Annotated in this window: 51 protein-coding genes (2 of these 51 cut by a window edge); 32 read left to right on the forward strand and 19 right to left on the reverse strand. The window is 34.1% G+C overall.

Translation table 11 applies throughout. The features are described 5' to 3' along the window. The 5 genes from M0D21_RS20050 to M0D21_RS20070 all read right to left on the reverse strand — a co-directional run. Positions 1–1,406, reverse strand: partial view of a DUF885 domain-containing protein gene (locus M0D21_RS20050; protein WP_248332814.1) — the 5' portion only. Its footprint begins 388 nt before the window's first position; only the first 1,406 of its 1,794 coding nucleotides appear in the window; the start codon lies at positions 1,404–1,406; the stop codon falls past the left edge of the window. A 119-nt stretch (positions 1,407–1,525) separates the two neighbouring features. Continuing rightward, a complete protein-coding gene (locus M0D21_RS20055; RefSeq protein WP_248332816.1) occupies positions 1,526–1,834 on the reverse strand; it encodes a hypothetical protein in 309 nt (102 codons plus the stop codon). 168 nt (positions 1,835–2,002) lie between these two features. Continuing rightward, entirely contained in the window at positions 2,003–2,815 is an 813-nt protein-coding gene (locus tag M0D21_RS20060; protein ID WP_248332817.1) for a M23 family metallopeptidase, read from the reverse strand. An 82-nt stretch (positions 2,816–2,897) separates the two neighbouring features. Continuing rightward, complete coding sequence (locus tag M0D21_RS20065; protein WP_248332820.1) at positions 2,898–4,640, reverse strand: TonB-dependent receptor; 1,743 nt, start codon at positions 4,638–4,640, stop codon at positions 2,898–2,900. Positions 4,641–4,668: 28 nt separating this feature from the next. After that, complete coding sequence (locus M0D21_RS20070) at positions 4,669–7,689, reverse strand: tetratricopeptide repeat protein (protein WP_248332822.1); 3,021 nt, start codon at positions 7,687–7,689, stop codon at positions 4,669–4,671. Positions 7,690–7,987: 298 nt separating this feature from the next. Between M0D21_RS20070 and M0D21_RS20075 the strand changes: the two genes are divergently transcribed. Beyond that, positions 7,988–8,671, forward strand: a complete 684-nt coding sequence (locus tag M0D21_RS20075; protein WP_248332824.1) for a cell division ATP-binding protein FtsE — start codon at positions 7,988–7,990, stop codon at positions 8,669–8,671. 691 nt (positions 8,672–9,362) lie between these two features. Here the strand turns inward: M0D21_RS20075 and typA are convergent. Continuing rightward, positions 9,363–11,162: a translational GTPase TypA gene (gene typA / locus M0D21_RS20080; RefSeq protein ID WP_248332826.1), complete on the reverse strand. Its 1,800-nt coding sequence runs from the start codon at positions 11,160–11,162 to the stop codon at positions 9,363–9,365. Between the two features lie 215 nt (positions 11,163–11,377). Here typA and kdsA point away from each other — a divergent pair, with 215 nt between their 5' ends. After that, positions 11,378–12,202: a 3-deoxy-8-phosphooctulonate synthase gene (gene kdsA / locus M0D21_RS20085; protein WP_248332828.1), complete on the forward strand. Its 825-nt coding sequence runs from the start codon at positions 11,378–11,380 to the stop codon at positions 12,200–12,202. A gap of 209 nt (positions 12,203–12,411) precedes the next feature. Continuing rightward, positions 12,412–13,098: an aquaporin Z gene (aqpZ, locus tag M0D21_RS20090; RefSeq protein WP_248332830.1), complete on the forward strand. Its 687-nt coding sequence runs from the start codon at positions 12,412–12,414 to the stop codon at positions 13,096–13,098. Positions 13,099–13,144: 46 nt separating this feature from the next. Here aqpZ and M0D21_RS20095 read toward each other — a convergent pair whose 3' ends face one another. Continuing rightward, complete coding sequence (locus tag M0D21_RS20095; protein ID WP_248332831.1) at positions 13,145–13,501, reverse strand: DUF1801 domain-containing protein; 357 nt, start codon at positions 13,499–13,501, stop codon at positions 13,145–13,147. Positions 13,502–13,596: 95 nt separating this feature from the next. Here M0D21_RS20095 and M0D21_RS20100 point away from each other — a divergent pair, with 95 nt between their 5' ends. From M0D21_RS20100 to M0D21_RS20130, 7 genes are all read left to right on the forward strand, one after another. Then, the gene (locus tag M0D21_RS20100) at positions 13,597–14,202 is read left to right on the forward strand and encodes a hypothetical protein (RefSeq protein WP_248332832.1); all 606 of its coding nucleotides are present in this window, start codon (positions 13,597–13,599) and stop codon (positions 14,200–14,202) included. A gap of 34 nt (positions 14,203–14,236) precedes the next feature. Further along, positions 14,237–14,533 carry a winged helix-turn-helix domain-containing protein gene (locus M0D21_RS20105; RefSeq protein ID WP_248332833.1) on the forward strand — a complete coding sequence of 99 codons (297 nt, stop codon included), beginning with the start codon at positions 14,237–14,239 and terminating at the stop codon, positions 14,531–14,533. 50 nt (positions 14,534–14,583) lie between these two features. Then, positions 14,584–14,901: a hypothetical protein gene (locus M0D21_RS20110; protein WP_248332835.1), complete on the forward strand. Its 318-nt coding sequence runs from the start codon at positions 14,584–14,586 to the stop codon at positions 14,899–14,901. Beyond that, the gene (locus M0D21_RS20115) at positions 14,898–15,548 is read left to right on the forward strand and encodes a DUF1361 domain-containing protein (RefSeq protein WP_248332837.1); all 651 of its coding nucleotides are present in this window, start codon (positions 14,898–14,900) and stop codon (positions 15,546–15,548) included. Before M0D21_RS20110 ends, M0D21_RS20115 begins: the two co-directional genes overlap by 4 nt. 36 nt (positions 15,549–15,584) lie before the next feature. Continuing rightward, complete coding sequence (creD, locus tag M0D21_RS20120; RefSeq protein WP_248332840.1) at positions 15,585–16,940, forward strand: cell envelope integrity protein CreD; 1,356 nt, start codon at positions 15,585–15,587, stop codon at positions 16,938–16,940. 205 nt (positions 16,941–17,145) lie between these two features. Further along, positions 17,146–17,754: an RNA polymerase sigma factor gene (locus M0D21_RS20125; protein ID WP_248332841.1), complete on the forward strand. Its 609-nt coding sequence runs from the start codon at positions 17,146–17,148 to the stop codon at positions 17,752–17,754. Positions 17,755–17,835: 81 nt separating this feature from the next. Beyond that, positions 17,836–18,333, forward strand: coding sequence for a DUF192 domain-containing protein (locus M0D21_RS20130; RefSeq protein WP_248332843.1), 498 nt, complete (start codon positions 17,836–17,838; stop codon positions 18,331–18,333). A gap of 41 nt (positions 18,334–18,374) precedes the next feature. On the opposite strand, the gene M0D21_RS20135 is transcribed toward M0D21_RS20130, so the two are convergent. The 7 genes from M0D21_RS20135 to gyrB all read right to left on the reverse strand — a co-directional run bounded on the left by M0D21_RS20135 (position 18,375) and on the right by gyrB (position 32,643). Then, a complete protein-coding gene (locus M0D21_RS20135) occupies positions 18,375–22,064 on the reverse strand; it encodes a starch-binding protein (protein ID WP_248332845.1) in 3,690 nt (1,229 codons plus the stop codon). A 410-nt stretch (positions 22,065–22,474) separates the two neighbouring features. Beyond that, positions 22,475–25,495 carry a protein translocase subunit SecDF gene (gene secDF / locus M0D21_RS20140; RefSeq protein WP_248332847.1) on the reverse strand — a complete coding sequence of 1,007 codons (3,021 nt, stop codon included), beginning with the start codon at positions 25,493–25,495 and terminating at the stop codon, positions 22,475–22,477. Positions 25,496–25,697: 202 nt separating this feature from the next. Next, positions 25,698–26,315: a hypothetical protein gene (locus M0D21_RS20145; protein WP_248332849.1), complete on the reverse strand. Its 618-nt coding sequence runs from the start codon at positions 26,313–26,315 to the stop codon at positions 25,698–25,700. Between the two features lie 73 nt (positions 26,316–26,388). Next, positions 26,389–27,315, reverse strand: a complete 927-nt coding sequence (mdh, locus tag M0D21_RS20150) for a malate dehydrogenase (RefSeq protein ID WP_248332851.1) — start codon at positions 27,313–27,315, stop codon at positions 26,389–26,391. A 109-nt stretch (positions 27,316–27,424) separates the two neighbouring features. After that, positions 27,425–28,423 (reverse strand): DUF6588 family protein, encoded by a 999-nt coding sequence (locus M0D21_RS20155; RefSeq protein ID WP_248332853.1) that lies wholly within the window; start codon positions 28,421–28,423, stop codon positions 27,425–27,427. A 137-nt stretch (positions 28,424–28,560) separates the two neighbouring features. Then, entirely contained in the window at positions 28,561–30,465 is a 1,905-nt protein-coding gene (locus M0D21_RS20160; RefSeq protein WP_248332855.1) for an outer membrane protein assembly factor BamB family protein, read from the reverse strand. 237 nt (positions 30,466–30,702) lie between these two features. Continuing rightward, positions 30,703–32,643, reverse strand: a complete 1,941-nt coding sequence (gene gyrB, locus M0D21_RS20165; protein WP_248332857.1) for a DNA topoisomerase (ATP-hydrolyzing) subunit B — start codon at positions 32,641–32,643, stop codon at positions 30,703–30,705. 423 nt (positions 32,644–33,066) lie between these two features. Between gyrB and M0D21_RS20170 the strand changes: the two genes are divergently transcribed. Further along, on the forward strand, positions 33,067–34,233 hold the full coding sequence (locus M0D21_RS20170) for a M12 family metallopeptidase (RefSeq protein ID WP_248332859.1): 1,167 nt from the start codon (positions 33,067–33,069) through the stop codon (positions 34,231–34,233). 111 nt (positions 34,234–34,344) lie between these two features. On the opposite strand, the gene asnB is transcribed toward M0D21_RS20170, so the two are convergent. Beyond that, on the reverse strand, positions 34,345–36,030 hold the full coding sequence (asnB, locus tag M0D21_RS20175; RefSeq protein WP_248332861.1) for an asparagine synthase B: 1,686 nt from the start codon (positions 36,028–36,030) through the stop codon (positions 34,345–34,347). Between the two features lie 263 nt (positions 36,031–36,293). Here asnB and M0D21_RS20180 point away from each other — a divergent pair, with 263 nt between their 5' ends. Then, positions 36,294–36,827, forward strand: coding sequence for a DUF2911 domain-containing protein (locus M0D21_RS20180; RefSeq protein WP_248332863.1), 534 nt, complete (start codon positions 36,294–36,296; stop codon positions 36,825–36,827). 1,717 nt (positions 36,828–38,544) lie between these two features. Here the strand turns inward: M0D21_RS20180 and M0D21_RS20185 are convergent. After that, positions 38,545–39,174, reverse strand: coding sequence for a 7-carboxy-7-deazaguanine synthase QueE (locus tag M0D21_RS20185; RefSeq protein ID WP_248332866.1), 630 nt, complete (start codon positions 39,172–39,174; stop codon positions 38,545–38,547). Between the two features lie 80 nt (positions 39,175–39,254). Beyond that, complete coding sequence (locus M0D21_RS20190) at positions 39,255–39,596, reverse strand: RidA family protein (protein ID WP_317250763.1); 342 nt, start codon at positions 39,594–39,596, stop codon at positions 39,255–39,257. A gap of 211 nt (positions 39,597–39,807) precedes the next feature. On the opposite strand from M0D21_RS20190, the gene M0D21_RS20195 reads away from it, so the two are divergent. The 8 genes from M0D21_RS20195 (at position 39,808) to M0D21_RS20230 (ending at position 47,229) form a co-directional block, all read left to right on the forward strand. After that, positions 39,808–41,340: a helicase HerA-like domain-containing protein gene (locus M0D21_RS20195; protein WP_248332870.1), complete on the forward strand. Its 1,533-nt coding sequence runs from the start codon at positions 39,808–39,810 to the stop codon at positions 41,338–41,340. Between the two features lie 108 nt (positions 41,341–41,448). After that, positions 41,449–42,018: a hypothetical protein gene (locus M0D21_RS20200; protein ID WP_248332872.1), complete on the forward strand. Its 570-nt coding sequence runs from the start codon at positions 41,449–41,451 to the stop codon at positions 42,016–42,018. Between the two features lie 14 nt (positions 42,019–42,032). Further along, complete coding sequence (locus M0D21_RS20205) at positions 42,033–42,401, forward strand: cupin domain-containing protein (protein ID WP_248332875.1); 369 nt, start codon at positions 42,033–42,035, stop codon at positions 42,399–42,401. After that, positions 42,398–43,237 (forward strand): alpha/beta fold hydrolase, encoded by an 840-nt coding sequence (locus M0D21_RS20210; protein ID WP_248332877.1) that lies wholly within the window; start codon positions 42,398–42,400, stop codon positions 43,235–43,237. Before M0D21_RS20205 ends, M0D21_RS20210 begins: the two co-directional genes overlap by 4 nt. A gap of 80 nt (positions 43,238–43,317) precedes the next feature. Continuing rightward, complete coding sequence (gene rluF / locus M0D21_RS20215) at positions 43,318–44,175, forward strand: 23S rRNA pseudouridine(2604) synthase RluF (RefSeq protein ID WP_248332878.1); 858 nt, start codon at positions 43,318–43,320, stop codon at positions 44,173–44,175. Positions 44,176–44,291: 116 nt separating this feature from the next. Beyond that, positions 44,292–44,720: a VOC family protein gene (locus tag M0D21_RS20220; protein ID WP_248332880.1), complete on the forward strand. Its 429-nt coding sequence runs from the start codon at positions 44,292–44,294 to the stop codon at positions 44,718–44,720. A gap of 149 nt (positions 44,721–44,869) precedes the next feature. Further along, on the forward strand, positions 44,870–45,868 hold the full coding sequence (locus M0D21_RS20225; protein ID WP_248332882.1) for a sterol desaturase family protein: 999 nt from the start codon (positions 44,870–44,872) through the stop codon (positions 45,866–45,868). Further along, complete coding sequence (locus M0D21_RS20230; RefSeq protein ID WP_248332884.1) at positions 45,865–47,229, forward strand: aldehyde dehydrogenase; 1,365 nt, start codon at positions 45,865–45,867, stop codon at positions 47,227–47,229. Before M0D21_RS20225 ends, M0D21_RS20230 begins: the two co-directional genes overlap by 4 nt. Here M0D21_RS20230 and M0D21_RS20235 read toward each other — a convergent pair. Next, positions 47,226–48,026, reverse strand: coding sequence for a class I SAM-dependent methyltransferase (locus tag M0D21_RS20235; RefSeq protein WP_248332886.1), 801 nt, complete (start codon positions 48,024–48,026; stop codon positions 47,226–47,228). The two genes, M0D21_RS20230 and M0D21_RS20235, sit on opposite strands and share 4 nt — an antisense overlap. A gap of 63 nt (positions 48,027–48,089) precedes the next feature. Between M0D21_RS20235 and M0D21_RS20240 the strand changes: the two genes are divergently transcribed. The 10 genes from M0D21_RS20240 (at position 48,090) to M0D21_RS20285 (ending at position 55,368) form a co-directional block, all read left to right on the forward strand. Then, a complete protein-coding gene (locus M0D21_RS20240) occupies positions 48,090–48,737 on the forward strand; it encodes a flavin reductase family protein (RefSeq protein ID WP_248332888.1) in 648 nt (215 codons plus the stop codon). Positions 48,738–49,405: 668 nt separating this feature from the next. After that, positions 49,406–49,936, forward strand: coding sequence for a GNAT family N-acetyltransferase (locus M0D21_RS20245; RefSeq protein ID WP_248332890.1), 531 nt, complete (start codon positions 49,406–49,408; stop codon positions 49,934–49,936). Between the two features lie 78 nt (positions 49,937–50,014). After that, the gene (locus tag M0D21_RS20250; RefSeq protein ID WP_248332893.1) at positions 50,015–51,049 is read left to right on the forward strand and encodes an alpha/beta hydrolase family protein; all 1,035 of its coding nucleotides are present in this window, start codon (positions 50,015–50,017) and stop codon (positions 51,047–51,049) included. A gap of 120 nt (positions 51,050–51,169) precedes the next feature. Then, a complete protein-coding gene (locus tag M0D21_RS20255; protein WP_248332895.1) occupies positions 51,170–52,018 on the forward strand; it encodes a helix-turn-helix domain-containing protein in 849 nt (282 codons plus the stop codon). Positions 52,019–52,125: 107 nt separating this feature from the next. Beyond that, entirely contained in the window at positions 52,126–52,602 is a 477-nt protein-coding gene (locus M0D21_RS20260) for a hypothetical protein (RefSeq protein WP_248332897.1), read from the forward strand. A 39-nt stretch (positions 52,603–52,641) separates the two neighbouring features. Further along, complete coding sequence (locus M0D21_RS20265) at positions 52,642–53,013, forward strand: DoxX family membrane protein (RefSeq protein ID WP_248332899.1); 372 nt, start codon at positions 52,642–52,644, stop codon at positions 53,011–53,013. Positions 53,014–53,205: 192 nt separating this feature from the next. Next, positions 53,206–53,367 (forward strand): hypothetical protein, encoded by a 162-nt coding sequence (locus tag M0D21_RS20270; protein ID WP_248332900.1) that lies wholly within the window; start codon positions 53,206–53,208, stop codon positions 53,365–53,367. 143 nt (positions 53,368–53,510) lie between these two features. Next, entirely contained in the window at positions 53,511–54,059 is a 549-nt protein-coding gene (locus M0D21_RS20275; protein WP_248332902.1) for a carboxymuconolactone decarboxylase family protein, read from the forward strand. 132 nt (positions 54,060–54,191) lie between these two features. After that, positions 54,192–54,560: a cupredoxin domain-containing protein gene (locus M0D21_RS20280; protein WP_248332904.1), complete on the forward strand. Its 369-nt coding sequence runs from the start codon at positions 54,192–54,194 to the stop codon at positions 54,558–54,560. Positions 54,561–54,645: 85 nt separating this feature from the next. Further along, the gene (locus M0D21_RS20285) at positions 54,646–55,368 is read left to right on the forward strand and encodes a hypothetical protein (protein WP_248332905.1); all 723 of its coding nucleotides are present in this window, start codon (positions 54,646–54,648) and stop codon (positions 55,366–55,368) included. 15 nt (positions 55,369–55,383) lie between these two features. Here the strand turns inward: M0D21_RS20285 and M0D21_RS20290 are convergent, their stop codons facing one another. Then, positions 55,384–56,526, reverse strand: a complete 1,143-nt coding sequence (locus M0D21_RS20290; RefSeq protein ID WP_248332906.1) for an MFS transporter — start codon at positions 56,524–56,526, stop codon at positions 55,384–55,386. A gap of 139 nt (positions 56,527–56,665) precedes the next feature. Here M0D21_RS20290 and M0D21_RS20295 point away from each other — a divergent pair, with 139 nt between their 5' ends. Both M0D21_RS20295 and kynU read left to right on the forward strand, forming a co-directional pair. Beyond that, positions 56,666–57,538, forward strand: coding sequence for an AraC family transcriptional regulator (locus M0D21_RS20295; RefSeq protein ID WP_248332908.1), 873 nt, complete (start codon positions 56,666–56,668; stop codon positions 57,536–57,538). A 93-nt stretch (positions 57,539–57,631) separates the two neighbouring features. Then, a protein-coding gene (gene kynU / locus M0D21_RS20300; protein WP_248332910.1) for a kynureninase crosses the window boundary here: on the forward strand, positions 57,632–57,671 show its 5' portion. 1,229 nt of this gene lie beyond the right edge of the window; 40 of the gene's 1,269 nt are visible here — the first part of the coding sequence; it begins with the start codon at positions 57,632–57,634; the stop codon falls past the right edge of the window.

Here is a 57,671-nt window from a genome sequence, read left to right on the forward strand (position 1 = left end):
CCGAGTGATTCGCTATAGAGCGCCCATCCTTCACCATAACCACTATACCATAATGTCTTTCTAAACTTTGGTAATTCCTCACTTTCTTGAGTTAAGGAGATTTGATAATGATGCCCAGGAATTGCTTCATGTAAAAATAAAGATTCATCACTATAAGTATTATATTTCTTTACTTCCGGAATTGGAGTATAAAAAACACCAGGCCTTGTACCGTCTAAAGAGCCCGGATTATATTCTGCACTAGCAGATTTTTCCCTAAACGCTTCGGTACGACGTACTTCAAAAGGAGTCTTTGGTTTTAAATCGAATAACTTTTCAATTTGAGGCTTCATTAGATCATGAATAGCGTTAAAGTTATCGATTACTTGTTGTGGTTCGGTAAAGGGCATTAGTTCTTTCTTGTTTCGTACATGATCAAAAAAAGATTTCAAATCACCTTTAAACCCTACTTGTTCTTTTACTTTTTCCATTTCAGAGGAAATTCGTGCAACTTCAGAAAGCCCAAGTTTATGAATTTCATCTGCAGTCATATCTGTAGTAGTATACAACTTGATCTGATGATTATAGTAATTCTCTCCATTAGGAATATTGGCAATACCTGAACTTTCACGACCAGCGGCCAGATACTCACTGTTCATAAATTCATACAAAGAAGCATAGGCTGGAACAATCTTCTCCAGTACCATGTTGGTATAAACTTCGGTTAATCTTTTTTTATCTTCCTCGGAAAAGTTTTCCGGAAAATTTTTGGCAGGTGTATAAAAAAGATGTTCATCAAGGTTAGTAACTGTTAATGCTTCTAACTGAGGAAGTACTTTTACAATTAAGGACTTCGGTAAAACGTAGCCTTCTTTCATTCCTTCCTGCATTTTGGCTTTTGCAGAAGCCATCCACCCAAGATAACCTTCTAAGCGTTTTAACCAATTATGATAGTCTTCTACAGTTTTAAAAGGTTGTGCACTAGCACCGCTTGCCAACTGGCCCATTACCAAATTTATTGACCACATTTGATCAATTGGAAAATAATCACTTTTGAAATTAAAAGCTGCCAGGTTCATATCACATTCCCATTTTAAAATGGCCTTTGTCATTTTCTCACTTCCCGATAATGATGTATCATCAAATTGAGATAATTCTTCTTTATACTTCGTATAATATCCTTTTAATTTATTTACGGTTTCCTCTGCAAGTGGATTAGGGAATTGATCATTAAAACGATTATCTCCGGTGAAGGTAGCTTGAACAGGATTTAGTTGTAATCCCTCCTCGTAATAACTATCCAACATTTCATTGAATTTAGCACTTATATCAACTTCTTCATGGGAAAGACCCTCAGTTTTAGCTTCTTTTTTGCATGCTGTAAAAGTTATGGTCAAAATCGTTATGGCCATTATTTTTCTGATCATTTTTCTTCGTTTTTATTTGAATTACGAAAGATAATGAAAGCAATAAGAAATGAAAGAGCTATTAACAATCTTTATATATTCAAACGATATGATACGACACATTAATAGTGCAAGAAAAACTAGAATATCATTAGTCTTTGATATAAACTTTTAATACTGTATACAAAACGTTCTAGCGCAAAAGAGTATAACAACACATTTATAACTAGTCCTCCTAAAATACCATACAATCCGTTTATAAGTTCATTATACCCTAACCCATTTGTTGGAAAGTTAAGTATGGGATATAACTTAATTAAAAAAGTCGTCGTAGGAGTAAAAACTAACGTTTCTTGTTCATATGCATTATTAAGTATACTACATACACCAGCTAAAACAAACAACAAAGCAAAAAGAGTGAACCAGGTATTCAAGTTGATATTTCTCATTTTATATAGTATTAAAAGTTGATACTGATAAACCTAAATTAGATACTGCAAGGTATCGCGGTTTATATATTCTTAAAACACTATAAACAATGAAATCAAAACACCTGAAAACAGGGGGTGACTATAATCGCAAGTTAATCCTCAAGCCTTTTCCCAATAAACTACTTCTTAATAGTATCGGGTATATTGCTCTTTTTCTGATAAAATGATGGCTTCCTTTCCTCTACTGGTCAAGAATTTTGTTTTCAATGTGACTCTTTCTTTTAGTCGCTGAAAGAAAACCACAAAGTGTAGATGAGGACCTGTCGCCCAACCCACATCACCACTATAACCAATAAACTGTCCCATTTTAATGGCATCACCCTCTTTTACTACGGCACCGTTTTTTTTAATGTGGGTATACTCGGCAAATGTACCATCACTATGATACACCAGAATAAAATTATTGAATTTGGCACATTCTGAGGTTGTACAACTTTTCTCGAAACTCTCTTCGATTTGAATAACCACACCTTCTCTAGCAGCATAAATCTTAGTACCAGTGGGCATTTTAAAATCTAAAGCATATTCGTTTTGATGTGAGATCTTACCATTGTAACCCTGCGATAACCAAAACGTAGCACCTTTTTCAAATGGTAATTGATATTTAAAATCTTCATCATATGCCGTTAGATTATGGTTTCCATGGTTATAAGTAGATTCGTAGCCTAGTTTTATACGTTTTTTCCTATCGATTACAGTTAACTCGGTAATTACATACTTTTTAGTCCTTGGCGGTGCTACAAAAACTTTATTGTTCCCATTGGATGAAGCTAAGTTTTCTAATCTAAAGTTCATCAGAGCTGATACGGGACTATACTCATCATTATCTGCCAGTATGGTAAATCCATTAGGAGTTTCTTCGTAGTACAGCTTAAAGTTTTTCTGCGAAAACACCAAAGTTGAAATCAAACCAAAAAGGAATAGTAAAAAGGTTCTCATAGGGGTCATTTTTACCTAAAATACAACAAAAATTATACCCAACGTAATTTTAGTTATCAGAAGATCAACAAAATAAGATTCCCTAATAATTAAACTTATACGTAACACCTCCTAAAACCTGTATGCCTTGAACCGGGAAATTCACCCAACGTTCATAGTTTTCTCCCGCTAGATTGTTTCCTTTAACAAAGAAAAGAAGTTGATCGTTTAATCGATATCCCAGGTTCACATTGGCATCGAAATAACTATCTAGGGTAACCGTTGGTAAAGGTAAAGTAGGAACAATAGCAACCTCGTTATTTATATCTTTTCGTTCTCCTACATAAAACAACTGCGCTCCTGTAAACCACTGCTTACTAATTTGATAATCCAACGAAATAGATGCCTTAACATCGGGTAAATTCCAAGCTTCTTGCTCATCCTCATTATCATAATTAAAATACTCTGCTGCTACCCCCAACTTGAATTTTTTATTGATTTCAAAATTAAGTTCACCATAGCCCACTAAAGTAATTACATCATCATATCGATAGGAAAAAGAATTTCCATAATCATATCCTTCTAAGGGAACAACAGCTCTTTGGTTATTTACAAAAAGTGGTTTTTCATCTTCAGAAATATAACTCCCTCTAAAATTATAACTTACTACATCAGAGAATTTTCCTTTTAGCCCAAAATAGGCATCATATAATCTGTTGGTAGGCTCTATTACCAAAGTAGGAGATACAAATGGATTGGTTTGCACTGCATCTCTATAAGAATTCTGAATAAGGTCTCCTTCTAATCCCCCATAAGCAATTACTGCATCATCGATTAACCTGTAAGATGCTGTTATCTTGGGATAAATAAAAAGATCGTTATCACTATTTTCGGTATCTATACTATAATATACCGCGGCTCCTAAATTCACAGTAAGATTATCTTTTAAAATAACCAAACTTGGGTTTACACCTACGTTTAAAATTCCATAATTATTTGGTGTCTGTAAAATAGGATCCAAATCTCGATCAAAACTTCCGCTCAGGTAATCGACTATAAAGTTTGTAGTAATTAAGGAATCCCCTATTTCAAACTCAAAAGTAGGTTTTGCAACCACATGATGCTCTACAGAACTCAAAGCATCTCCAAAAAACTGATATCGCAATGAAGCTTTTTTAAAGTACAGATCATCAAACTGTAATTTCCCTCCTAATCTCACTCCAAAATAATTTTGTTGCGGATCAATGGCATTAATCTGCTCCTGGGTTAACGCGGGTGTTTCTGGCAAACCATACCAATTATACAACTGATGTTCTGCTCCTAACTCTAACCCATACGTATATTTTCGAGTTCTGGATGTATAGTTAAGATCTAAAAATGTATTATAAAACTTATCGTCTAGGGATATCTCTTCTATTCCTCCCTGAGAAGAATTATGATGCAAATACAGGCCTACATTATCAGATCGATTGAGCTGAAAGTTGCTATAAAATTCTGCCAACGCAGAAGTAAAATTCCCAAATCCCAAAGTAGCATAATTATCAAATATCTTAATGGGTTTAGGTCTATCAATATTTGCAGCTCTTCCCTTTGCCGGCGTGTATGTTGAAGCAACAGGAACTGAAAAAATACTATATCGAATATCCTGTTTCTTTTGTGTAATAGAATCGTTGAGAATTGGTGTAGATTTTACCTTAAACGCATCACTAATGGTAGGAGTATATGCTTTAACGATAACTACTCGTTCTGTTTCTAGAGTTTCATCTTCTTTTTCTTGCGCCAAAGTTCCCCAACTTATTACGCTTACACAGATAAAAGTAAATACGTTCTTAAAATACTTCATCATAAAATACAAATCGTTTTAAAACTGATTATTACTGTTCGGTTGTTTGGATGGATGAATTAGTTTTTGCCTCTTCGGCTTTGATTTTTCTTAGTTCAACAGTGGCTTCATCGACTACATCAGGATAATCAGCAAAATTCTTAATAACGCTCTCCAAAATATAGGTTGCCTGATACGCATCTTTAAGTCCGTAGAAATTTTTAGCCATTAACACTAAGCCTTTGGAACCATATAAACGATATCCAGGATAATCCTTGGCTAATTTTTGAATGGTAATGTTTGACTCTTTAAAATTATTATCCAGATTCTTGAAGTACGCATCATAATATAATGCTTCTGCTGCCAACTCCCCTGTAGCTATTTTTTGAACCTCTGCATATGCTTCTTTTGCCCGAATCAAATTATTAGTTTGTAAAGCTGCACGGGCAGTAAATATTTTAGCATCGCTTTTTACATCATTTTGAATTTTAGGATTAGCCAAAACTTTATCTGCATATGTTATGGTTTCTTGATAATTCAATAACTGGTAATGCGATTTCATTAAGTTTGATTGCGCAAAAATGATATTTTGAGGATAATCGGCATCAATTTCAAGTCTTTGCAGTATTGGAATTGCTTTTTCATAGCTGCGATTCTCAAGGTGTATTTGAGATAGTCTTGCCAAAGCTTGTTCTGTAAATTCATTACGATCACTTTGTAACACAAACTCATAATGCGGAATACTTTGATCTTTATCACCTCTTTTAAAATATAATTGTGCCAGTTGAAAATGACTTTTTAAAGCATGTAAACCATTTGGAAATTCGTTAAGGTATTTTTCAAAACCATTAATGGCTCCGGTTTCGTTGTTATCAAGAAACTGTTTTTCGGCAGCTTCAAAAGAGGTATTATCGAGATCTGCATCACTTACATCAACAAAACTTAAACCTTTTACCCATGATGCGTATTCGTCTGTTCTTCCCAAATCGACATAGATTAATCGTGCTGTATTTACTGCTTGTATCGCTTCATCTGTTCCTGGATAGTCGGCAGCTACACGTTTAAACTTAGATAATGCTCTATTACTTTGATCACCATTGTAAAAAACTAAACCTTGTTTCAATAAAGCTTTAGGCACATATGAGCTTCTAGACATATCTCGTATTAAACGATCATAAGCTTCAATCCCTCTATCAATTTTGTTTTCAGAAATATATACATCTCCCAAAGCAAACATAGCATCGTCACGGTATGTAGATCTAGTGTATTTTTTTAAAAACATTTCTAAATCTCTAATCTTCTGATCGTTCTTATTAACAAAACCGTAGCTTATAGCCTTTTGATAGTGTGCATAATCTGCATCGGGACCATTTTTTTTAATCGCCTTATTGTAAGCTTCCATGGCTGGCCAATATTTACTGGATATAAAATGGCTATCTCCCAGTCTTAAATAGGTATCTATTTCTCTAGCCTCATCTAGATCAGCTTCCTTAGAAAACGCTTCAAAATACTTTGCCGCTTGGGTATATTGTTTCAGTTTAAAATAGGTATACCCAAGATTGTAAGACAGTTGCTTATATTCTGTAGAAGTAGAAGCACCTGCACTTCCTTGAAAGTCTTTAAATCCTATAAGAGCTTGATCAAAATCGTTTAATAAATAATGCGCTTCGGCTTGCCAATATATGGCTCGAGAAGTAAAGATAGGATCAACCCGATATTTCAACGATTTATCAAAAAATTCAATAGCTTCGTTAAGGTTATTCTCGTTGTATAGTTCTATAGCTCTATAAAAAGCTACTTTTTGATATACTCCTTTATCGGCAAAATTTCGACTCTCCTCAAGAAGATCCATAGCTTCTCGATAGTTTTTTGAAGTGATATAAGAACTTATGAGTAACTCTTTGATCTCTTCTTTATATTCTGTGTTGGGATACTCATCTAAAAATCGCAGTAATACTCCAGGAGTACTTTCATAGGAGTTTCCTACATCATAACTAAGCTTACCATAATTGTAAAGGGCATCTTCATTAATTTTAGCATCAAAATTCATTTCTGAAGCATTTTTAAATGCATTTAACGCCTGCTGCTTTTGTCCGGTATTTAAATATGATTCTGCTAAATGATAATATGCATTTTGAGCGGTTGCATTTCGACCATCTACAATTTTATTGAACTCGGAAATTGCATTTTCATAATCCTCATTTTTGTAATAGGCATATCCTAGATAGTAATAATCAGTATTATTCCATTTTCCTTTTCTACCCCGATATGCCTTTAAATATGAAATCGCTTTTTCATATTCTTGTAAATTAAAATAGCTCTCCCCAATGATTTTATTTAATTCTGATTTCTCTGAGGGTTTAGATTTTGGTAGTTGTGATAATCCTTCTTGTATCGCTTCTTCAAAATTACCCGATTTGAAATTCATATCACTCTGAAAGTAAGACAAATTTTTATTATACTCATCTAAGTCTTTAACCTCATCAAAAAGTTTATCGGCTTCCTGATAATTATCTCCTTCATATGCAATAAAACCTAAATAATATTTTGCCTTAGCACCATACTCTTGAGAATCCTGAACTTTTTTCAGGTATTTTTTTGCTTCGTTGAATCGTTGAATTTTAAAGTAGGCATATCCATAATTAAAATTGAATTTTTCCTGTTCCTTACGGCTTAAATTAGACGTATCTACCTTGTCATACCATTTTCTGGCATAGGCATATTTTCCATTGTCAAAATAATAGGTAGCAGCATCGAGATAAGCAGAATTTCGCTTAATACTAGTGGGGTATTTCTCAACGAAATCTTCCAGAAGTTGATCGGCTCCTTTTTGGTTTAACCAAACAGCGCAATTGGCAATATAGTAGGTACAATCGGCATCAATTTTTTCGTCATCTACTTGATCTCTAACTTTATCAAATAAATTTTGCGCTGCCAAAAACTGATTATTATTATATAACTCCAGTGCTTGGTTATACAGTACCAATTCATTTGTATAAATTGCGGATTGCTGTGCAGAAAGGCTTGCATAAAGGCCAATCACAAAAAGCATCGAGGTGATGTATTTGTTCATCTAACTAAGTATTACAATCAAAAGGTAAATATCGTTTCCCGCGAATAAATTTTGTGTTAAAGATAGCCTAATCTTCATACTAATAACGAAAGATTTTGAAGATAATTACACTTAAACATATAATTGTTTAAGACCAATATGAAAAAGAAACTCAAAGTGAATACAAAAGGGGTAACAAAATATTTATTCTTATTCACTGTTATTGAATAAGAATCCTCAAAAACAATCTGCCAACCTAATTTTTTATGCGAAAACTTTTTACTTTTACCAATATTATTAATCTTCAGAATCATAAACTATGTCTAATACGGTATTAAACCTCAAAAACGCTTCTATCTACCAGAGAGAAAGTCTCATTTTATCTGATGTTAATGTAGAAGTAAATAAAGGAGATTTTGTTTACCTAATCGGAAAAACGGGTACTGGGAAGAGTAGTTTTATGAAGACTTTATATGGAGATCTTCCATTGTTAGAAGGTGAAGGAAGTATTGTAGATTTTGACCTACCAAGTTTGCAAGAAAATCAAATTCCATTCTTACGAAGAAAACTGGGTATCGTTTTTCAGGATTTTAAACTGCTAAACGACAGAACTGTAAAAGATAACCTCTTGTTTGTATTAAAAGCCACCGGTTGGACTGATGAAAAAGGGATGGATTCTAAGATTGACGATGTTCTGGACAAAGTGGGTATGAAAACTAAAGATTTTAAGTTTCCCTATCAATTATCTGGAGGGGAACAACAACGTGTGGCTATTGCCCGGGCCTTACTTAATGACCCTGAATTGATATTAGCCGATGAGCCTACCGGTAATCTTGATCCACAAACTTCTGTAGAAGTTATGGAAGTACTTCAGGACATTAACAAAAATGGAAATACCATCCTCATGGCGACTCATGATTATGCTTTACTGCTAAAATACCCTTCTAAAACGTTAAAATGTGATGGAAACAAAGTTTTTGAAGTAGTACAAAGAAAGGGATAACAACCCTACACTACGCCTTTCTTGCTTTCAAAAAATAGTAAAACCGTCGAAAATTGCGTATTTGGTCGAAAAAAAATTACTTTTTACCGATTATTTGTTGTTTTTTACAAGTTACACATGGATGTATATTCTTACATTTGTAATGTAGAATTGAAGGAATCATTTATGGCAATTCGCCCCAAAATACCGAAAGCCCCCAAATGAATTACCCGAATACATTGGATTAGCCCCCAAAATCATACCCCAATTTACCCCAAAATATCGATAAAAAATCCTGAGCTTCCCCCAGCTTAGGATTTTTACATTTTATATCATTCTTAATAGCTATTCTTTAGAATTTTATAATCAAAAAATACTTAAAGGATAAATCAATAATTTCCAGGTCAAAGTCTTAAAGTTTTTATAAATCTTTCTGTTTTATGGAACTTGGTCTAGTTAGTGTAGTCTTTATGTAAAGAAGAAGTATTTCTTCGAAAAGGTTGAAAAAGGGATTAATTTAAAAAAGTATGGTTATGAAATTATTTTATGGAATCATGATCGTAGATCTAAAAGCTCTCAAAGGCTTTTTAAGACAGTTACCGGGGGCTAGTAGATATGCGATGAGAAGATAAGCATTTTATTATGTTTGTGTGAGATGAAAAACCCCTAAGCTACTTAGCTTAGGGGTTTTTGTATATAAAAAGGTTTATATCTACACTATTTTATTTCGTTTTCGCTCTACTTCGGTCAAGAAAATCTTTCTTAATCTCAAATGGTTTGGAGTAACCTCTACCAATTCGTCTTTTTGAATATATTCTAAGGCTTCTTCTAGTGAAAACTTAATCGCAGGTACAATTTTCGCTTTATCATCTGCTCCTGCAGAACGCACATTCGAAAGTTTTTTGGTTTTGGTAACATTTACGGTCATATCATCTCCACGAGAGTTTTCTCCTATTACCTGTCCTTCATAAATATCTTCTCCCGGATCGATAAAGAACTTTCCTCTTTCCTGAAGTTTATCTATAGAATACGGAATAGCAGTTCCTTTTTCCATAGAAACCAAAGAACCATTAATTCGTCCTGGGATATCTCCTTTTAACGGCTGATACTCTTTAAAGCGGTGTGCCATGATGGCTTCTCCCGCAGTTGCTGTTAAAAGCTGGTTTCTTAACCCTATAATTCCTCTTGACGGAATTAAGAATTCACAAACCATTCGCTCGCCTTTAGCTTCCATACTTAACATTTCCCCTTTACGAAGTGATACCATTTCTACAGCTTTTCCAGATACATGTTCTGGTAAATCAATAGTTAACTCCTCGACTGGTTCACATTTAACGCCGTCTATTTCTTTAATAATAACCTGAGGTTGTCCAATTTGCAATTCGTACCCTTCTCTTCTCATAGTTTCAATAAGAACAGACAAATGCAGTACCCCTCTTCCAAAAACCATAAATTTATCTGCACTATCGGTTTCTTGAACTCTAAGTGCAAGGTTCTTTTCAAGTTCTTTTTCCAATCTTTCTTTAATATGGCGTGATGTTACAAACTTTCCATCTTTACCAAAGAAAGGCGAATCATTGATGGTAAACAACATACTCATCGTTGGCTCATCGATAGCTATGGTTTTTAATCCTTCAGGGTTTTCGATATCGGCTACAGTATCCCCAATTTCAAACCCTTCTAAACCTACCAATGCACATATGTCACCAGCTTCTACTTTTTCAACTTTACGCCTTCCAAGTCCTTCGAAGGTATGAAGCTCCTTTATTTTTGATTTTATAATACTACCATCTCGTTTTACCAATGAAACTTGCATTCCTTCGGTTAACGTTCCTCTTTGTAAACGACCAATCGCAATACGTCCTGTGAAAGAAGAGAAATCTAATGAGGTAATTAGCATCTGTGGTGTACCTTCTTCAATCTTAGGTGAAGGAATATGCTCGATCACCATATCTAATAAAGGTTCAATATTATCGGTTTCCTTTTGCCAGTCTTCACTCATCCAATTGTTCTTAGCAGAACCATAAACCGTAGGAAAATCTAACTGCCACTCCTCTGCTCCTAGTTCAAACATAAGGTCGAATACTTTTTCATGAACTTCATCTGGGGTGCAGTTTTCTTTATCAACCTTATTTACAACAACACAAGGTTTTAGTCCTAAATCTATTGCTTTCTGAAGTACAAATCGAGTTTGTGGCATTGGCCCTTCAAATGCATCTACCAAAAGTAATACTCCATCTGCCATGTTTAAAACACGCTCCACTTCTCCTCCAAAATCGGCGTGACCAGGAGTATCAATAATATTAATTTTAGTTCCTTTATAGGTTACCGAAACATTTTTTGAAGTAATGGTAATACCTCTTTCACGTTCCAGATCATTGTTATCTAAAATTAAATCTCCAGTATTTTCATTCTCACGAAATAATTGACAATGGTACATAATCTTATCTACCAGCGTAGTTTTACCATGATCTACGTGAGCAATTATTGCAATATTTTTTATAGCTGTCATAAACGCCTCATTTTTAAGGGTGCAAAGGTACGAGTTATTTTGACAGGTTGTATATGAAAATGTAATTAATAAAATAACCATAATACAACATCATATTTAGATAATCTTACACCCTCATCATTTTTCTAATATTTTCTCTCCATTTTTACTTTTACGATGTATTGTTTTACTCCAAAAATGAAAAGGTTTATCTTTGCTTTCTTTAAACAAAACATATGGATCTTTCTAATATTAAAAACATAAAAAATCTTGATGCCAATAACTTTTTTCTTCTGGCAGGCCCTTGTGCTATAGAAGGTGAAGAAATGGCTTTACGAATTGCTGAAAAAGTAGTTGAAATTACTTCAAAGTTGAAAATACCTTATGTTTTTAAGGGCTCGTTTAAAAAGGCAAATAGAAGTCGTATCGACAGTTTCACTGGAATAGGAAATGAAAAAGCGCTTAAGATTCTTAAAAAAGTAGGTGAAACTTTCGAAATTCCTACCGTAACAGATATTCATGAGAATGAAGACGCGGCTATGGCTGCTGAGTATGTAGATATATTGCAAATTCCTGCCTTTTTGGTTCGTCAAACAGATCTTGTTGTTGCTGCAGCCAAAACTGGTAAAACTGTAAACCTTAAAAAAGGACAATTTATGAGCCCTGAAGCCATGCAACATGCGGTTAAAAAAGTTACAGATAGTGGTAATGACAATGCCATGATTACTGATCGTGGTACCATGTTTGGGTATCAGGATATGATTGTAGACTTCAGAGGAATTCCGACAATGAAACAATACGGCACCACAGTATTAGATGTCACTCATTCGTTACAACAACCTAACCAATCTAGTGGTGTTACTGGAGGCCGCCCGGACATGATAGAAACCATTGCCCGTGCAGGGATCGTTACTGGTGTTGATGGTCTTTTTATGGAAACTCATTTTGACCCTGCAAACGCAAAGAGTGATGGAGCCAATATGCTACACTTAGATCATTTGGAAAAACTACTGAGTAATTTGGTAAAAATAAGACAAGTTGTGAATCAAATTCACTCCTAAAAATCTCTAAAACTTAAGATTACGGATGCATAACATCCCAGTAATCGAAGAAAACTACGTTATATCGAATTCTAAAGCAAATTTCAAAAACCTCGTCTTTTGAAATTTGCTTTTTTAGTAACTTACCTTGTATTCTACTCCCCTGATTGTGAAATTTTCGTTAGGATTATCACTAATACCTAATTAATAATAACTTAAACATCACGATTATGAAAAAACTTATTGCCGAGTTTATTGGCACATTTTGGTTGGTACTAGGAGGATGCGGTAGTGCTGTATTAGCAGCTGCTTTCCCCGAATTAGGAATTGGCTTCGTTGGAGTATCTATCGCTTTTGGTCTAACTGTACTTACCATGGCTTATGCCATAGGACATATTTCAGGTTGCCATTTGAATCCTGCGGTATCTATAGGTCTTCTCATAGGAGGACGATTTGACAAAAAAGATCTCATACCCTATATTATTGCACAAGTTTTGGGAGCTATTGCCGGTGCAGGGGTTTTATATGTTATCGCTACCGGTAAAGCGGGCTTCGAAGTAGGAGGATTTGCCGCCAACGGATATGATGAACATTCTCCTGGAGGTTATACCATGCTATCTGCTTTGGTCACAGAGGTAGTTATGACTTTTATGTTTTTAATAATCATTTTGGGCGCTACTGATTCTAAAGCGAATTCCAAATTTGCAGGTATCGCTATTGGACTAGGTCTTACTCTTATTCACCTCATAAGTATTCCTGTAACAAACACCTCCGTAAACCCTGCTAGAAGTACCGGTCAAGCAATCTTTGCTGGTGATTGGGCCTTAGGGCAATTATGGTTGTTTTGGGTTGCTCCAATAATAGGTGCAATTCTTGCAGGCATTGTCTACAAATTCTTGTCTCCTTCAAAAAATTAAAATACATAATTACGCTATAGAATCAACCGATTGTATAGCGTAATTTTCAGTAAAACTTCTTGTGCTTTACCTCATATGCGTCTTTTAAAACATCTATTAAAATAGTGCTATCAATATCTTCAACACTGGTATATCGTAATGATTTCATCACCTTGCGCCCAGCTGTAGTCATATGTTCCAGATGTTTAGTTAAGTGACCTGCATTCCAAAAACCTACATCTACATATCCTTTGGTGTGATTAAGATAACAAAACGGTCTACCTTCAATATAATAAAAGGGTATTTTGTATTTGTACATAAGCTCTACTGTGGGAACTGTGGTTTCTATAAGAACCTGAAGATGAAGTAAAATAGACTTAAAAGGTTCAGGCTGATCTAAAATATAGGCTTCGGCAGGGTTCATACTTCAAAAATAAAACTTTCTAAATACCAAATACAAAAATTAATTTGTTCAATTCAAGAAATTGTTTTTACTTTGTTTTTCAAAGTACTTTTAAAATGAGCACAGAAGATTACTTAAAAGACATTACAGAGATTAAAGATATGATGAACAAATCATCACGTTTTTTCTCATTAAGCGGGTTATCGGGTATTATGGCAGGAGTCTATGCCTTAATCGGAGCTGCAGTAGCTTATTATTTGGTAAGTATAAGCGGTAGAGATTATCTTATTCTCGATGGTAAAATATTTAGTTACATCCTGCTTGACTTAGCAGCAGTGGCATTTTTAAGTATAATTACAGTAATATTTTTGAGCACCCGTAAAGCAAAAAAGAACAATGAAACGCTTTGGAATGGTACTTCACGCAGACTATTAACTGCCTTTCTTATACCCTTAATTACTGGAGGCATTTACATTCTTATAAAAATATACAGCAATCATTACGGTCTCACAGGATCTTTAATGCTTATTTTTTATGGCTTGGCTCTTGTTAATGCTTCGAAATACACCATTGGTAACGTAAAATATTTGGGCTATATAGAAATTGTTTTAGGTTTGATTTGTGCTATATTTCCAGGGTATGGTTTTTGGTTCTGGGTGATGGGATTTGGAGTAATGCATATTATCTACGGAAGCTTGATTTACTTTACACACGATAGGTAAATTAATTTCACGAATTTAATAGTCCAAAATGCTAATGAAAAACATTATAGGTAATATAAATAAAGCTTTTGACCACCGAATACGGCTAGGAATCATGTCGATTTTAATGGTGAATGAATCTGCAGACTTTAAAATTTTAAAAGAATTATTAGGAGCCACCGATGGTAACCTAGCTAGTCATACCAAAGCATTAGAGAAGGAAGAATATATCGTTGTAGAAAAATCATTCATAGGCCGTAAACCCAATACCAAATACATTGCGACAAAAAAAGGGCGTGAAGCTTTTAAAAAACACGTAGATGCAATTGAAAAACTACTAAAACAAAAATAATTTTTTTTATCATTTTACTTTGAATTTCAAAGTACTTTAAAAATAACAAAATGAAGATATCACAAAAAATCAACAAGAATGCTTTACTCACAGCTTCAATAAGCTTTTTGTCTGGCACCCTACTCTTACTGTTTTTTCTTATTTCTCAATCGGGATATATTGTAAAAATTGGTATTCTTTATGTGCTCATAGCATTTGTGTTCAACAGTATTACCCTAGTTGGTTTGCTTGCCAACTCCATTATCAATTATCATCATTACCGGGAGAACCTACTCACAATATCCCTCTTTTTACTCAATATCCCGATAACGATTGGATACATCTTACTCGTAGAGCTAAATCCTTTAAAAAACATAATAGCATCATGAATCTCATTTATAAGCAACTACCCTTTATAAAAGGGTTTATAATATCAGTTGGTTTTAGTCTAATACTTCTTCTTATAAGAATTATAAAAACAGATTCTGTCTTTTTCTTATTTCTCGTCTGGAATTTATTTCTGGCCTGTATCCCTTATGGAATCACTTTTTTATTAAGTATTAGAAAAATCAAAAACATCTTCTTTTGGTTGGGTTTTATCATATGGCTAGTGTTTTTACCCAACTCCCCCTACATTTTGACAGACCTGCAACATATAAGAATAAGCACATTACAATCGGTTTGGTTTGATGTTCTACTCATCTTATCGTTTGCTGTAAATGGGGCAATCATTGGCTTTACATCTCTACAAATGATGCAAGAACTATTAAGAGAACGCGTATCCAAAAAAGCTACCAATATCATCATACACGTTACACTACTTTTATGCGGATTTGGGATTTATCTTGGTAGAATCTTACGATGGAATAGTTGGGATATTATTCAAAATCCCTTAGGTATTCTTTCAGATATTTTGAAAAGATTCATTTTTCCCATTGAGCATATAAACACTTGGTCATTCACCATCGGATTTGGTGGTTTCTTGATGATCATGTATCACTTTATACAGCAGTATAACAAAAATCGACAGCAGTAATCTCCAAAATATTAATAAACTATAAATTTTATATCTATGGAAACCCAAAAACAAAAAAAGTCATTCGGACAATGGATCAAAACTTCAATTACCATACGCATGCTAATGGTAGGTATACTCATCTTAGTTTTACTCATTCCTTTATCATACATTAAAAACTTAATTAGAGAGCGATCTTTCCGACAAGAAGAAGTAGTTAAAGAAATTAATCAGAAATGGGGGAATGAGGTACTTCTATATGGTCCAGTATTGAAAATCCCATATCAAAGCCACCATCTCAAAAAAAGCTGGGACGACAAGACCAAAGCATATATAGAAGAAGATATTATCACTGTACATGATGCTTTCTTCTTTCCGAATACTTTAGACATAGACAGTAATGTAGAATCTGAAAATCTTGGAAGAAGCATTTATGAATCTGTAGTCTATACGGCAGATATGAAAATAAAAGGGTCTTTTACAGTTCCAGATTTTGAGCAACAAGATATTGATCAAAAGGATATTTTATGGAACAAAGCCACCATAATCGTTAACTCAACAAACTTAAAAGGGATTAAAAGCAATCTAGAATTACACGTTGGTTCAGACGCCTACCCATTACGATCGAGATACAGTCAAAACTCCTATACCAATACACTGGAAACGCAATTTATAAAGAACACTTCCTTGCCTCGGGAAAACTCTATTACCTTTACTATGGATCTTATTATCAAGGGCAGTGAACAGTTAAGGTTTATTCCTGTTGGAAGAGAAACCAATGTTTCTATGACTTCAAATTGGGCTTCTCCAAGTTTTAATGGCAACTATCTTCCTGATACCAAGACTAAAGAAATCACAAAAGATGGTTTTAAAGCTCAATGGAAGGTGCTACAAATTAACAGAGAATTTGAACAAGATTTTTTTGGACAGCTTCCTGAAATCAACTCTTCGGCCTTTGGTGTAAAACTATTGATTCCAGTAGATGAATATCAAAAAAGTGAACGTGCCGCAAAATATGGATACCTGGTTATAGCACTTACATTTCTTGTGTTCTTTTTGATACAAACCATAAGTAAAATCAATATTCACCCCTTTCAATATCTTATGATTGGGTTAGCGCTTACCATGTTCTATACCTTACTCCTTTCAATTTCTGAACACTCTAGTTTTTTATATGCTTATTTAGTAGCAGGTATTGCCGTGGTATTACTTATTTCTATGTATTCTAAAGCCATTTTGCGAAGTTTAAAATTTATGACTTTTATTGGGCTTTCATTAACCGGGCTTTACGCATTTATTTTTGTAATCATTCAATTAGAAAACTATGCACTTTTAGTAGGAAGCATTGGTTTATTCATCATTTTGGGAACCATCATGATGGCTTCCAGAAAAATTGACTGGAAAAACGACTAAATACCGAAATTAAAACAGTTTTAGCAAAACACTCCCTCAAACTAGAATAGATATACCCTTTACTCATTCAAAGGGTATATCTACTCAATATGCATTGTCATTTCTTATCACGGTCTATACCTTAACCATACCTAAATAATCAGAGCTGTTTATCTTCTTTTGACAAGCACTTTGATTGCTAACTCACAGAAATCACTAACTAACTATGACAGCTAAGACTAATCAAGATATCGTACTCGATATACTAAAGGGTGACAATAGAGCTATAAAAGAATTTTACAAAAATAATCTCCCAACAGTAACCCAACATATTTTACAGAATTCAGGAAATAAAGAAGATGCGTACGATATATTTCAAGATGCACTAGTGGTGATTTTCAAGAAGGCCAGGGAAAATAGTTTAGAAATTACAGGCTCTATGCAATCATATTTCTATGGAGTTTGCAAAAAGTTATGGTTAAACAAACTTAGAAAAAATAAGAAGCTAATCTTAAACGAAAAACTACTTCAAAATCATAAAGAAGAAAATACCATAATAGAAGATATTGGAGCTATTGAAAAAGATATATTATACAAAAAATACTTCCATAAACTTCATCCTGATAGCCAAAAGGTACTTCATCTATATTTTGAAGGTAGTTCAATGAAAGAAATCGCATATATCATGGGGTACTCTGAACTCTATGCTAGAAAGAAGAAATTCAAGATCAAAAAAAGACTTCTCAAAATGATAGAAAAAGATCCTTTGTATTTAGAATTTATTTCTTCAAATAAACTACGACCCAATATCGAACTTCATATGATACCTAAATAAGTGTAACCTCTTTTTAAACCAGGCGATAAACTTTTGTACTGTAACTTTTTTATATACTTTTAATCCTGTAAAATTAGACTCATGAAAAAACCCATTTATATTGCAATTATTGTATGCCTAGCCCTACACTTATTTTCTTGCAAATCAGATAAAAAAGAAACTAAAAATCTAGTAAAAGAAGTAACTTTCACCAAAGAAGGAGAACTTACACTATATCATCTTAAAGATTCTATTTTTGAGCCTATTACTAAGTTAAACATTGAAATAGCAGATGACGAGTATCAAATACAAACAGGGTTAATGTACCGTAAATCGATGCAAAACGATAGAGGGATGTTATTTATGTTTCCCGATGAATCACCGCATTCTTTCTATATGAAAAACACAGAGTTCCCCCTAGATATTATATTTATCGACTCAAAATACAAAGTAGTAAGCATACAAAAAAACGCGCAGCCACTTGATGAAACATCTCTTCCATCAGAAGGACCTGCACAATATGTATTAGAAGTTAATGCCAAATTAACTGATACCTGGAACTTACAGAAAGGAGACTCTATTTCTTTTCAGAAAAATTAATATCAATCCCCCTGAACCATAGTGATTCAGAGGGATTATTTTTACTTAACTATTTTAAAGACACTATTTATTTCTGAAGTTCCAATTTTCAGAAAATACACTCCTTTAGCCACATCTAGTGGAATTGAAACTTTGCCAGTTTTTATAGTCATTATTTCATTAAACAGAAGCGTCCCTTTAATATCCCTAATCGATACATTTATTGCTTTTAAACCCGACGAAATATTAAAGTTGATTGCAGCATTAAAAGGATTGGGATAAGGTCTGGAAATACCCAAATCTGATATATCTTTAAGCAGCCTGGTACTCTCTGGGTTACTTACCCAACCATTATCGTACCAACCTTCTTCACAAATATCCAAGTCTTCAGTTTGTTGACTTCCATTATTACTAAAAATAACATTGGCACAATTCACTCCTTCCAAAACATACTCATACCAACCATCACCATCATCATCGGTCATTTGTACCCCTGGCCATACGGTTGTTAATACAGCAGGAGAAGTATTCCAATAATAAAGAGATACTTGACCCCAATTTGTACTGTTGTTATTGTATCTGATAATCAAATTACCTGAAGGAGTATCGCCAGGACAAGCGGTAGGGCAGGTATCATACCACTGATTGGTCGTAGGATCAAACCACCCTGTTCTATCTCTACTTAAATCATCAGACTGAGAACCATTACCACTTGTAAACACAATACCTATTGCCGAAGTTTCTGTGACTTCATAGCTATACCATTGGGATGCTTGTTCTCTTGACATTGTTCTTCCCGGCCAAGACCACCCTGGTAGTGGCTGATTAGTATTTCTATTGAATAGATATACATATACATCATTCCAATTTGAAGTATTTCTATAATACAATGTATACGATTCTAATTCGTTGATTACATAATTTTCGCTGATACTATTAGACACTCCAGTTACATTATAGGCCACAGCTCTTAAAGTCGTATCTTCTGTTATTAATATTTCACTCTGATACTCCTCACTTGATTGATTGGGTTCTGAACCATCTAAGGTGTAATAGATAACTCCATTATTGGTAGCTTCCAAACTAACAACTATAGTTCCATCATAGGTTCCTCCATTTGGATTTACAGAAAGTACAGGTTCTGGAAGTTGCCCAGGACAATCTGAAGGGCAGTTATCGTACCATAGATTTTCTGAAAGTACAAACCAACCATCACTATTTCTAAATTGATCATCAGATTGTTCTCCAGAACCGTTTGTAAATACCAAACCTACTTCTACAGATTCTGCAATAGTATAAAGATACCATGGAGAAGCTTGCTGCTGAGTCATTACTCTCCCAGGCCAGGACCAACCAGGCAGCGCACTATTATTATTTTTATCAAAAGCATATACATACACTGTATTCCAGTTTGATGTATTTTTGAAATACACGTTATATTCTGGCAAGTCTCCAAAAGAATAAGAATTGGTAACAACCTCAGAAATATTCCCCTCAGAATCATATGCGATCACTTTTAAAACTACGGAATCACTCGTGGGACCACCAATAGTGAACGGATTCGAATATACTTGACTATTATTTGTTGGATCTGTACCATCTAATGTGTAATATATAGATACTGAAGCATTGTCTGCTGTAGTAGATGCATCAAGGACTATTTCTATCTCATCATCATAATTTCCAGAATCTGGAGAAACCTCAACAGTAACTTCATCACTACTATTAAAATCTCCTACATAAACATGTTGAATTGGTGTTTTAAACACATTCCCTTTTGTGTCTGTAGCTTCTACATAGTAATCAACTAATACATTTGACAACCCTCGTATTTCAGCATAACATAAATCTGCAATTGAAGTAGGCTCTATAAAAAAGTCTATTTCCGGATCTTGAGTAATATTGCCCTTAGGAAACTGTTTTTGATCCATTGAAATTGTGGTCCATGAACTCACTCCTTCTCCTCCAACATAGGTTTCATTGGAAGTATCGGCCATAGGATTTTGTCCATCATTATCTGTTCTATATTTTAACACTACAGATGCTAACCCACTTACATCATATGCAAAGGTCCATATATGAAAGTCTGAAGAGTTTTGTACTTCTTGGTATGCATAAATAGGCCCAAAGCCTTTCCCTCCTGGATTATATGGGAATCGTTGCGGAATAAAAACTGAAGGAGGAGTAGTATCTGTAGTGACAGAACCTCCCAAGGCATCCATAGCATGATCAATAGCAATATTACCTGCAAGCGTTTGTTTTACCTCCATATCGATTGATTTTCCATAATACATATATCCACTGGTCAATGAAGGTAAGAAAAAGTGCCATGCTTTTTCTACACTAGAAGCCCCAAGAGAAGGGTCTATGATTTTGGCAATATCGACACCAGAACTATTATCTTCGGCTGTAATCACATAATTTTCGGCTGCGGTTATCACTGCCCAGTTTCTGGCATCTTCTGTCCATCCGTTAGGATCAAACCTGTAATCTGAAGTATTGTAAAGTGGCCAAAGCCAATTTATGAATTGTGGGTGACCCCAATCGTTTGCTGCATTTACCCAGGAACCATCTTCTACTTTTACAATATCATTTTCTGGAACAGGATACGAATTTAGAAATTGTTGTATAGTCGTTGGGTCATATCCTTTTGATGCAGCTTCATTGGCAAAGCCTGGAACTGATTCCTGATAATAGCTATCTCCTCCACCCCAGGCATTATCCCCATCGTGCGCCAACAAAACAATTGAAGGTTGGCTGTTTGTACTGTATGGTTTGATATGATTATCGATATCAGTAGTTCCCATTGAGCTAAAACCATTTTGATAACTCAATAAATCAGCCATTGGCACCACATCCATTTTAAATGCTTGTCCAGTTTCGGGATCTATATATTGCGCTTTGTGTGCTTGATAACAATACGGCGCTGCAAAAGTACCTCCCCTACCATCTATTTGGCCTTTCCACCAGTTATTACCATTTGTAGGTACTTTATCTGCTTGGTTTGGAGGATCAATATTAACTCCAGAGGTACCATAATCCAAGGGATAATCGTTCAAGGTCCTTGACAGATGACTGTTTGCAATCACCGACCACTGAAAACCTTCTTGTACCAATACCTTGATTATTCTTTCTGAAAAAGAACATTCTGCCGGCCAAAAGCCTTTTGAATATTCTCCGCCAAAAGTTTGATTCATGATGAATTTGTGAGTTTGCAATTCCATTCTTAGTGCGCGTTCACTAATTAACGGAGCTAGGGCATGATGAAATGTAAACCCAGTTAAATCCATTCTTGGTTGTCCACCCGATGTTTTCCAGTTTTTTGCCTCAATGAAGTTATTTTGCCACCCTTGGCTATATCCCCATGCTCCAGCATTAGCCAGACTATTTACATTCTCTATCAAGCAACCAGAATAATTTACTTGAGCTCCTCCATTTGGCAGCCCTAAAAGTGTTTGAACAGAGTTTTTTGGCCCATACTGATATGCCTTTACCCTATCATTTTTACTAAATATTTCTTCAAGATTATTAAGCGGGTGACTTTTCCCGTCATCATAGACATTCCATGAATCTCCGGAGTTTTTCAGATTGAACGACTCCCATACGGTTTGATAACGATTTGGGGTTGCCTTACTTTTTTCAGGCCAATAATTGGGTTGTTGCATATGCCACAAATAGGACGTATGCACTTCTTGTGCTATTATTCCTGTGCAAAAGAATAATAACACTACTAGTAAAGTGTTGTTTTTCATATTTCTTGTGTTAAAATAAATAATAGGTAATCTCTGCAACCAAGAGCTACCACTATCTATTCCAAAAACAAGTTAACCTACTAGAATGTTTCCCTTTTCTCTCTATTATATGTGGGGTAAAACAAAAAGGGAGAGATACCCCTTTTTATTGATAATAATTGTTTATGCGATCAACGAAAATTTAAAGTTGTTGTAGTTGCTACGAAACAAATACTCCGTAATAAAAATTTAAAATTTCATCAAGTTTTAACGATAATCTTGCCTAATTTATAAAATAATAGCGCATAAAAACTCCTTAAACCCAACGCAAACGATTTCGTGTTGATAAATAAAAACAAGAAGAAATAAGGTAAAATAAAAAGGCTCGTATTTGTCAATACGAGCCTTTTTAATATATATAATAGAATATACTATTCTTCTTCTGGCTTCTTCTTTTCTTTAAGACCTACTTTGCTAACAGTATCATGCATAATCGGTGTTGCGATGAACAACGATGAATATGTACCTACTAGCACCCCTATGATTAATGAGAACATAAATCCTCTAAGAGGAACAGCAAAAATAAATATCGCAATCAATACTAACAAGGTAGTTAAAGAGGTATTTAATGTACGACTCAACGTACTATTTAAAGCTCCGTTTACATTTTTATCAAGTGGCCATCCTGTATGTTCCTGGAAGAACTCACGTATTCTATCGAACACTACCACGGTATCATTCAGAGAGTAACCTATTACCGTTAATATCGCAGCAATAAATGCCTGATCGATTTCCATGTTAAAAGGCATAAATTTCCATGTTAAAGAGAATATACCAAGTACAATTAATACATCATGGAATACCGCAGCCACAGCACCTAAACTAAACTGCCATCTTCTAAATCGTAATAAAATATACAAGAATACTACAATAAGTGATCCCAATACCGACCAGAAAGCAGCTTGTTTAATATCGTCTGCAATGGTAGGACCAACCTTCATAGAGCGCATAATCCCTACTTGCTTATCTTCATCTCCGTTTGCAAATTCATCATATGTTAACCCTTCTGTTAGATAAGGCTTTAATGCTTCAAATAACTTATTTGATATTTCTTGATCTACCGCTTCACCAGTTTCATTTACTTTATATTTAGTAGTGATTTTTAACTGGTTATTTGCTCCCAAAGTTTTTGCCTGAGCACTTTCAAAAACAGCAACTAAATCTTTTTCTACAGTAGATGGTACAACATCCTTAGCAAAACGAACTGTATAATTTCTACCTCCAACGAAATCTACACCATAGTCTAAACTATTTGTAAACAATGAACCAACACCGGCAAGAATGATTATACCTGAAATAACATAAGCTATTTTTCTCTTTTTCAAGAAATTGATATTCACATTCTTAAATAAATTCTTAGTAGCTCCTGTAGAGAAGGCTAATTCTTTTCCATTTTTACCATATCCATCGATAAACAATCTAGTTACAAAAATTGCAGTAAACAATGAAGTAAGAATACCTATTAACAATGTAGTAGCAAAACCTTTAATTGGTCCTGTACCAATGGTTAATAAAATAAGACCTGTTAGACCTGTTGTAATATTAGCATCTAGAATAGAAGACAACGCATTATTAAATCCATCTTTAATCGCATCTACCTGAGATTTACCTTTTGCTAATTCTTCTCGAATACGCTCAAATATTAACACATTGGCATCAACAGACATACCGATCGTTAATACAATACCTGCGATACCAGGAAGTGTAAGTACTGCCTTCAGACCTGCTAATACTCCAAAAATAAATAAGATGTTTACCACTAATGCCACATCGGCAAAAGCACCAGCCTTACCATAGTAGAATATCATCCATATTAGTATCAATACCAATGCAATAGCAAAAGACATGATACCACTATCGATAGCCTCTTGTCCTAAAGACGGACCTACTACCTCACTCTGAATAATATCTGCCGAAGCTGGTAACTTACCTGCTCTTAAAACGTTTGCTAAATCTTGTCCTTCTTCTATAGTAAAATCACCGGTGATTTCACTTCTACCTCCACTAATAGCTCCAGTAGTTACACCTGGCGCTGAGTATACAACATCATCTAGTACAATAGCGATTTGACTTCTTTGACTAAAAGCACGACCAGTCATTTCTTCCCATTTCTTCGCTCCTTTACCATCCATTTGCATGGTAACTGTAACTTTACCTAGTTGGTTATATTCCTGTCTTGCATCAGTAATTACACCTCCACTTAGTTCTGGTGTATTGTCTCTATTTCCTTTTATCGCATATAGATCTAAAATATCTGAATCTTTAACCGGCTTCCCTAGAGCAAATTTCACATATCTTAATTCTTGTGGTAGCAAAGCTCTTACTTCTGGATCGTTAAGATAGGCCATCATTTGGTCTGCGTTCTTCTTTTGTAAAGAAAGAATGACCGGACCACCTTGACCACCTTGACCAGCCATTAGGTCAAAGATTGGGTTTACTTGCTCTGCGACATCTGTAGAATCGTCTGCATCTTCTAATAAATCTTCGATTGCTGCATCAGCATCAGATTTTGTAGTATCTACCTGTGTAGAATCTTCTACTACTTCACTTACTTCTTCTACTTCTGTTTTTGCATCTTCTTTTGTTTTTTCTAATCTTTCTTTTAACAAGTTATTTGCCGAAAACAAGAAAGAAAAAACTTCTTCTGCTTTATATACATCCCAAAACTCTAATTGAGCAGTACTTTGTAATAATGATTTTACACGATCAACATCTTTAGCTCCTGGTAATTCTACCAAAATACGTCCAGACTCTCCTAAACGTTGAATATTAGGTTGGGTAACCCCAAATTTATCGATACGTTTACGCAATACTTCAAAAGCAGACGTTACTGATTCGTCTATTTTTCTTCGCAATACAGGCTTTACGATATCGTTGGTCATATCATAAGTAATATCATCACTTAAGTTTTTGTTTGCAAAAATGTCTGGCGAAGCTAATTTTGCATCTGGAATTTTTTCAAACTCTGTAAAGAAATCTTCGATATATGTATTCTGACTATTCTTCTGCACCTCATCTGTAGCTAACAAGGCTTGATTAAAAGATGGGTCTTTAGAATTATTTGCTAGTCCTTTCAAAATGTCTTTAACAGAGATTTGAAGAATTACATTAATTCCTCCTTTAAGGTCAAGACCTTTATTAAGCTCTTTGTTTTTAGCTTCATTGTAAGTGATACCAGCAAAAATCTCTTCTTTACCTATAGAGTCTAAGTAAACTCCTTCTGCTACTTCTCTTAACTTTGAGTAGTTTCCTACGCTTTCTGGATATTTCTGAATCGCGTAATTTTCAGCCTCTTTTTCTTTTGTGTACGTCAAGTAGGTATACGATAATTGGTACACACATACCAATCCGAATAAAATCGCAAATAACCTGACAAGTCCTTTGTTTTGCATTATGAATTTATTTGGGTCAAACCTACAACTAGATCAGCTTTGGTTTGACTATGATTATTGATTATTAAAATTGATGTATTTCGATTATATGAATGATACAATCTCATAGATAAAGATCAAACATTTCAAGAAACGCACTTGATATGCTTCACCTTAAAAACGATGTAATTTTTGGAATATGATATTTAAAAAAGCTATTCCTTTAAGAATTTGGTCCAGCTCTTACTTCTGGAATTTTATGAGAGTCATGGTTAATAGCTAAGACAATATATCTATTTACCTTTTGAGCAGCCTTATTAACATCGTGTAATCTATCGATACTATAGTTAGCAGCAAACTCATATACATTTGGATTAGATTTTACACTCTGCTCTTGTTTTACTTCTATAACAAGAGTACCGTTAAAATCTGAATCGGCGTCACCACCTTGCTGAATTTCGTATACATTGAGGCTAAACTCTTTCGAATCCTGATCTTCTGGTGTATTTTGCTTGTCCTCGTCCTGGTCAAACAATATATGACTAAGTGCGACCTGAGAATCTGAGAGTATACTTTTTACAAAAGAAACATCTTCATTGCTGTAGTAGGTAATTTTGAGTGTACCATTTTCTACATCGTCAGAAATTTTGGTGTTCTTCACACCTATCGATTGTAGCTTTTGTTTTACTGTAGCAATAGTATATTGAATCTCTGAAGAAGCAATATCTCTATTCGTAAATTCAAGTACAATCTCTTGATTAGGCACAACGGTTTGTTGCTGAGCCACTACAAGTAGTGCCAGCATCGTTATAAAAATACCGAAGTACCATTTTTTGTTCATGTGGCAAATATAAAAAAATAAAAGCTGCAACAAAGCAGCTTTTATTATTATCATTATTTATGTTAAAATAGAACTATAATTCTAATAGCCCATTAGTTTTCTTAACACCTTCTGCACTTTCAGTTAATTTAGCTTTTTCAGCATCGCTTAGCGCTATTTCAACTACTTTTTCAATTCCATTTCTACCTAATACTACAGGAGCACCAATACAAATATCATTTAAACCATACTCTCCTTCAAGATATGTTGAACAAGGGAAAATCTTTTTCTGATCACAAGCAATTGCTTGAACCAATCCAGATACTGCCGCACCAGGAGCATACCATGCAGATGTTCCTAACAATTTAGTTAGAGTTGCACCTCCAACTTTAGTATCTGCAGCAACTTGCTCTAATCTTTCTTCTGAAATAAATTCTGATACAGGAACACTATTTCTAGTAGCCAATCTTGTTAAAGGCACCATTCCTTTATCACTGTGACCTCCTATTACCATACCATCAACATCAGAAATTGGAGCCTCTAATGCTTCGGCCAATCTATATTTAAAACGAGCACTATCTAAAGCACCACCCATACCTATAATTCTGTTTTTAGGAAGATCTGTAGTTTTGTGCACCAAGTATGTCATCGTATCCATAGGATTACTAACTACGATAATAATAGCATTTGGAGAATGCTCGATTAAACTTGCAGATACAGTTTTAACTATACCAGCGTTTATACCGATAAGCTCTTCACGAGTCATTCCCGGTTTACGAGGAATTCCTGAAGTAATTACAGCAATATCACTCCCTGCAGTTTTGGCATAATCTCCAGTTGTTCCCGTAATCTTTGTATCAAAACCATTTAAGGAAGCCGTTTGCATTAAGTCCATCGCTTTACCTTCTGCATACCCCTCTTTGATATCTAACAACACTACCTCTGAAGCAAAATTTTTGATCGCTATATATTCGGCACAACTTGCACCAACTGCACCAGCTCCTACTACTGTAACTTTCATTATTTTATATGTATTTTAATTAATGATTAATTCCTCGCATTAAATTGATTTTAATGCCAGCGCGAAAATACGAATTCTTTAATGAATTAGTTAACAAATAAATGGTAAATTACCACCCAAAACGCAGTCCAAGAGAAAGGTTACTAAAATTCTGTAGTGTATAATCTAAATTCGCGTTAAACACCCCAAATTTTACTCTGGCACCAATAGTTGCTTTCACTCCTCTTGTTTTAGTTTTTACGCTTATAGGATCGGTCACTGTAGATGCAAAAGGACCATTTTGGATTTGGTAAGTTCCCAAAAGATCGGCATTATTTGAACCAAAATAATACCCTAACCCTCCATAGAAATTGAGTATGGGTAATTTGGTAGAAAAAATACTGGTAAGTAACCATGAATTTGAATTTAATTCTACCTCCTGATCTGTACCGGGAACCGCAGACGCTCCATTAAGATCGTAAAACCCCTTAACATTAGTATAGCCTAACAAAGCAGATATTCTAACCGGCCATCTCTTTACACCATAAGCCCAATCGGTAAATTCGTGTTGAAAAGCCACACCATACAATTGAATTTCGGCATCTTCTACAGCCTTGATTCTGGGTAAAAAACGTAGTTTAATTTCTGTACTTTTAATTAATCCCATAGAACCTTGCAAAAACCCTCCTGGTACAGAATTTATTTCGGCTGTACCGATCCCATCTGGCAAAATTACTTCTAATTCTGAAGCCTGACCTTCATTAATAATTACGGTTACATCGCCCTGATTGGTTCCAAGAGCTGTAGCTACCGATTGCGTTGCAGTACCATTGGGCAATGTGATGTTTTCATACTCTGGTGTTCTAAACAAAAAACTTTGTTTATCTTCTCTTACAAATGCCACATTACCAACAAAGCCTACTTCAAAATGCCATAATTTTTTAGTTTTTGCAGTAGAATACCACCCATTAGACATATTGTTAATCAATGCTTCTCCAGCAGGAGCAAAGTAATCTTCACTGAACCTTTGTGCATTTTCGATACCGATTTCTAGGATTTGATCTATATCGGTTTGTGCAGGACACACATAGCCAAAAAAACATATAACTAAGAAGGTAATTTTTTTCATTGATTCGGGTTTATAGGCATTGCAATATATAAAAAAACGCATAAACGCTTTATGTAGTATATAAACCAAAAGATTGTCAAAAGTAAAAAGGTGTGTCTAGCGACACACCTTTTTATATGTTTATCTATACTTCAAGACTATTGATAGTCAAAAATATTAAGCGTCTTTCCTTTTGAATAGAATACTCTTTTCTCTACCTCATCTACGTGGTAGTTTGGCTTATTATCTTCAAAAGTAAACTTATCTTTTTCTTCTCCTCCATCTTTAGTCACTTGCACTAAGTATTTAGTTTCGGCATCATCTTTAGTAAAGTAAAATGCATAGTCTTTGGTATCTGCAGAACCATCATATCTGTTAGGGTTATACAAAGCAGAAGATGCCATTCCTGCATATGCACCTGCTTGGTATTGGTTTGCTCCTTTTTTAGCTTGGTTAAAACCACCTGTTCCCGGAGGTCTTACTCCTGAAACGGTTTCAGCTACTCCAGATGTTGCTCCAACACCAGCGTTATAAACTCCTGCTACCTGATAAGCAGCTCCAGCAGCACCTACTAGTCCAGAAGCTACATTTAACAATTTACGTCCTGTTTCACCAGGTTGCGGGTAATATTTGGTTTTCTTAACCTTTCCATCTTTACCTACGATCGCAAATTCCCAAGAGCTACTTAAGAAATAGTTATCTCCTCTAACTTCTAGTTTATTAAAATCTTTATGTTTTTTAAGCTCTAATTTTTGGCTATTATCTTTCCCCCATCCTTTATCTGGATTTAGTAGGTATAATTTTTTACCATCAAGAACAATTACATTTTTCTCTTTCTCGTCATAAGCGATTCTGGTTTCTTCGTCTACACCAAATTTCCAAACCGCTTTTTTCAAACCGTCTTCGTAGTATGCAATTCTATATGGAGTAGCAATAATACTTCCTTTTGAATATCTAAATTCGTCATAAGTATCATCTTCTCCTACTTCAGCTAAGAAATCATTACCATTAAACTGAGGTTTTTTCCAAACCTTCTTACCTACTTCATCTACCAGCATTTTTCTTGCTCCGTAGTATACCATATATCCTTCAGCAACTTTTTCTACTTCATTGGTTCTTCTTTTTTCGAAGTCTTTTTTCCAAAGTTTTTCACCTGTTTTATAGTCGTATAAGCTACCTGCTTTTTCGTGCATAACGAATAACTTACCATCTACTTCTTGCTCAAACATAAATCCTTCGTCTAACTTCATAGGTTTTTTCCATGCCTTACTTCCGTCTGCAGAATTGAAAGCATAAATTTTATCACCTAATGCAGCTAATTTACTCAAGTTCATTGTTAAAGCTGCACCCATCATTGATCCAAGACCTCCTCCAGCTGCTTCTACCGCATAGATTACATCTTTTGATGGATTAAGGAAGATTTTTCCGATCTTCTCTTCTTCATTTAAAATAACACTTCCGTCTTGCCCATTAAGGATAAACAAATTTGATCCTATAGAGAACGCTACATTATTACTTTTATCAACAATCACATTATCAATGCTGCCACGTTTTTTAAGCGTAAGATCTGTTTTCCACGAAATCGCATTAGATTTTAAAGAAACTAGAAATGCTTTGTTCTGTGTCTTTTCTTCTGTAGTACATTGAAAAACGAATGATTCTAGTTCTGGTATTATCTGAAAAGATTTAATATTCTTATATCCTTCCTTTTCTTTATCCAGAATCACCTTACCATCTCTAGTATCTACCAAAAGATTAGAAACAATAATGTAAGGAGAAAACGGAACCATTTCATAATTAGACTGATCAGCTTGTATCGCTCCTCCTAAAAGAGAAATACGATCACCTTTAACTTCCCAGATCTTAGTTCCTTTGTCGGCATCAATTCCTGCAACAGTTTTATCTGTTAAAACAATAGGAACAGCAGAGAACTCGTGAAAAAATAACTCTTCGATTTTACCATCAAAGCTCACTTGTTTATCTGCGCTACGCTGAGCAAAGATTGCATTACTAGCAACAAATAACACTGCCAGTAATGAAAGTTTAGATAAATGTAGTTTCATTTGTAAATAATTTAAATTTTTGAGGGATTGCAACTCTAATTGAGAAAGAAAAGAATTTCGAGAATTTTTATATGTATAAACATTCTCGATCAGTTTCAAAAAACTTAAGTAGTTCTTATTCATAAGTAATATGAGGCTTCTAATCTTGTTAGAGTTTTGTTAACAGTTCGCTAATTTAGTGTAAAAAAAAGAATCCGCCATAAATATGACGGATTCTTAATAAATTCTTAAAGAATTTTATGCATCTATATTCGCATAAACTGCATTTTTCTCTATAAATTCTCGTCTTGGTGGCACTTCATCACCCATAAGCATAGAGAATATTCGATCGGCTTCTGTAAGATTATCAATACTTACTTGTCGCAGTGTTCTATATTCTGGATTCATGGTAGTATCCCAAAGCTGTTCTGCATTCATCTCTCCAAGACCCTTATAACGTTGTATTTTCGAATTCTCACCAAACTCTCTTACAATTTGATCTCGCTGATCATCATTCCATGCGTATTGCTTTTTAGCGCCTTTTTTCACTAAGTATAAAGGCGGTGCCGCTATATATATGTGTCCAGCTTCAATAAGCTCTTTCATATATCTAAAGAAGAAAGTTAAAATTAGTGTTGAAATGTGACTACCATCTACATCGGCATCACACATAATTACGATTTTATGGTATCGTAGTTTTGAAAGGTTTAGCGCCTTACTATCTTCTTCAGTACCAATAGTCACTCCCAAAGCTGTAAAAATGTTTTTGATTTCTTCATTTTCAAAAACTTTGTGGTGCATTGCTTTCTCTACATTCAATATTTTCCCTCGTAATGGTAAAATCGCTTGAAAGTTACGATCTCTTCCTTGTTTTGCAGTTCCGCCTGCAGAATCTCCCTCTACAAGGAACACTTCGCACAATGCTGGATCTTGCTCAGAACAATCTGAAAGTTTACCAGGCAATCCTCCAATGCTCATTACACTTTTACGTTGAACCATTTCACGTGCTTTTTTGGCAGCGTGACGCGCTTGAGCAGCAAGAATTACTTTTTGAACAATGGTTTTTGCATCATTAGGATTTTCCTCTAAATAGTTCTCTAACATTTCAGAAACCGCCTGAGAAACCGCAGAAGTCACCTCACGGTTACCTAACTTAGTTTTGGTTTGCCCTTCGAATTGAGGCTCTGCAACTTTTACCGAAACGATAGCTGTTAGCCCTTCTCTAAAATCATCTCCAGAAATTTCGAATTTCAATTTATCAAGCATTCCTGAAGCATCTGCATATTTCTTTAGTGTAGATGTAAGACCTCTTCTAAAACCTGAAAGATGTGTACCTCCTTCATGAGTGTTGATATTATTTACATACGAATGAAGGTTCTCAGCATAAGAATCATTATAGATCATAGCAACTTCTACCGGGATATTATTCTTTTCTCCTTCCATAGAAATTACATCTCCAATAATCGAACTACGGCTAGCATCAAGAAATCTTACAAATTCTTTTAATCCTTCTTGAGAATGAAAAGTCTCAGAAACATTATTCCCTTCCTCATCTTGATGACGCTTATCGGTCAAGGTAATTGTTATTCCTTTATTAAGATATGCCAACTCACGCATACGACTAGCTAGCGTATCATAATTATACTCCAGGGTCTGTTGAAAGATCGTTGGGTCTGGTCTAAACGTAACTATAGTACCATTAAAATCTGTATCACCGGTTGATTTTACAGGATATAATGGTTTCCCTCTTTCATATTCCTGCTCCCACACTTTACCATCTTTATGCACAATAGCATGCAAATGATCTGATAATGCATTTACACAAGATACTCCAACACCATGAAGTCCCCCAGATACTTTATAAGAATCTTTATCAAATTTACCTCCAGCACCAATTTTGGTCATTACCACCTCAAGAGCCGAAACACCTTCTTTTTTATGTATCCCTACAGGTATTCCACGACCATTATCCTTTGTAGTAATAGAGTTATCTTCATTAATAGTAACTTCTATGCTATCACAATGTCCTGCTAAAGCTTCATCAATAGAATTATCTACAACTTCATACACCAAATGGTGTAATCCTCTAACTCCTACATCTCCAATATACATCGATGGACGCATACGTACGTGCTCCATTCCTTCTAATGCCTGAATACTATCGGCAGAATAATTATTTTTCTTTTGTTCTTCGCTCATAAACCAGCTTTATTATTATGATAATTTTGGTTAACGAACAAAGATAAAAAAACACCGAAAGGATAAAAGGGTTTTCTCTAAGATGATTTAAAGAGTTATCAACAATTAGTTAAGAATAATACCAGGAAAAGAAAAAAAGCTCTTAAAAACGATAAAAACGACCTTAAACGCGTTTTATAATAATTTTAATATTTCTTCTTTCAGAAAAAGAATCTCTAAAAACGCTTAAAAACAAACTCGCTATTTTTTCAAAATTTCTATTCACTTTACGCTTACTAGTCAATCTCTTACGAATTCTCAAGCCTTATGAATAATTAACATTTTTTAGTTCTTTTTTAACTTCTTCAATTGTACTAACAAAGTTAATCAATGAGTTATTCACCGCGTAACGAAAACACGAAAACTCATAATTAAAACTTTAAAATGAAAACACAAAATCTGATGAATTTAGCAAAAGCTACCACACTTAGTCTTGGGTTATTTTTTGCTTCATGTTCAAACGAAAGCTTTGATGAAGTTCCTGATCAAACAGGAGAAACACCTAATTTAATCGAAAAATTCTTTCTGGGAGAATCTATTGAGGTAGAGGATGTAGGCAAAGGAATTTACCGACATGGTGATATCTTATTTAGCTCAGAACAATTGACTGATGAGTCTATTAATTTTGACAAAAAACCTATTCCGGGAGAAGTTGATGCCAAACTAGGTCTTGAAGGTGGAGTAAGAAAATGGCCTAATAACACTATTATTTATGTATTAGACAACAGCTTAACTAGCAATCAAAGACAAGTTACCGAAAGTTCTATGCAAGAATGGAGGACCAAAACCAATATTAGGTTCAAAGAAAGAACCAATGAAAATTATTATGTAACTATTAGAAACAGTGGAAGAGACTGTAACTGTGCTTCTGCCAGCCTGGGAGTTCAAGGCACTCGAGGTACTATTAATATGGGTATTAGAACGGGTACTGGAGTTATGATTCATGAGATAGGACATACGCTAGGTTATCTTCATGAGCAAAATCGTAGTGATAGAGATCAATTTGTCAATATTTTTCCAGAGAATATTCAAGATGGTGCGCTTAGTCAATTCAGAAAAAGTAACAACTCGATCAACCCAGGAGCCTTTGACGTAGCCTCCATAATGATCTACAGCAGTTTTACCTTTAGTAAAAATGGACAACCTGTTATGTTAGAAAAAGATGGTAGCCGTATTCCGTTTAGAAGCAGATTATCTGCGTTGGATATTTCTGGAACAAATCAACTTTACCCTACTGGAGATGGCGGTGGCGACGGTGGAGGAAATACCGATATCTGTGAAGGAGTAGATGAATGGGTAAGCGGAAGACAATACAATGTTGGAGATAAAGTGACGTATCAAGGATCTTTATATGAAAGAGATTTTACAAGATGGAATCGCATTGGAGAATGTGAAACTACAACTCCCCCACCAGCTGACATTTGCGACGGAGTATCCCCTTACAGTAGAAGCAGAAGCTATGCTCCAGGAGACAAGGTAACATACCAAGGATATTTGTTTGAATTGCAGAACAACTTTAGATGGTTAAATAGCGGTAGATGCGGAAGCTAAATACCAAAGTACATACAAACTACTACAATAAAACCCTGAGAAACTTTTTCTCAGGGTTTTAAAATCTCAATTAAACTCAACTTCAGCTAATAAATAAACTGATTTCTTCAATTATATTACTTCTTCAAAAGACTCATAAGCCTCCTCGTGAACATTGGCCACTGCTCTTCCACTTGGATCATTCATATTCTTGAATGCTTCATCCCATTCTAGTGCAATTTTGGTACTACATGCAACAGAAGGTTCTTGTGGCACACTTAACGCAGCTGCATCACTTGGAAAATGACTTTCGAATATTGATCTATAATAAAATTCTTCTTTGTTTTGCGGAGTCTGTATTGGAAATCTGAAATGCGCATTAGCCATTTGTTCATCAGACACCTCTTTCTCCACAACTTCTTTTAACGTATCTATCCAGCTATATCCTACTCCATCAGAAAACTGTTCTTTCTGTCTCCACGCTACACTCTCTGGTAAATACGATTCGAACGCCTTACGAATCACCCATTTCTCCATGCGCTCACCATTAATCATTTTGTCTTTAGGGTTTATTCTCATCGCAACATCCATAAACTCTTTATCGAGAAAAGGAACTCTACCTTCGATACCCCAAGCTGCTAAAGATTTATTAGCTCTCAAACAGTCATACATATGTAATTTATCAAGTTTACGCACGGTTTCATCGTGAAACTCTTGTGCACTTGGAGCTTTGTGAAAGTATAAATACCCTCCAAATATTTCATCTGCTCCTTCACCAGAAAGCACCATTTTCACTCCCATTGACTTAATTACCCTTGCCATCAAATACATTGGAGTAGACGCTCTAATTGTAGTGATATCATAGGTTTCAAGGTTATAAATAACATCTTTTATAGCATCTAACCCTTCTTGTATTGTAAATTTTATTTCATGGTGCACCGTTCCAATATGATCTGCTACTTTTTGTGCCGCTGCCAAATCTGGAGATCCTTCTAATCCAACAGAAAATGAATGAAGCCTAGGCCACCAAGCTGCATCTGCATCATCAGATTCTATTCGCTTATCTGCATATTTCTTTGCAATAGCAGAAGTAACAGAAGAATCTAACCCTCCTGACAACAGCACCCCATAAGGAACATCAGACATCAACTGTCTATGCACTGCTGCTTCAAGCGCATCTCTAAGCTCATCTATACTGGTCTGATTTTCCTTTACCGCTTCATAATCTGCCCAATCTCTTACATACCATTTTTTCAACTCCTGATCTTTACTATATAAATAATGACCTGGAGAAAACAATTCTATTTTTGTACATACTCCTTCAAGAGATTTTAACTCAGATCCCACATAAAAAGTACCATTTTTATCCCATCCCATATACAATGGAATAATTCCCATATGATCTCTAGCTATTAAATATACATCTTTTTCGACATCATATAAAGCAAAAGCAAAGATCCCATTTAACTCGTCAAGAAAGTTTGGTCCTTTTTCTTGGTAAAGCGCAAGAATAACTTCACAATCAGAATCTGTCTGAAAATTATACTTCCCTTCAAATTGCTTACGCAATTCTCTATGATTATAAATCTCTCCATTAGCCGCTAATACCAATTTTTTATCTTCACTAAAAAGAGGTTGCTTACCCGAAACAGGATCTACAATAGCTAATCTTTCGTGAGCCAATATCGCCTTGGCATCAGAATAAATACCGCTCCAATCTGGTCCTCTATGACGAATTTTTTTTGACATCTCCAATAATTGAGGTCTTAATACCTCTGCATCTTGCTTTAAATCAAAAGCACAAACAATTCCGCACATATTTTTCTTTTTCTATTAATTGAGAAATCAAATATGGTCCTATAATTACAAAAACGAAATAAAAAAACAAATATTAATTACATTTTAAAACCTAAAAAGACATATTTAAGCAAAATATGAAACTTAAAACTTATTATTGAAGGAATATGCTATCAATGTGTTATCTTCAAAGTTTTAACAGAATTTATAGACACGATTAACATTTCTCTTTTGAGTTCCCCTATATCTTTACGAAACTTAAATTTGAAATAAAAATTAGTATTATGAAAAAATCACTCTTATTAGTTGCAATTATGTTTTTGGGTACATTATCAAGCATTCAGGCTCAAAAGTTTGCAGGACTACAAAAAAGTCCAACGGATATAACGTATGCAAAAGCCGATAGAAATGCTAAACCAGAAATCAAAGTAGTTTACAGCCGACCGCAAAAAAAAGGTAGAACCATTTTTGGAGATTTAGTGAAGTTTGACAAAGTTTGGAGAACTGGTGCCGATGAAGCTACCGAAATTAAAATATTCAAGGACATCAAGATGGGAGATAAGACTGTGAAAGCAGGAACTTATTCTTTATATACTATTCCAGGAGAAAAAGAATGGACAATTATTTTAAATTCTGATTTAGATAGCTGGGGAGCATACTCGTATGATGAAGGAAAAGATATTGCACGTATTAAAGTACCTGCTGCTTCTGGAGATGCTTTAGAAGTTTTCTCTATAGCTTTTAAGAAAGTAGATAAAGGATACCATATGGTAATGGGATGGGATACCACTAGAGTAGAAGTTCCTTTTTACATGTAGTAAGGAACTTAAAATATTGTATAAAAAAACAGCTTAGTTGAACTAAGCTGTTTTTTTTAACCCTAAATAGATGATTTTGATTACTCTGTGTGCACAAAAAAGAGTAATTAATACTTTTTTAATTTACCTGTGAATTGCGTTACTAGATGCTCCAGGTAATTCACTTAGAAAATCCATTACAATTCTAAATGTTAATCTAAATTTTGTGTAAAATAGCCCCATATTCTTAATTTATTAATTAATATTCAAATATAACATTCAAATTACTCACAATCAACAATTTTGACGGTTTTTAGACATAACCAAATATTTCATCGACAACATACACAAAAACCAAAATTAGGAGAAATCTCCCCAGAAACAGTTGTTGTTTTTTACTAGGAAAATGGGGTTATTTCCCCAAATCCCTAATATATAATAATACTAACTTCAACTAACTAACTTTTCCTTTCTCAACGCATAAAAGGAAATATACTATCTATGAATTGCATTACTGCAAGCCGAAGGCAATTGCTTCAAAAAAGACTTTAAAGCTTTCAAATCTATTACCAAAATACCGTAAAATAACTTCATAATCCTTTGATTTGTAATTTGTTAAACAAAGATACTACCCATATACTGAGGGGTAAAAAAATTAACAGTAGTCAAATTAAATTTTAGACATAACTTAAATTGTTGACGATGTCTAACACAAAACAACATATTCAATGTTAATTTCTGAAGAAATTACCTACGTTTAAAAAATCGTTTTTAGGGGTTTTTTCCCCTTTTTCCCGCCTTTTTACATTACTTTAAATTATGTTTGAGCTCATAAAACATTATTTTTTTCAACAGTCTACCCGACAATTGACAAAAAAAAAGATCTTTTCTCTTTAATAGTATAAAAAAAGAGACCATACCATTTGGGGATAGTCTCTTTCAATATACGTTGTGATAAAAAATTAATACTTTAAGTCACATCTAAGCACAAAAACGTGTTATCCGCGCATTGCACTCCCAGATGCTCCGGGAAGGTCTTTTATAAATCCAATAAAAGATTTAAAACCTAGCCCTATTGCTTTAAAAAATTTATTCATGTGTGAAATCAATTAAACATTAATTGGTATTAAATATACTCAAAATGAAGCAGATAGTAAAATCTAAAGTTCATAAATTTGCTTTTTTTGACCAATCACAAATTTTAGCGACCACATGAATAGTATAATAAAAAACCTACTGTAAATTGAAGTTTTTTCTTACAAAAAAAGGTTGTTTAGTAAAACAACCTTTTTCGCTATTAACATACTGGCTTATGCTTGTATACCAGAACATATGAAATCATTCATATGTTCATGCTACCTTCGCATTGCATACCAAGATGCTCCTGGTAATTCGCTAATAAAGCTCATCACCGATTTAAAATTTGATTCAAAAATTGTGTAGAATTGTTTCATAGCCCATTGATTTAAAATTACTTATATAAAAGTAACAACCATCAAGACTCATGTCAAGTTAAAGATTAACCAAAAATTAAATATTCGTTACATAAAGGTAAAATACCGACAAACTACACAAAAAGTGTTAAAAAAATGGAGAAAATCTAAGTGTTTTCCTTCGATCTGATATTTAACTCAGGGGAAATTTCCCTTAAAACTACGGATTAACCGTAATCACCTATTTACCAAATACTTGTAATTTCCTTTAAAAAAGAGAAAACCGTAAAAGCAGAAAGTTTTTTCTATGGAATATTTAGATATTTATGAGTTTGAAGAGATACCTTCCATTTAGGGTTTTGCATCACGTATTCTACAATAAGAGGTATTACTTTTTCCCGAACGCTCCATTCTGGTTGTAAATACAAAATACAATCCTTAGAAACTTTTGAAGCCTGTTCCTCTGCGAATTTAAAATCATTCTTATTATAAATGATACATTTAAGCTCATTTGCATGATCATAGATATCTTCAACGGGAAGTTTTACTTTTTTTGGAGAAAGACAAATCCAGTCCCATTCTCCAGTAAGCGGATAGGCCCCAGATGTTTCTATATGCGTTTTGGCTCCTTTATCCTTTAATCCTTTGGTCAAAGAAGACATATCCCAAGTTAAGGGTTCTCCCCCTGTCACAACCACTACATTGCTATATTGTACTGCCTTTTCTATTATCTTATCTGTATCTGTAGGCGGGTGAAGCTCTGCATTCCAACTTTCCTTTACATCACACCAATGACATCCTACATCACATCCTCCAATGCGCACAAAATAGGCTGCAGTACCCTTGTGATACCCTTCTCCTTGAATCGTATAAAACTCTTCCATTAACGGAAGCATTTTTCCTTGATCAACTAATTCCTGAATACTTTTTTGCATAAGAGTGCAAAGGTAATTAATATTCACCTACGAATTCAAAAATGTGAACTACAAAAGTTTAATAGCAATGAGTATTCCTTTTAATTTTTAACAGCAACACATTCTATTTCTATTTTAGCTCCAACAGCAAGCCCTTTGGCTGCAAAAGTAGTTCTAGCAGGTTTCTGTGGGAAGTACGTTTTATACACTTCATTAAATAATGAAAAGTCTTCAATATCTGCCAGAATAACCGTGCACTTCACAACATCTTTCATTTCCATATTATGATGTTGCAAAACGGCTTTTATATTTTCAAGAGTTTGTTTTGTTTCAGCTTTAATACCTCCTTCTACAAGTGTTCTCGTAGCATGATCCATACCCACCTGGCCCGACAAAAAGAATAAATTCCCAACTTGTACAGCATCAGAAAAGGGTGCGTTCATTTTTTTAGGTTCATGAGTTTTATGAAAAACTATTTCATCCGGAGTATTAACCGAGGAACTGTTGCATCCAAAACATAAAAGTAAAAGACAAACGAAGTATATTGTTTTGTTCATATTTAAATTACATTATATCTTAACTTACATTAAAAGTAACCTATAATTTCGATAGAAAAGTTAAGATTTATATTTTTATCAAAAAATTACATCTATTATGAGTGATAACCAGGCATTTCTTGATCATATAAACAAAGGCTACACCACTAAAGGAGATTTCCTCACCATGGGGGCAGCCATGTATAAAGGTGAAACCATAACCAATGCTCATGTAAAAGTTCCTTTAAAGACTCTAAATCGTCACGGATTAATTGCAGGAGCTACCGGAACAGGAAAAACTAAAACACTACAAGTATTGGCAGAAAACTTGAGTGAAAAGGGAATACCGGTACTCTTGATGGATATAAAAGGAGATTTAAGTGGTATTGCTGCAGCTAGTCCCGGGCATCCAAAAATTGATGAACGACATGAAAAAATAGGGATACCATTTGAAGCTAAAAACTTTCCTGTCGAGATTCTTTCCTTATCTGAGCAAGATGGGGTAAGACTAAGAGCCACTGTAAGTGAGTTTGGTCCCGTACTATTATCAAGAATTTTGGACGTTACCGAAACACAAGCCGGGATAATTTCTATCATTTTTAAATATTGTGATGATAATAAACTACCTCTTTTAGATTTAAAAGACCTTAAAAAGGTATTACAGTATGCTACCCGAGAAGGTAAAGAAGAACTTGAAAAAGATTACGGAAGAATCTCAACGGCTTCTACAGGTTCAATTTTGCGAAAAATAGTCGAGTTGGAACAACAAGGCGCAGATTTGTTCTTTGGTGAAAAATCTTTTGATGTTCAAGATTTATGTCGAATTGATGAAAATGGTCGTGGTATTATTAATATTATACGACTAACAGATATACAAGACAGACCAAAACTTTTCTCTACCTTTATGTTGAGTCTTTTGGCAGAAATTTATGGTACTTTTCCAGAACAAGGAGATAGTGGCAGACCCGAATTGGTAATTTTTCTTGATGAAGCCCACTTGATATTTAAACAAGCTTCAAATGCTTTGATGGATCAAATTGAAAGTATTGTAAAATTAATCCGCTCAAAAGGAGTTGGTTTATATTTTGTCACCCAAAATCCGACCGATGTACCCGATGGAGTATTAGGACAATTAGGTTTAAAGGTTCAACATGCTTTAAGAGCATTTACCGCAAAGGATCGTAAAGCCATAAAGCTTACTGCAGAGAATTATCCCATTTCAGATTTCTACGACACCAAAGAAATACTAACTTCGTTAGGGATTGGAGAGGCTCTGGTATCAGCTCTTGATGAAAAAGGGCGACCTACTCCTCTTGCCGCAACTATGTTAAGAGCGCCTATGAGTCGTATGGATATATTGTCTCCAGGTGAACTAGATGACCTCTTAAAAAAATCAAATCTCGCCAAAAAATATAACGAAGAAATCGATAGAGAAAGTGCTTATGAACTTTTGAATGAAAAAATTGAAAAGGCTGAAGCCGAAGAAGCAAAAGCAGCCGCCAAAAAGGAGCGGGAAAAGCTTAAAAAATCATCTAGTTCGAGATCAAGAAGCCGAAGAACCAGCACAACAGAAAAGGCAGTAATCAAGGTTCTTACCAGTGCCACTTTTATTAGAGGAGCATTAGGTGTTTTAAACAAATTATTAAAATAAAGTAGATATGCAGAGTTCTGCAGAGCATTTTCCTAAATTTTCAATATCATATATAAGCAGAAAGCATAATTTACGTTTATCTATACACAAATCATCAACTTATAGAATATGACACATAGATTTATTTACAGCATAATTATCTTTTCTATTATTGCCATTAGTTGCCAAAAAGAAGAAAAACAAAACCCTTTTGAAATTACTTTTAACAGAATAGGGAACTTGACCAATGAAATTCAAGTCAATCAGCTAGATTCTATCTTTGCTAACGACTCAATTGCTAAGAAAACCATAGGAAACCAGTATGTAAGCGAGTCTAATGAGATCGAAATTTATGATAAAAAGGGGGCAAGATTACTTGTACTTGAGGCCAAAAAACAATCTGATCCTACCTCAACTATTCAAAATATTCAAGTTATCGATTCTCGTTATGCTACTCCCTCTGGATTATCTTCGAGAAGTGTCTTTAAAGACATTAAAGACCACTATAAGATTTCCAAGATTAATAATACTTTGAGTACAGCAGTCATCTTTGTAGATAGCATTCAGGCATATTTTACTATTGATAAAACTCAACTCCCCAGAGAGTTTCAATATACAACTGACATCAAAATTGAGGCTACTAAAATTCCCGATTCAGCAAAAATTAAACATTTTTGGATAAGCTGGAATGAAAACTAAATAATACCATTAGTATGGATAAAAAATATAAGGTTCAAACCAAACCGTTTATTGTTCCCACAAACGATGGTAAATTGATTGAAGAATATTACGGTAGAGCTACAGATGGTAACTCTAAAATAAGTATTGCTCACATGATAGCTCCACCCGGTTGGAGTGAGCCTTTTCAAACTCCCGAATTTGAAGAATACACGTATGTCATTAAAGGAAAAAAGGAAATCACAATAGATGGAGAAAAGGTAATTATAAGTGCAGGACAATCTATTAAAATTGAAAAGAATGCAAGAATTCAATATGCTAATCCTTTTGATGAAGAATGTGAGTATCTTGCTATTTGCCTTCCGGCATTTAGCATAGAAACTGTACATCGTGAAGATGAATGAGAGAAAAATTTAAAAAATACCTACCCTTTCTAATTGGAAAGTACCTTCAGCTCTTATTCTTATTTTCGCCGAAGAGAGCTGTTTATAAAGCATATATTTTGTTCTGCACGCCAAGAAAAGGTAAAGTTTTACCCGATCAGGAGGATTTTCTTGAAGAAGCCGAAGATGAAATTATCGTTATAGACGATATATATATTCAAACTTACAGATGGCCAAGTATGGGTGAAACTATTATCATGATTCATGGTTGGGAAAGTAACACTCATCGATGGAAAAGAGTAATTAAAAAACTACATGATTTAGGATACAATGTAATCGCTTTTGATGCTCCCGCTCATGGTAATTCCTCTGGTAAGATCTTAAGTGTCCCATTCTACACCAAATGTCTTCAAAAAGTTATAGAACTATACCGTCCTGATCATTTAATAGGACATTCTGTTGGAGGTATGACCACTATATACCATCAATACATTTTTCCAAATCAAGAAATAAACAAACTAGTTATTTTGGCTCCTCCTTCAGATCTTTCCAGAATCATGAAGCAGTTTCAGGGTATATTGAAGTTATCACCTAAATTCATGAATGCCTTAGATCAATTTTTTAAAAACAAATATGGCTTTAATTTTGAAGAATTTTCGGCTTCAAAATTTGCAAAAAAAATCTCTAACAAAGGACTACTCATACACGACAAATATGACGATGTCGCTCCTTTTTCTGAAGCTGAAGCTATTGGTAAAAACTGGAAAAATGTAAAGTTTATTCCTACCGAGAATCTTGGACATTCCTTATTCTATGAAGAGGTCGACCAAATGATTATTGATTTTTTAAAAGAATAGTGGTCGTTTTAAAAGATACATATTCATTCAGTACTTTTATATTTATCATTTCGTATTCAAGATTATGATTACTTTTGCGTGTGGAAAATTCTAAATTAACAAGACTTAATAAATATCTCAGTGAAGTAGGGTATTGCTCGCGGCGTGAAGCCGATAAGCTGATTGATCAAGGCAGGGTTACTATCAATGGTAAAATCCCCGAAATGGGCACCAAAGTAGCTCCAGGAGATGTTATTCAGGTAGATGGCGAACGCATAAACAAACCAAAAGATGAGCATGTATATCTGGCGTTTAACAAACCTGTAGGTATAGTTTGTACCACCGCACAAAACGAGAAGGACAACATTATTGATTTTATAAATTACCCTAAACGTATTTTTCCTATTGGTAGATTAGACAAACCCAGTGAGGGACTTATATTTTTGACCAGTGATGGTGATATCGTAAACAAAATTTTAAGAGCTCGAAACAATCATGAAAAAGAATATATCGTTACGGTAAACAAACTTATTAACTCACAGTTTATAAAAAGAATGGGAAATGGAATCCCAATTCTTGATACAATAACCCGAAAATGTGAAGTAGAACAAATAAGCAAGTTCACCTTTAGAATTATTCTCACTCAGGGATTAAATCGTCAAATTCGAAGAATGTGTGAATATCTTGGTTACGAGGTAGTGACACTAAAACGCATTCGAATTATGAACGTCTCTTTAGACGTTCCTGTTGGAAAATGGAGATATTTAACGCAAGAAGAATTAAAGGAAATTCAAACAGATGTAACAGACTCTAGTAAGACTGAAGAGGCTTCAGTTATTGATAAAGAAAACTCCAGGGCACACCGTTCTACTTCCAAAAAAGTAAAAGGAAATTCATATTCCTCCAAAAAGACAATTTCAACCAGAAACAATCGAAAAAGAAGGGATAGAAATCGCTAAAAAGCTGTTAATTCTTGATAAACTTCTTAGATAACTCATAGAAAGCGTATCTTGAAGTTTCAACTAACATCTATAAGTATAATTTTTTTAAACCCAACATACTTACATCTAATATCATGAGTAATTCTATATCTCCTTTTCATCTCGCAATACCTGTAGATAATCTACAGAAGGCAAGACATTTTTATAATTCTGTGTTAGAATTAAATGAAGGAAGAAGTAGTGATCACTGGGTAGACTTTAATTTTTTTGGTCATCAGCTAGTGATACACTACAAACCAAAATCAAATACCGAGGAAGATCATACCAACTCTGTAGATGGCAAAGATGTGCCTGTCCCACATTTTGGAGTTGTTTTAGGCTGGGATCAATGGCATCTTCTAGCCAAAACACTAGAGGACAAAAAAATAAAGTTTGTAATTGAACCCTATATCAGATTTAAAGGAGAAATAGGAGAACAAGCTACTATGTTTTTTTATGACCCCTGTGGAAATGCACTAGAGTTCAAGTCATTTAAAGATCAAACTCAATTATTTGCTAAATGAATTTTTAGCTGACTTTTTTGAGCAAACTGAAGTATTTCTCTTTAAACAAGCGTTAAAAACCATTATTTTCAAGAATTATACTTCAAACGTTAAAGATTTACTAAAAAATCTTACTATCTTCTGCCCTTAAAAAAATTGAAAAATTAGTAATGGATTTTATCGAACCTCTAAAGTATGGTGTCCCATGTTTTCTAGCACTTATACTACTCGAACTTACGTATAGCAAAACACATGATCATAAAAATAAGAACTTATATGAATGGAAAGATCTTGGGGCTAGCCTATTTATGGGCGTAGGTTCTGCGATTATTGGACCTTTACTTAAGACCGTTTTTTCAATTATTCTTTTTCACTTTGTTTATGAGTTATTCAACCCAGAAGTAAATGGTATACGTACCAATATTATGGGGTGGGAGTCTTTTGGTTTTGCATGGTATGTTTGGTTGCTGTGCCAATTGGCAGATGACTTCACCTATTATTGGTTTCATAGACAAAATCATATGGTAAGAGCTCTATGGGCAGCTCATATAGTACACCACTCTTCCGATAATTTCAATTTAGGAACTGCCGTTCGTAATGGTTGGTTTACCCTATTATATAAACCATTATTTTACATGTGGATCCCCGCTGTTGGTTTTGATCCAAACATGGTTATTGTTTGTCTAGGAATTGAAGCGCTATGGCAATTTCAACTACACTCGGTTTATATTCCAAAAATGGGATTCATCGAAAAGATTTTCAATACACATACAATGCATCAGGTGCACCATGCCAAAAACGTGGAGTATATGGATAAGAATCATGGAGGGTTTCTTAATATATTTGACAAAATATTTGGTACCTGGAAAGAATTAGACGAAAATATCGAGGTACAGTATGGTGTTACTCATGCTCCTAATTCATACAACCCTTGGGTTATCCTTACTCATGAATACAGAGACATTTGGAACGACACTAAAAAATCTAAAAATTGGTATCACAAATTTATGTACATTTTTGGCCCTCCGGGATGGAGTCATGATGGAAGTACATTAACTGTAAAACAAATGCAGCGTGAGTTAGAAGAGCAAAAAAAACAACAAAAAATCAATAAACAACCCATTAATCAACCTATTCAAATTCAATCCCCCGAAGAAGTTAAAATATGAGTTATCAAGAAATTATAGATAAACAACGTAGTTTTTTTAATAGCAACGCCACTAAGGATATTTCCTTTAGGATTCAAGAGTTAAAACGCTTAAAAAGTGTACTCAAAAAAAATGAATCGTTACTTTATGATGCTATCTATAAAGATTTTAAAAAATCTGAATTTGAGACCTACGTTACAGAATTATCTTTAATTTATCATGATATTGATCTTGCCCTGGTAAAAATAAAAAAGTGGGCTAAAAAGAAGAGAGTTTCTACGGGAATCACAAATTTACCAGGAAAAAGTTACATTATACCTGAGCCCTATGGCACAGTGCTAGTTATTGGTGCTTGGAATTACCCTTATCAATTATCACTTTGTCCAGCTATTGCTGCTATTGCTGCTGGGTGCACGGTTATTCTAAAACCGAGCGAAGTGCCTTCCCGAACCTCGGCAATTATGGCTCAAATAATCAATCAAAATTTTGATGCAAATGTATTCAAGGTCATAGAAGGAAGTGTAAAAGAAACTACAGAGCTTCTCAATATTAAATTTGACAAAGTTTTCTTTACTGGTAGTGTTCCTGTTGGAAAAATAGTGTATCAAGCTGCTGCTAAACACCTTACCCCTGTAACTCTTGAATTGGGAGGAAAAAGCCCTGCGATAATTACAAAAGACGTGAATATTGATATGACCGCCAAAAGATTGGTTTGGTCTAAATATCTGAATGCCGGGCAAACTTGTATTGCGCCAGATTATGTTCTTGTAGAGTCCTCAATTAAAGATAAATTATTAGCAGGTATTAAAAAATATATCGAAAAAGCAGATTACCACGTAGATAACGACAATTATACTCAAATCATTAATGAGAAGAATTTTGACAGACTTAATGGCTTGATCGACCAGAACAAAATATTCATTGGTAAAAAGGGTAATAAAGAAGAACGAGTTATCCCGCCTACAGTACTTAACGATGTAGAATTTACAGATGCGGTAATGCAAGACGAGATCTTTGGTCCTATTTTACCAATACTTACCTTTGAAACCATTGAAGATGCTATTAAAAAAGTAAGGCAGTTCTCTAAACCTCTATCCTGTTATGTATTCACCAAAAGTAAAGCTACCAAAAACAAAATATTGAATGAAATTTCTTTTGGAGGAGGAGCAGTAAACGATGCTGTAATGCATTTTACAGAACAGTCGTTACCCTTTGGTGGGGTTGGCGACAGTGGAATAGGTAGTTACCACGGTAAATATGGTTTTGAAACATTTTCACACTATAAAAGTGTATTGCAAAAACCTTTTTGGGTCGAACTAGACCTTAAGTATGCTCCGTATAGCACTAAAAAATTAAAGTGGCTCAAACGGCTTATTGGTTAAAGAGTAGCTTTAATTGCAAATAGTAGAGGATACAACTTATTTTCCATCTCGTACATCCCATCTTTATTTTCTATGAGGTCAGGAAATATTTCATATGGTGATGCATCAAACTCTTTTAAATACTCTATAGTGAGTCCTGCTTCAGAAAGAGATGATATCACTTCTCCTAATCCATGATTCCAACCATACTCCCTACTTATTATATCAGCATTGGTATCTGCATAAGTACCTTGATATTCTTCATATATGACCTCTTTTTGATGATAACCATACTTTATTTTAGGTTCTTTTTCCAGATAATCGAACATCCATACTATAGGATGAAACTCTATGATATAGAAACTACCCCCTGGTTTTAATCGTTCACCAATCATTTTGGCCCAAGGTTTAAGATCTGGCAACCAACCTATAACTCCGTAACTAGTAAATACAATATCATACTTTTCTGTTACAAATGAGGATGTGTCCAGAACATTACAACATACAAAGGATGTATCCAAATCTAAGTCGCTGTTAAGTTGTTGTGCAACTTCTATAGCTTTTTCTGAAATATCGACACCTGTGCAACGCGCTCCCATCCTACTCCAGCTTAACGTATCTTGACCAAAATGACATTGTAAATGTAAAAGAGACTTCCCTGAAACATCACCTAAAGCATCTAATTCATAAACATTTAACGAAGTTTCTCCCTTTTTAAAAGCCTCCATATTGTAAAAACTACTTGCTGCATGCACCTCCACTTTATTGTTCCAGGTTTCTCGGTTCGTCTCAAAATATTTACTGAATTCTTTAGACATTATATAATTTGGTTTGATTAGTTTTGACAATAAGCTTACTCACTATAATACCCGTTAAAGATAATGAATCATTACACACTAGAAGATATTTCTAACATGCCTTCTCGGTTTAAAGCACATTTTATAAATAGTTGTACCGGTTACAAATCTTGTAATCTACTCGCTACCAAAGATGCCAATGAAAATACTAATGTAGCTATATTTAATTCGGTCATTCACATTGGTAGTAACCCGCCGATGCTTGGTTTTATTTTACGCCCTACCACTGTACCGCGTAACACTTATAAAAACCTAAAAGAAACAGGTTTTTTCACCGTAAATCAGGTGCATAAAGATAGTATTAAGGATGCTCATCATACTGCTGCGAAATATGAAGCAAATATTTCTGAGTTTGATAAAACGGAACTTAAAGAAGAGTATTTAGATGATTTTCAAAGCCCTTATGTACAAAATAGTCCTATTAAGTTAGGATGCAAATATGTAAATGAATATCATATTAAAGAAAATGATACCATTCTTGTTATTGGGGCAATTCAACATATTTATCTAGATAAAGGTATAATGCATCCAGATGGCTGGATACAGCTAGATAAAGCAAAAACCGTAGCAGGCATAGGACTCGATGGGTATGCATTGCCTGTTTTACTGGATCGTTTTCAATATGCAAAACCTGATCAGGAAACAATTCCACTAAAACACCAATCTGAGTAACACATATAGATAATCATTTAACCAAAATTTAATTTAAGAACCTACTTTAAACACGTTAAAATTCTTAGATAATAGCTATATTCGTGGTTCTTAACGTTTCCCCACAAACATCGTTATGATTGTATTTTATTTGTGCTCTATAGCACATTAACATGTATGATTTGATATTAGAATTATAGAACTTCAAGTTCTATGACTGGTATTAATCACACTCTTAACAACCCTCAAACATACAATCTAACCCATGAAAAATCATCAAAAAGAGGTGACCCAAACTTCTAGAACCAAAACCAAAGTTTCTAAAATCAATTTTCGCTTTTTAGACAATATATATGTTAAAATAATTCTTATTGGAATAATTTTTTCTATTTACTCAACATCCTACTTGATCGAAAATGAAATAGGAATAGGAAAATCAGAAAGCATCATTGAATCTTTGGGAAATAACTACCTCGTAACTATGTTATTAATTATGGTTGTATATCTAATACTCTATGTTTTTGGTTACGTCATATACTCTCTTAAAAAAAGATTTAGCAATAAAAACTCAAAGAATAAAATAGACAAGCAAGTTGCTCTATAGTTCTTATTCTAAAGACAACTTTGTTTTAAAATTTCTCCTAGATTTGTAGTACTTATAATCTAACAAAAGATTAAATACTTATTGAATGAAATACATGCTTATCGGAGAAGAAACCGAAAGACTTACCTTTAGAAAATTGGAACAAAGAGACTTTGAAGAATGGACCGAGCTTTTCGAAGAACAAAACGTTGCCAAATTTCTAGGCCTGGATCAAAGTCTAAATGCGTCAGGGCTCTGCAAAGCCTGGTACGACAAAACAACGAACCGATATGCTAACAACCTGGGAGGAATGAATGTACTTATCGATAAAAAAACGAATCGATTTATAGGTCAATGTGGTCTTCTGGTGCAAACTATAGATGATGAAGAACGATTAGAAGTTGGGTATTCAATACTTCCAAAATATTGGAATCAAGGTTATGCTTTCGAAGCAGCTTTTAAATGCAAAAATTATGCGTTTGAAAACGATTTTGCCAATTCTTTGGTTTCAGTGGTACATATTGAAAATATAGGTTCAGAAAAAGTAGCTTTAAAAAATGGTATGACCTTCGAGAAAAAGACCGAAGACGTATTTAATGTTTTCAGTATCTCCAAAACCACCTGGGATAAGAAATAGCAACATTTTCTTTCTAAAAGTGTAACAAATCCCAAGGATTTGTATCTCTAGGTGATAGACAACCATAATCATCTAGCTGTGCAAAAACTAATCTTCATTGTTACATTACTCTTATTATTCTCCTGTTACTCAAAGGAAAAGAAAGAATTTTCAATCGGGCAAAAATCTATAACCTACACTGATACTTCTAGAAATCGCCCTCTGATTACAGAAATATGGTATCCTACATACGATTCTATAACTCAAAACCAAGAAAATTCTGATCGCAAAGAACTTTTTAAAACTATTAAGACCATTCCTAACGCCAGCATTCCGGAACAAAAATTCCCATTATTATTAGTTTCTCATGGTACTGGAGGGAATCGTTTTTCTCTCACATGGTTTATTGAGAAAATGGTCAAAAAGGGATATATAGTGGTGTCTGTAGATCATTATGGCAACTCCACTTTCAATAAAATACCAAGGGAATTTGTGAAATGGTGGGAAAGAGCAATTGACATTAAATTTATTCTTACCAATGTTCTTAACGACGAACTTGTGGGTTCAAGAGTAGATACCTCAAAAATCGGAGGAGTCGGTTTCTCTCTTGGTGGTTATACCAATATAGCTCTTGCAGGAGGTTATGTCGATAGAGATCATCAAATTAATGATCATGAAAATGACAGGGCAATGCCTCCAGAATTCCCTCAAACAGATGAAGTTATCAATTTTGACACCGATAGTTTAATTGTAGCATCTTATAAAACCTACAAGAATCAGGTTAAAGACCCCAGAATAAAAGCCTTTTTTGTAATGGCTCCTGCTATCGGTTTTGGATTTCACTCTCAAGAACAAACCAAAGAAATCACTGCTCCAATATTTATTATTGCGGGTAAAGGAGACTCAAATACTCCCATTAAAAACAATGCGCAAAAATACCACAACTTGATAAAAACTAGTAGTCTTCATCTATTTGATGAACATGTAGACCACTATGTATTTTTAAACGAAGCCACCGCTTTTGGGAAAAAAGTTGCTCCTGCAATTACTATAGATCATCCTAATGTAAATCGTAAAGAAATTCATGATAAAACTGTAAATTTAGCTGTCGAATTCTTTAAGAACAACTTGTAAAACCAATACTAAATTTATTGATAATCAGTCTCTATACTGTAGTCTTTCCTGAATTAAACATTAACAATAAATTATTAAAAATCTATGTAATGAAAACGGTAAAAATACGACCTTTATAGTATGACAAAGGAGTTTAAAGAGTTTTCTACAGGTGCTGTTTTGGTTGTTGCCGATGAAGAGGTATTGTATACTTATAAAAATTCTAAAGAAATAGGCTTATACACCTTCATATGGGTAAGGGAAGAAGATGCTGTTCTTGAAATTGATGGTATTTCGGTAACGATAACAAAAAATAACATCGTAGTACTTACTCCAAATCAATATTTCAGATATATAGATGGATCAAACTTGATTGTGTACCAATTCAATAGAGAGTTTTATTGTATCAAAGATCATGACAAAGAAGTAAGCTGTATGGGAGTATTGTTCTATGGAAACAGCGCAATTCCGGTGATACGCTTACCAGAAAAAGAACAAAATAAACTAGATTTATTTCACCAAATACTTTTAGAAGAGCTAGACACAGTCGATACCATTCAAGCCGAAATGCTCAGAATGCTAATGGCGCGATTCATAATAACTACCACCCGACTTGTTAAACAACAGGACGATTTCAATGTAGTTGAATCACAAGTCGATTTGATAAGAGAATTTAATGCACTTGTAGAATTCCATTTCAGAGAAGAACATTCTGTAGCATTTTATGCCGAAAAAATGTTCAAATCACCAAAAACCCTGTCTAATAATTTTGCCAAATTTGAAAAAAGTCCCTTGCAAATTATACATGACAGAATTATTTTAGAAGCCAAACGCCTGCTTATTTATACTGAAAAAACTGCCAAAGAGATTGCATATGAAATTGGATTTGAAGATGCTTCTCATTTGAGTAGAATGTTTAAAAAACATACATCTTTTTCTCCCTCAGAGTTCAAAAAACAATTAAAACTAGAACCTGCAGGGAAATATTGACAAGTCAATAGGAAAAAGTTATATGGTATTATTTTAGTTTTCGCCCCAACTTTGTACTGTTATTATAAAACAACCGACGAATTTGATTCGGGTAAAACTTTAAGATTATGAAAAACTCATTATTACAACATAGCAAGCATATAATTTTTGGTATTTTTATTCTTATATCCTACTTGGGAACAGCTCAAGTTACATATGAAGATCAATTGGAAACCGTATACCTTAACAAACAAAGTGAAGAAGTAGTATATACCAATGACTTCAGCAACTTCAATAAGAGATTACTCTCCAAAAGCGAAATCGATTTTCGAGTTGAAATCAAAAACGCTAAGGAAAATGACGAATATTTACTGTTTCTATCTGAAAGAAGTAATCTAGAACTGTTAAATGTCTCTTACTTGAAAACCGTAAGAAAAGGAGCTAACAGAAGTACTGATACTGAGGATTTTGCGCAGTTTTTAAGAGAAAAACTCCCCGAGTTAATACATCAATTCAAAAAAGATAACAACATCGAAGAATTGTATATTATCTCAAGAAAGAATACTTTTAATGGGAAAATAGACGCCTTACCCAGCGTTTTATAAGTCTAATTGAACCAAAAAAAGTAAACACAAACTCGCGTAATGAAAAAAATCGTACCCCTATTGCTTCGAATTATCGTTGCAATCATTTTAATTCAAACTCTTAGATTTAAATTCACCGCTCACCCAGATAGTGTATATATCTTTACCAAGGTAGGCCTTGAACCTTACGGTCGCATTGGCACAGGTATTATAGAACTTATTGCGGGTGTCTTATTATTAATTCCAAAAACTATTTGGATTGGCGCAATGCTCACCTTGGGAATTATTGGTGGGGCCATAATGATGCACCTTACCAAACTTGGGATTGAAATTAATAACGATGGTGGAGTTCTGTTCATTACAGCAGTAGCAACATTTGTGCTAAGCGCAGTGATTTTATGGATGAATAGAAAAGATGTAAAATTCTTTTAGGGTAGTAATTAATTGGAAAACAAAAAAACCTCTGCTTTGCAGAGGTTTTTTTTGTTTCGGGAAATATTGACAAGTCAAAGGGAAAAAGAACCATTTCCTCGCCCTCTTTTATACAGCATCTTTGTATTGTAATTAAAACATACTATTAATTAAGTCTTATTTACAGAATAGGATATTTAAAAACATATAGAAATGATGACTAAAAATAAATCCATTTTCAACTTAATCGAAATCTTCAGACAAGGAAAAAGACAAATCATGACTTCGCTAATTACAAAAAAGCATTGCGAACAAAAGGGAATTCATGACTTCTACTGTGATGCCGAAAAGCCATTTGTAAAAAATCAACATTAAAAAAATAAAGGGAGGAAATATTGACAAGTTATCGGGAAAAACGATCATTTATACATCACTATTTCTAACGGACCTTTGTAACATACATATAAATAACAATTATAAATCATCTGAACATATCAGAATACTAAAAACTTAAAATTATGAGCACATTTAATGTACCAACCAGAGAAGAAGTAAGCGCTAATAACCAAGCGATTTTTGACAACCTTAATAAAGCACTAGGTTTCGTTCCTAATCTATACGCTACCTATGCACATAGCGACACTGCACTAGAAAATTATTTAAACTTTTCAAATGCAAAAACATCACTTTCTGCTAAAGAAAAAGAGGTAGTAAACCTTGCTGTAAGTCAAGTAAACGATTGTATCTATTGTTTATCTGCACATACTGCAATTGGAAAAATGAACGGTTTTAACGATGAACAAATATTAGAACTTAGAGCTGGAAAAGCTTCTTTCGATACTAAATTAGATGCATTGGCTAAATTGGCTAAAAACGTTACCGAAAATAGAGGCCGTGCAGACCAGGAAGTAGTAGAAAACTTCTTTTCTGCGGGATATACCAAAGGAAGTTTGATAGATACTATTGTATTGGTAGGAGATAAAACAATTTCAAACTACATTCATAGTACAACTCAAATACCAGTAGATTTTCCGGTAGCACAACCACTAGAAACTACAACAGTATAAGTGTAACCACTGGAAATAATTTTCCTAAACATTTATTATATCCTGAAAAGGAAAGCATGACTTACATCTTTCCTTTTCAGAATCTAAAAGAAATTAATTAAAAACCATTAATACATTAATAATCATTAAACCATGAAAAAGTTAATCTCATTATTCACATTTATTTTAGCAATTACTTTCTCTGCTCAAGCTCAAGAAGTAAAAACAGTATCTCTTGAACAAACTAAAGGAGAATTTACTCAAAAAGAAATCAAACTATCTGAAGGAAGTTATGTTTTCAACATCTCTAACAACAGTGCAGGTACAGATGTAGGTTTTGTTTTAGTACCAGAAGGAAAAGATGCTGGTGATGCAAAAAACCACATAAAAGAAGCTTATGTTACCAAGGTAGTTGCCGAAGGAAAAACAGAAAGTTCTAATACTGTAACTCTGAAAAAAGGAACTTATAAGTATTTCTGTCCGTTAAACAAAACACCACAATACACGCTAACAGTAGAGTAAATTCTATTATTTATAAAAGCTAAAACCTTGTTAATCTCTATTAGCAAGGTTTTTCTTTTTATATTTTTAGCCAAAATAAACCATCATGAAAAATCACTTTATCGTAATTATAATTTCTTTGCTTTTTATTTCATGTAAAACAGAAGTAAAAAAAGAAAATAAATATGAAGATGACATTGAAGTGAAAAACCCTGAAATAGCAGAAGATAGTAAACCTAAATTAACAAGTACAAGTGAATCCATTGCCTTTGCAAATGGTTTTAAAAATTGGGATAAGATTCAAGAAATAAAATTCACCTTTAACGTAGATAGAGATACATTACATTATGACCGCACTTGGAAATGGAGACCTAAAGAAAATCTTGTGACTCTAATTTCACAAAAAGACACTATTACATATAACAGAGCTTCTATAGACAGTAGTAGTCAAAAAGCTGACCAAGGATTTATAAATGACAAATATTGGCTTCTAGCTCCTTTTAACTTATCTTGGGATGCCGCCAGTTTTACTTCAGAACACTCACTTAAGGATATCGCTCCGATAAGTGGAAAAGAAATGCAACGCTTAACTATTGTATACAACAATGAAGGTGGATACACTCCTGGTGATGCGTATGATTTTTATTTTGAAGGAGATTTCCTTATTAAAGAATGGGTGTTTCGAGAAAAAAACACCAAAGAACCTTCACTCATAACTACTTGGGAAGATTATAGCGATTTTAACGGTATCAAAATCGCAAAAACACATCAAAGAAACGAAGGGAATTGGAAGTTATATTTCACCAATATTGAAGTTACTACCGAATAAAGAGTAGCACCTAACTTATTTTTTGATGAATAGTGACGTTCCAAAGGAAACAACACTAAATATTAATAGTGCTATAAAACTCAACTTAAGAGAAGAGATATCTGCCAAAAAACCTAATAAAACAGGACCAACTAAAAAGCCTACAAATCCGGAACCGGCTATTATTGATATTCCCTGAGAAGACTCAACATTCTTGGTTTTCCCTCCTATTCTAAATAACTCGGGTACAATAACCGAAAAACCTAAACCTACCAGTCCAAATCCTATGATGGTAATTAATGGATCAACTAATAAGACTAATGCAAAACCGAGTCCTCCAAGCAAAGTCCCCAAGGTAATTATTCGTTTCGAACCTAATTTCGCACTTATAGCATCTCCCAAAAATCTTCCAAACGCCATAGTTGCTGAAAATGCAGTATACCCAAAACCGGTCCATGATACTTTTGCTTTAGAAACCTTTTCGAGATATAGTGCACTCCAATCTACAATCGCACCTTCTGCAGCCATTACGCAAAATCCGATAAGAATCAATCCCAATAAAGGAATAAAATAACGAATATTAAAAGAAACCTCTTCTATTTCTTTAGATGTTACCCGATAATACTGCTTCAAAAGAAAACCATTCAATAAGATCATAATTATGGCTACCACCAATACATGGAATAGTGGGACACTCACATAAGGAAGAAAAAAAGTTCCTATTCCAGCGCTGAGCATTCCTCCCAAGCTAAAAAAACCATGATTGGCAGACATAATATGAACTTTGTCTTCTTTTTCAATTTCTGTCACCAAGGTATTCATAGCGATATCGGTAAAACCAGAAAAAACTCCTACAAGAAACATAGCTCCACACAACCAATAATATGAAGAAACCATAAATAATAAGGGGAACACAAATATTAACCCAAAAACTCCATATCCTGTAGCCTTACCTACTTTTAGTTTTTTTATAATCTTTGGAGCCAGTATTAACATGGTTAAGGTACCCAAAGCCATAAAGAATATAGCAATACCTAAATCTCCCTCATCTATTTTAAGCTTTTCTTTTACAGCAGGTATATATATTGCCCAGGTTCCAAACAGCACATTAATGGTCGCAAAAACCACCGCAGGAGCCAGATATCTTAAATTACTAAAAATTAGACTTAAAGAATTCATTTCCGAAATACGACTATATTATTATTCGGGATCAAAATTAGAAACTAACCCCAAAAACAAGTGGTACAAACTATTCTAAATTTAAAACAAAATATTCCTAACTATAAACCAAAAACTTAAAATTTGTTAATTTTGTTTCATGAAAATAGCTTATGAGCAGATTTATCTCGATCGATCTACCTCCTTAAAGATCGAAACCTATACCGACAAATCACAATGTGGAATTGTAAGTTGGCATTTGCATCCTGAATACGAACTGGTATTTATACAAAGTGGTAAAGGAAGTATTCAAATCGAAACACATTTTGAAAATTATGAAGATGGATTGCTTGTTTTTTTAGGACCTAATATGCCTCACATGCCTTTTGGCAATAAGGAAACCAATAATACTATAGAAGTAGTTGCTCAGTTTTCTGAACGCTTTGTTCAGGAGAAACTAGCTCTCTTTCCAGAATTCGAGAAGCTGCTAAAATTCATTGAAACCTCAAAACGAGGTATTATTTTCTCAAAAAAAACCCATAAAAAAGTAGCCAAGAACTTTTTAAAATTTGCAAAACAAAATAAAACAGAGAAACTTTTAAACTTCATCAATATCTTAGATACACTTTCTAATTGTGAAGAACCCCGAAAAATATTAAAAAACAAGCATACGCTAGATCTAAGCAAACTCTCTATCGAACGATTCTCTAAAATATATACCTACATTAATGACCATTATGATCAGGAAATACGATCTGAAACTTTAGCCCAACATATAGGACTAACACCTAACTCCTTTTGCAGGATGTTTAAACGGGTTACCAACAGAAACTTTATTGACTTTTTAAACGAATTCCGAATTAAAAAAGCTGAAGAATATTTTAACCACCAAGATATCACTATTTCCGAAGTCATGTATAAATGTGGTTTTAATGATCCATCTTACTTCTCTAAACAATTTAAAAAATACAATAATCAATCACCTTCTAGGTATCTTCGACAATTAAAACAAGAAAGGTCTTTAGAAGTTTAAATTTCCAAATACTAATTTTCAAAAAAACAATTGAGAAACAAATTCAATTTCGTAACTTAGTGAAACACTGTTTCAATTATTAAAACACTATATATGCCTACCTTACCAAAATCAAGTTTGGCTTATGCTAAAG

It is taken from the genome of Aquimarina acroporae (genome assembly GCF_023195925.1).
Lineage (GTDB): Bacteria > Bacteroidota > Bacteroidia > Flavobacteriales > Flavobacteriaceae > Aquimarina > Aquimarina acroporae.

Coding starts and splice junctions, on each gene's coding strand:
- M0D21_RS20265 (WP_248332899.1), top strand. CDS start 52,642: ATGAAAAAAATCGTACCCCTATTGCTTCGAATTATCGTTGCAATCATT.
- M0D21_RS20135 (WP_248332845.1), bottom strand. CDS start 22,064: ATGAAAAACAACACTTTACTAGTAGTGTTATTATTCTTTTGCACAGGA.
- mdh (WP_248332851.1), bottom strand. CDS start 27,315: ATGAAAGTTACAGTAGTAGGAGCTGGTGCAGTTGGTGCAAGTTGTGCC.
- M0D21_RS20180 (WP_248332863.1), top strand. CDS start 36,294: ATGAAAAAATCACTCTTATTAGTTGCAATTATGTTTTTGGGTACATTA.
- creD (WP_248332840.1), top strand. CDS start 15,585: ATGGAAACCCAAAAACAAAAAAAGTCATTCGGACAATGGATCAAAACT.
- M0D21_RS20200 (WP_248332872.1), top strand. CDS start 41,449: ATGACACATAGATTTATTTACAGCATAATTATCTTTTCTATTATTGCC.
- M0D21_RS20205 (WP_248332875.1), top strand. CDS start 42,033: ATGGATAAAAAATATAAGGTTCAAACCAAACCGTTTATTGTTCCCACA.
- M0D21_RS20065 (WP_248332820.1), bottom strand. CDS start 4,640: ATGATGAAGTATTTTAAGAACGTATTTACTTTTATCTGTGTAAGCGTA.
- M0D21_RS20110 (WP_248332835.1), top strand. CDS start 14,584: ATGAAGATATCACAAAAAATCAACAAGAATGCTTTACTCACAGCTTCA.
- M0D21_RS20285 (WP_248332905.1), top strand. CDS start 54,646: ATGAAAAATCACTTTATCGTAATTATAATTTCTTTGCTTTTTATTTCA.
- M0D21_RS20230 (WP_248332884.1), top strand. CDS start 45,865: ATGAGTTATCAAGAAATTATAGATAAACAACGTAGTTTTTTTAATAGC.
- M0D21_RS20270 (WP_248332900.1), top strand. CDS start 53,206: ATGATGACTAAAAATAAATCCATTTTCAACTTAATCGAAATCTTCAGA.
- M0D21_RS20055 (WP_248332816.1), bottom strand. CDS start 1,834: ATGAGAAATATCAACTTGAATACCTGGTTCACTCTTTTTGCTTTGTTG.
- M0D21_RS20100 (WP_248332832.1), top strand. CDS start 13,597: ATGAGCACAGAAGATTACTTAAAAGACATTACAGAGATTAAAGATATG.
- M0D21_RS20105 (WP_248332833.1), top strand. CDS start 14,237: ATGAAAAACATTATAGGTAATATAAATAAAGCTTTTGACCACCGAATA.
- M0D21_RS20070 (WP_248332822.1), bottom strand. CDS start 7,689: ATGAACAAATACATCACCTCGATGCTTTTTGTGATTGGCCTTTATGCA.
- M0D21_RS20280 (WP_248332904.1), top strand. CDS start 54,192: ATGAAAAAGTTAATCTCATTATTCACATTTATTTTAGCAATTACTTTC.
- M0D21_RS20235 (WP_248332886.1), bottom strand. CDS start 48,026: ATGTCTAAAGAATTCAGTAAATATTTTGAGACGAACCGAGAAACCTGG.
- kdsA (WP_248332828.1), top strand. CDS start 11,378: ATGGATCTTTCTAATATTAAAAACATAAAAAATCTTGATGCCAATAAC.
- M0D21_RS20190 (WP_317250763.1), bottom strand. CDS start 39,596: ATGAACGCACCCTTTTCTGATGCTGTACAAGTTGGGAATTTATTCTTT.
- secDF (WP_248332847.1), bottom strand. CDS start 25,495: ATGCAAAACAAAGGACTTGTCAGGTTATTTGCGATTTTATTCGGATTG.
- M0D21_RS20290 (WP_248332906.1), bottom strand. CDS start 56,526: ATGAATTCTTTAAGTCTAATTTTTAGTAATTTAAGATATCTGGCTCCT.
- M0D21_RS20095 (WP_248332831.1), bottom strand. CDS start 13,501: ATGAACCCTGCCGAAGCCTATATTTTAGATCAGCCTGAACCTTTTAAG.
- M0D21_RS20185 (WP_248332866.1), bottom strand. CDS start 39,174: ATGCAAAAAAGTATTCAGGAATTAGTTGATCAAGGAAAAATGCTTCCG.
- M0D21_RS20260 (WP_248332897.1), top strand. CDS start 52,126: ATGAAAAACTCATTATTACAACATAGCAAGCATATAATTTTTGGTATT.
- M0D21_RS20225 (WP_248332882.1), top strand. CDS start 44,870: ATGGATTTTATCGAACCTCTAAAGTATGGTGTCCCATGTTTTCTAGCA.
- M0D21_RS20130 (WP_248332843.1), top strand. CDS start 17,836: ATGAAAAAACCCATTTATATTGCAATTATTGTATGCCTAGCCCTACAC.
- M0D21_RS20160 (WP_248332855.1), bottom strand. CDS start 30,465: ATGAAACTACATTTATCTAAACTTTCATTACTGGCAGTGTTATTTGTT.
- M0D21_RS20255 (WP_248332895.1), top strand. CDS start 51,170: ATGACAAAGGAGTTTAAAGAGTTTTCTACAGGTGCTGTTTTGGTTGTT.
- M0D21_RS20295 (WP_248332908.1), top strand. CDS start 56,666: ATGAAAATAGCTTATGAGCAGATTTATCTCGATCGATCTACCTCCTTA.
- gyrB (WP_248332857.1), bottom strand. CDS start 32,643: ATGAGCGAAGAACAAAAGAAAAATAATTATTCTGCCGATAGTATTCAG.
- aqpZ (WP_248332830.1), top strand. CDS start 12,412: ATGAAAAAACTTATTGCCGAGTTTATTGGCACATTTTGGTTGGTACTA.
- asnB (WP_248332861.1), bottom strand. CDS start 36,030: ATGTGCGGAATTGTTTGTGCTTTTGATTTAAAGCAAGATGCAGAGGTA.
- M0D21_RS20125 (WP_248332841.1), top strand. CDS start 17,146: ATGACAGCTAAGACTAATCAAGATATCGTACTCGATATACTAAAGGGT.
- M0D21_RS20195 (WP_248332870.1), top strand. CDS start 39,808: ATGAGTGATAACCAGGCATTTCTTGATCATATAAACAAAGGCTACACC.
- typA (WP_248332826.1), bottom strand. CDS start 11,162: ATGACAGCTATAAAAAATATTGCAATAATTGCTCACGTAGATCATGGT.
- M0D21_RS20220 (WP_248332880.1), top strand. CDS start 44,292: ATGAGTAATTCTATATCTCCTTTTCATCTCGCAATACCTGTAGATAAT.
- M0D21_RS20170 (WP_248332859.1), top strand. CDS start 33,067: ATGAAAACACAAAATCTGATGAATTTAGCAAAAGCTACCACACTTAGT.
- M0D21_RS20060 (WP_248332817.1), bottom strand. CDS start 2,815: ATGAGAACCTTTTTACTATTCCTTTTTGGTTTGATTTCAACTTTGGTG.
- M0D21_RS20075 (WP_248332824.1), top strand. CDS start 7,988: ATGTCTAATACGGTATTAAACCTCAAAAACGCTTCTATCTACCAGAGA.
- M0D21_RS20240 (WP_248332888.1), top strand. CDS start 48,090: ATGAATCATTACACACTAGAAGATATTTCTAACATGCCTTCTCGGTTT.
- M0D21_RS20275 (WP_248332902.1), top strand. CDS start 53,511: ATGAGCACATTTAATGTACCAACCAGAGAAGAAGTAAGCGCTAATAAC.
- M0D21_RS20210 (WP_248332877.1), top strand. CDS start 42,398: ATGAGAGAAAAATTTAAAAAATACCTACCCTTTCTAATTGGAAAGTAC.
- M0D21_RS20245 (WP_248332890.1), top strand. CDS start 49,406: ATGAAATACATGCTTATCGGAGAAGAAACCGAAAGACTTACCTTTAGA.
- M0D21_RS20115 (WP_248332837.1), top strand. CDS start 14,898: ATGAATCTCATTTATAAGCAACTACCCTTTATAAAAGGGTTTATAATA.
- M0D21_RS20155 (WP_248332853.1), bottom strand. CDS start 28,423: ATGAAAAAAATTACCTTCTTAGTTATATGTTTTTTTGGCTATGTGTGT.
- M0D21_RS20145 (WP_248332849.1), bottom strand. CDS start 26,315: ATGAACAAAAAATGGTACTTCGGTATTTTTATAACGATGCTGGCACTA.